Genomic DNA, 57,671 nt, shown 5'->3' with positions numbered 1-57,671 from the left:
AGCTCAGATTCTGCTGCAAGGTGAAGATATGTAAAGAGGATCAGTCCTTCACGGAAGTAGTCATACTCCTGAGGAAGAGGTTCTTTGACTTTCATCACCATCTCCATCGACCATGCTTCTTCAGCTGTACTTACAAGATGAGCACCAGCCTCTAAATATTGCTCATCAGTAAACCCAGAGCCAATGCCAGCACCCTGTTCGATGTAAACCTCATGTCCAAAACGAGTCAAACTTAACACACCCGCTGGTGTCATAGCGACTCGATTTTCATTATTCTTGATTTCTACAGGTACTCCGATACGCATTGTATTCCTCCTTTATATCCTAGTAAATCCTAAAATGTAAGGGTTTTAACAAAAACCTCTATCATCATAACACTCTAACAGCAGTTATTAAACCACAAGTTTCTCCGCTTTGAAAACCTTTTCAAAGACCTTCATTTACTTCACCATCATATACCCACCTGAAACCATTAACAACCCGCCAAATAAGCTCAGCATTATATACAACAGGGAGAACCATACTTTATCAACGCCTAAATCATAGGCTTCATAAATAAATGTCGAAAAAGTCGTAAGGGCTCCAAGAAATCCGGTTGTTAGCGCTGGCCCCCACTCCCCTGATCCATAGGCGATCCCCATTAAGAAACTACCAAACATATTCACAATAAAGGTGGCAGTTGGAAACCGTGATTTTACTCGTATGAATGTCGCAATTAGATAACGTACCCATGCCCCAATACCCCCTCCTACGGCAATCATTACCCATTCCATTAGTCCATCTCCCTCCTTTTACGCGCTATTGTCACACCGAGTATAACCCCAATCATGCCAATTATTAGACTTCCGCCACCGTAAATGAGGGCATGAAAAAAAAGTCTTTCTCTTAAGAAGATGAAAAGGTCGAGCGAATAGGTTGAAAACGTGGTGAATGAACCAAAAAAACCTGTTGCAATAAATTTCTTAGCTGTTATAGATAGTAGACGATTCGATTTCACATGTTCATAAAAATACCCAAGAAGAATAGAGCCGATCACATTGACAAGAAACGTGGCCAGAGGGACCCCGTTCATTATTGTTCCTATAGCTGCTCTAAGCGAAGCCCCGAGAGCTCCTCCAGCAGCTACAGCTAGACTATTTTTCACTTTAAAGCGGCTCCTTTCATATCTTTCATCATAATAAACGAAACCGCCTTTTAAAGTCTACTCGTCTACTTCATCCCATACCCATGTATACAACCTACCGCTGGCATCCATCCATTTCAGTTCAAATCGCTCTACATCATCAAAACCATAACTCTTTATACTTTTGACGAGATCTTCTGCCCTTGCTAGTTCAGTAACTTGAAGATGTTGAAATAGTGCAATAACTTCTCGCTCTGCTTTCTCACCCTTCACAACTTCTCTACCGCTTTCGACTTCAAATTCATTCGGACTTGAAAATTCCCATTCATGTTCAACCCCATTAACCATAACCATGCATTTAAAAGAAAAACTATTTTCTAGTGAAGATGCTTTAACAGCGTGAGCGTGCATTGATAAAAGACAAACCAGAATAACGATCCATATACTATTTTTCACCATTTTCATCACCTCCAACTTAGACTGACTGAAAACGATGAAAATTATTCGCTTAATGGCCAAACAGGATTGCATCCTTTCACCACTCGAACTAAAATAGAAGTATACCCCTTTAAGGAGTTGCTATGAGTACATTAAGCAGACAATCTAACATACAAATTGAACGTTACGGTCTTGAATCCATTCCAGAAAACTTACGAACTACCTCTTGGTATGTGCCATCATTCAAATGACCGTTTCAGTAAATGCAGGTAACTTTCTCGTTCCTGCTCTCGCCGTTCTTGAAGGCGAACTTTCATTCATTTGGGCTGTCCTTTCCATCATCTTAGGAGCAACAGTCGCTTTTTTATTTGTGTCGCTTCTCTCCTTCCCAGGCGCTAGAAAAGGGATCCCTTCACAATATGCTGTTCGGTCTTTCTTAGGTCAAAAAGGAGCTCAGTATTTTGCCTCACCCGTTAGAACAATCACATCTTTGTATTGGTTTGCTGTACAAACCATTGGAGGAACTTACATGGTTGTTGAGCTAATGAGGCGTGTATTTGGGGTCCATCTTCCTTCCAGTTTATCCTGCTGCTCTTTTACTCGCAGCAATTATGGCAGTACTCGCTTTAGTTGGTTTTAACACGGTCAAGAAGGTGACAAAATATTTTCTACCACTTTTGTTTGCAGGCGGTGTCGCCATGTTTCTTATTTACATGACAACACCTATCGACGGGAAAAGCTTCTCGTCGATCACGGCTTCAACTAAAATACCAGAACTATCATCTTTTCTCTTTTTTGCAAGCCTTGCATTTGTGCAGTATGTATCAGGCGTCAGCAGCTCTTCCGATATGGCCCACTATGCTAAATCAACCGGTCATGCTTTCTGGGGATTATTTTCAGGAAATACAATGGGATTTACACTAACCGCACTACTTGGAGCCTATAACTGCTGAAGCAGCGGGACACAGAATCTATTCTGCTACTTATTCTTATTTTCTCAAGCGCCCTTTCTTCTATGATTATGATTAATATCAGTAATGCTTACACAGGTGGCTACAGTCTTCTAAACATATTTCCATCCCTCGGAAGAGTAAAAAGTGCCCTTCTTTTAGGATGTGCCGCCATTGCATTAAGCACCTTTCCAGATGTTGTTGACCAGGCAGAAACGTACATTTCATTTTTAGGTGCTTTGATCATACCGCTTTCTGCAGTTATCGTAGCGGATTTCACCATCATAAAGAAAGGAAGATTTACGACAGACATGCTACATGCGATGATGAAAATGAGCAACAAACTGAATCGTGCTGGATTTGTAGCCATTTTTGTTGGTGTATTGTTCTACATTGCTCTTCCAGCATCCTATTCCCCTGGCTTCCTTGCTTTCTTCTTTACAGGAGCTATCTACCTTGCATTCAAAAGAAGTTCTCTAAATTAAAGCAATAAAAAAAGTCCATGCGGAACGCATGAACTTTCAAATCTCTAATAGTAACTTCTTCGATCTGGCTGGCGAGGCATTTTTTTCGCTTTTCCCTCATTCTCTTCCTGTTCAATCACACCACTTTGATAGGATTCACTAATCTGCTGATGAACAGCCATCTCACCGTTTTCATCATAAATTAGTTCTTTTTTCTTATCTGCCATACGAGTAACCTCCTGTCATATCGGACTTGCCTTCATATTATTTCCCATTGTCCGAGTGTTTACTTATTGGATATCCACATTAAGAAATAAAAGGAGATGATTAAGTATGTACTCGTTTAAGCACGATGAGCGTTTACAAATTTCGGTTCCAGTACTTGAGGGTTATTGGGAGGATCTCCCTCATACCGTTCAGGCAACCATTTTATTTAAATGGGAACAAACAAAAAGCTCAATCCCTGATCGAATTGCTGAACTTGAACATTTTATTATTGAAAAACAAGAACAGTTAAACAGAGAAGCAGATTTTCAACGTTCTTGTCTTTTGAACGCCCAAATAGCAGAGCTAGCCTCCATTATTAATGATCTATGGATCTGGTACCGGAAGCAAATGTTACTCACGAAAAAGGATTGAAATGCGATTATTTATTAAGCTCTCTCACGATATGAGGAAGTTCTGGTAATAGAAGTCTCGACATCGCAAGTTTAACTGCACCTGATGACCCTGGGAGGGCAAAGATAGCTGTCCCTCCCGCAACACCGCCAATAGCTCTACTAAGCATAGCAGGCGTGCCAATATCATCCGTATAACTAATCATTCGAAATAGCTCGCCAAATCCAGTTAACTCTTTTTCAAGTACACCTTCCACAACTTCATATGTAACATCTCTTTTTGAAATGCCAGTACCGCCATTCAATATCACAACATCAACCAGAGAAAGATCAATGCCACTCTGTATGGCCATCTGAATCTCGCTAGTTTCATCTTTAACGATAATCCGGTTAGAAACAGCATGCCCATCTTCTATTAGCATTGAAGCAATTAATTGTCCGCTCTTATCTGTTTCAAGCGTTCTTGTATCACTTACCGTTATGATTAGCGAACGAATAGAAGATGGTGCTTCTTTTTTATGTTGATTGACACTCATTGTTATCCTCTCCATTCCATTTCAAGCTCCATCAAAAACCGTTTTTGATAAAATTTATGAGCAGTCTCACTAACAGATCGAGCAAATCTATAATTCACTCCCGCTCCTATAGCTATACCAAATAGCGGTAGACCCTGAATCAACTTTTTCCTGAGCATCATCAGGACTGTCCCTTTAGCAATTTGCTTTAATGGTCCCTGCAGCCAATATGCATCAGCAACTTCTTCTGGGCCTTCGTAAAAATATGGATGCTCCTGCTCATTCTTTAATTCTTCTTCTATCGTATTCCATGCTTGCTCTTGAAGACCTTTCGGTAGCGTTGCCATATGAAATACCTTCAGAGCGATCATCATTTCAGTCGGGTAATTTACAGGATATCCATACGTTTGCGCAATCAACTGAACCGTCCTTAAATTAATAGCAAGTACTGCAGGCAAATCAATTCCAAGCAAAAGAATACTTCCTGTGCCAGAGAGTCCTCCCTGCGCAAGTGAAACAAGGCGCTGTCTCGCAATTTGCTGGTCAGCTATATAACTTAACTGGTCAATAGATAACTTCTTCATATCCTGAATTTGTTCTATTTCTGAATGGAACAATCGCGCTTCGGTTAACAATCGGTGAGTAGCATCTACCTGTGATTGGGAATTCTGAATAAATGAATGCATATGAAAGAGGGCAGCGTCTATGATGGCATAAACGCGATCTTTAATTGGAGATTCAATCTGACTTAATTGATAATCATACCATTTTTGAAATGTTCTTTCGAAATCTGTCGCATTTTGAGCAAAATGCTCCTGTTCCCACTGTAAAATGGCATTCAGCCGATTTTCTTCTCTTTCTGTCCATGCCAATAGCGTTCGCTCCCTTCAATATCTTGCTTATATTGTAGCTTTTCCAATCAAAAACTTCCAATAGAGGTTAAAAAATAACAAAAAACAGAGCATCAATATGACGCTCTGTTTCTTGTTATTTTGAAAGTCTTACAGTATCTCTTGCAATAACGACTTCTTCATTTGTAGGAATAATCATAACTTTAACCGGTGAATGAGGATAGTTGATAAACGCTTCTTTTCCTCTCACCTGGTTAAGTGCTGGATCCCAATAGACGCCCATAAACTCAAGCCCACGAAGAACACGAGAGCGAACAGCATCGCTATTTTCACCAATACCAGCTGTGAAAATGATTGCGTCAAGACCAGACATACGCGCTGCATATGAGCCAATGTATTTATGAATTCGAGAAGTAAAGACTTCTAGCGCAAGCTCAGCACGTTCGTTTCCAGCTTCAGCTTTGCTCGTGATATCACGAAGGTCACTTGAAAAGCCAGATACGCCAAGAAGACCACTTTTCTTGTTTAATGTATTCATAACCTGTTCAGCTGTTTGACCAGTTTTCTCCATAATAAATGGAATCAATGCAGGGTCAATGTTACCTGAGCGAGTTCCCATTGTTACACCAGCAAGTGGTGTAAAGCCCATGGATGTATCGATTGATTTGCCGCCTTCAATCGCAGCAATACTTGCCCCATTACCAAGGTGGCAGGAAAGTAAGCGAAGTTGATTTAACGGACGACCAAGCATTTCTGCAGCTCGTTCTGAAACATACTTATGTGATGTACCGTGGAAACCATATTTACGAATCCCGTAATCCTCATAATATTCATAAGGCAGACTATATAAGAATGATTGCTCTGGCATTGACTGGTGGAAGGCTGTGTCGAAAACGGCCACAGAAGGAACGTCTGGAAGAATTTCGCGGAATGCACGGATCCCAACAAGGTTTGCGGGGTTATGCAATGGTGCTAGTTCAGAAACTTCCTCAATCCCAGCTAATACGTCATCCGTAATCATAGCAGAGTCATTAAATTTCTCACCACCATGGACCACTCTGTGTCCAACCCCCTCAATTTCATCGAAAGAAGAGATGATTGAGAAATTAATAAGCTTGTCGAGAAGCATTTTAACTGCCACTGCATGGTCAGGAATTCTTGTGATTTCTTCATTTTTCTCACCGTTCACTTCAATCGTGAAAATGGCGTCATCAAGGCCGATTCGTTCGACGAGTCCTTTAGTGATAACTGTTTCTTCCGGCATATTTAGAAGTTGAAATTTCAACGAAGAACTACCGGCGTTGATCGCGATTACTTTCGCCATATGTGACAGCTCCTTTTATTCTTTTATTCATTAATAGCTAAACGAAAATAGAAGGGAGGCACCCTTCTATCTTTTTACACCTTTATAATTTAAACACCGACAGACACTTTATTCAAGCCGAAAACCGCTTACATACAAGTATTCCGCCAATTCAGATTTGTAAACGTTTCATATATGTTAGGACAGCTTCGAAAACCAGCCATTGATCTGTTGCATCATGTTCAACATTGCCTCACGGTTTGAGAAAGAAGGCATTTTCGCCATCATAACCTGATCAGGCTTCAACGTATGCTCTCCTTTTTTCTGTACGACAAGAATGCTTTTCGCCTGTGATTCATTCGCAAACAGGCTTGTTGGAAGTTGTATAATTCCGTGAATAACGGCTCTCTCATTTATTAAATTCCTTACCTTTTTTGCTCCATCATCACCGAAAAGAAAGTTCGGGATCATGAAGAAGAGCATGCCAGACTTTTCCGTCATATTTAAACTCTGTTCAATAAGAAGATGGTGGACATATGACATTCCTTCTTCTGCCTTCAATTCATAATTCGCAGCTGCTTCTTCATGTGGATAATACCCTACAGGAAGATCAGTTACGACCGTATTTACCTGTGACACATAAAGGGGCTTTACGCTATCCTGGTGAAGAAACTCAACCTGGTGTTTTTGTAAGTTTGCGTTGGCAAAGCCAAGATGAAGCAGCAAGTCATCTGGTTCAGCTCCGTAAGCGATGACTTTGTCCTCTTCTAACTGATTAAGAACAGATGTTAGTAGGTTTCCTGTTCCAACAGCAGGATCAAGAATTTTCATCTCTTCAACTTGCAGAACCTGTTTGTATTTCTTCACAAGATAACCAATTAAATGTGCAACGCTATCTGGCGTCATCGCGTGATGTGGCTGTATGCCTTTTTTCATTCCTTTAAGTAATGCAAGCTGCATCCCTTTACGAATAGTCTCTTTCGCCACATTTTCTAGATCACAGGACGCATAGAGCTTTTTAAGTCGTTCGACCGTCTCCGTATCAAGCTCTTCTTGAAGAACAGTATTTTCAAACAAATTCAATCCAGTTTCAACAAGCGCTTCAAGATAAGTTATCTCTAATTTATTTTGAATAACAAGTGTCGATTCATCAAGAATCTTATATAAATTTTCTACATTCATTTCAGTCATTATGCGGCCTCCTATAAGTTCGCCGTCTCTATTGTAAACAGTCTGCACGGCTTTCGCAAGAATGCCGAATAAACTTCATGTTGATTGGCTTTAAAAACTCATCCTAAAAAAGGACTTCGATGAATTTCACCGAAGTCCTTTCTCACGTTATTCTGCTTGTTTAGCAGCACTTAATGCTTGATCATAATTGGGATGATTCGTCGCTTCGCTCACATATTCTGTGTAAACAACTTCATTCTTACTATTGATAACAAATACTGCTCTCGCAAGTAACCGGAGCTCTTGCATTGCCACACCAAACGCTTTACCAAAAGAAAGATCACGATGGTCTGAAAGAGTAATGGCATCTTCAATACCATTGGCACCGCACCAGCGTTTTTGTGCAAATGGAAGGTCAGCACTAATCGTTAATACTTTTACATTGTCAAGATTAGCTGCTTCTTCGTTGAATTTGCGCGTTTGTGCGTCACATACACCTGTGTCAAGTGAAGGAACGACACTGATTAAACGGACTCCTGCATAATCATTTAGCGTCTTTTCAGAAAGATCGTTTGCTAGAACGGTAAATTCCGGTGCTTTGTCTCCCACTTTAACTTCTTCACCGAGAAGTGTCATTGGGGTTTCTTTAAAAGTAATATTAGCCATATTCATACCTCCTTCATAATTGGTCGTATGTACGACTGACTTCATCATATATGTGAGAGGATGATATTTCAAGAAATCAGCCAAATAAACCTAATTACTATAAAAACCACCCTATTAAGAGTGGTTTAAAAATTTAAATCCTGTTTATCGTCTTCCTGCTGGTTTCGTTGTTGGAAACGAAAGTGGTTTTTCGATTGAGATTTATTTCTAGACTGGTTTTGGTCATTACCCTGTTGCTGTTGATCTGACTTGTTCTTCTTCCCATTAGATTGCTGATTCTGATTCATATTTTGAAGAATACTCTGCACTTTTTCGATGGCTTGAGGTGCTAGATCAAGCAACCGCTCATAAAGATGTGTAGTGTTATCAAGGTGAATCATCTTGATGTCGCCCGCACTAACAATTAGAAATGCTATTGGTGTGATTGAAACACCGCCACCACTTCCGCCTCCAAAAGGTTCACCTTTGCTCTGATTTTGATCACGCTGGTTCTGCTGATTCTGCTTCTTTAACATAAACTCGCTTCCACCAGCAGCGAACCCGAAGCCCACCTTGGATACGGTTAGAATAACACTTCCATCAGGCGTCTCAACCGGATCACCAATAATTGTATTTACATCAATCATATCTTTGAGGTTCTCCATTGCTGTCTGCATAAGCCCCTCAATCGGATGTTCAGACATACGTTTTTCCTCCTTCACCTACTAGACCGTTAAGTCCCCTGTACATTCTTTTGAGACTTCATTAATTTAATTACTGCGATCATAGCATGCCCGAGTTTGAACGTAATCATGCATTTAATATACGTTTGGATCGTTTTCATTTCGTAAATTGGTGTGACGATCAATTGAGGAACCGTTAGAAAATTAGAGTAGTGGGAGAGAAGGGAAAACATGGCTACTTTCAAATTATGTAGTAGCTCCGCACCTACGGCTGTGCTTGCTGCATTTCCCATGCCAAAATTTGTTTCCCACTGAACATCTCTTACTCTTGCTTTTCCAATAAAAAACAAAACAGATTGCCTGGCACTAAGAGTTTTGTTGACCACTCTTAATATGTCCTTTATCTCTCCATTGCGTAGCTTATTACTCGCTTTTTCTTCAACAACCTCTTCTCCTCCTTCTAACAATTCCTTGAGCGGGATTGTAGTCGTGTAAGTGAAGAGACCAAAAAGCGCTTTTACGTCCACCCGCAATTCTTCCACAAAACTTGAGTGCTCCATCGTAACAGTCACTGCGACAGTAGAAAAGATGATAAGGAGGAGCGAAGCAATCAGAAGCAGGACAAATGCACAAACAATAACAACAACCACAGCATAGCTCCTCCCCTTTTTACACATATGGAGTTAACGTTACCTTCATTACGTGCAAAAAATCAATATAAAATAAACCTGCCCAGTATGGACAGGTTTATTCATTAGTACATTATTTTTCTTCATGGACCACGATTGTGTCTGCGAACATATCGTGAATGCCCTTTTTGTTCTTCGTAAATGCAACGACAAGAAAGCCAACGAATAAAATCGTTTTGCTGATGAATCGGCCGATACCCTCTCGAAAAATAACCGTTCCCCAAGTTAATCTTTCACCTTGATCAGGTTGAACTCTTAATGCGAAAAGCATTTTCCCTAGCGTTTGAGCAAAAAATTTCGTCATCAGGATAAAGTAAGCATAGTAGACAACTCCAGTTAAAATCGCCTGCAGTGGTAAGAAGGCCGGCTCACTTGCAGGAATTTCAAAACCTTTAATAACTGGAGTAATTAAAATACCATTTAAGCTTGCTACCACGATAATATCAACTAAGTATGCCCAGAAGCGCATCCAAAATCCTGCAAATCTAACGTGCCTTGATTCTTCAGAAACTGGTGCGGGAGGGGCAGTCATATTCATTGTTTCATCCATTCTGCCAACCTCCTTATTCAGAATATAAATACATAAGCTTTGGTGATTGTGGAGTGGATAGTAGCTGTTGTATACCCAACAGGTCTTTATCTGGTCCCATCAGCTTCGCTGCTGTCATTTCAAATAATGAATTGAATCCAAGATTTTGTTTGTATTGAATAACTTGAAGCTTACTATCTCCAAGGTCTTCCTTCATTCCTTCAACCGTGTCTTCCAGATTTCCAAGACCGTCGATAAGATTAACCTTCTGCGCTTGTCTTCCATCGTAAATCCTTCCATCTGCAAGCTCTCTTACTTTGCTTTCATCCATTCCTCTACCTTCACTAATCACACTCACAAATTCATCATATGAATTGTCGATCATTGACTGGAGAATTTCTCGTTCTTCATCCGTCATTTCCTTGCTTGGTGACATGATATCTTTGTGAGGTCCACTTTTAATGGTTTCCCATTTCACTCCAACCTTTTCAGCAAGCTCTGCATAGTTCATGGATTGCATAATCACACCAATTGAACCAGTGATCGTTGAAGGACTAGCATAAATTTTATCTGCAGGAGCTGATATGTAGTACCCTGCTGAAGCTGCCATACTTCCCATTGACACGTAAATCGGCTTATCTGTTTTTTCTTTTAACTCAAGTAGTTCATCATAGATTTCTTCACTTTCAACTACGCCACCGCCAGGCGTATTTAAACGGAGAATAATTCCCTTCACACTACTATCTTCACCTGCGTGCTCAAGACGCTTGAGAAACACGTCGTGATTATAACCTGCTTGTGGTAAAAAGCTTGATCCCTGACCTGTATCCTGGATTACGCCTTCAACGTTTAATACAGCAATTTTATTATGACTGCTTCCTTCTTCAATTACTGTCTCAGCGAATTCGTCTGTTGAGTTTAATTCTTCTCTCCAGCCCCCAAATGCAAGACTGGATACGAGATTAAATCCGATTGATACGATGATAAGTACGACCGTAATGCCAAGTGCGATCCACCGTTTTCCATTCATAGTAAGCCTCCTCTATATCGTGATGCTATCTTATGTACGATGAAGCCATTCATTTGGTTTCATATTTCTGAGAATACCATACAAAATTAGGATGTGCACTTCTAAATAACAGGGGGGATTCTTTCAGGAAAGAAGAGAAAAACTATTGTATAATCAAGGGGATACTCTAATTTTTTCTTTTTTCTAAAAAGAGAGAATGATACAGTAAAGAAGACTAAAAGTTGGACAGGGAGGATTTCACATGCCAAATCGCCGTAATTTGTTTTTTTTCTATAAACAAACAAAAGAATTACAGGAAAAAGTGGAACCACTAAAAAGACTTGCTGAGAAAAATGATTTTCATATTGTAGAGGATGCGAAAGACGCAAGCATTATCGCAAGCATCGGAGGGGATGGCGCTTTCCTTCAAGCGGTAAGAAAAACCGGGTTTCGCGACGACTGCCTTTACGTAGGAATCTCTACTGGAGAGCTAGGCTTTTACTGTGATTTCCACGTTGATAGCCTCCAGGATATGGTTGAGGACATTTTATCTGAAGGCATTGAAGTTCGTCGTTATCCAACAATCGAGGTAAATGTTAATAACGAATCTTCCTTCTATTGCTTGAACGAATGTACGATTCGCTCTTCCATTATTAAGACACTTGCAATGGAAGTTTATGTGGAAGACTTCCACTTCGAAACGTTCCGAGGGGATGGACTAATTGTTTCAACCCCTACTGGAAGTACTGCCTACAATAAATCAGTAAATGGAGCAATTATTGATCCGAAACTTGCGTGCATGCAAGTTAGCGAGCTTGCATCTTTAAACAATAATCATTACCGAACGCTGGGTTCTCCATTCGTTTTAAGCGACGAACGGACTCTCTCACTCCAGGTCATTCAGGACGGAAATGACTACCCTGTTATCGGAATAGACAATGAAGCCCTAAGTATACAGCACGCGAGAGAAATCAATATCCACATCCCTGAAAAACGCATAAAAACCGTTAAACTGAAAGACAATTCATTCTGGCATAAAGTTCAAAGAAGTTTTCTCTAATTGAAAGAAGCACCGCCAGTTTAAGTGGGGGTGCTTCTTTCATTTGGGGTAATCAATCAAATTTTTTTGTAAGCAACCGACTCATCGATCACAGTCATAACAGCTTTAGTATTCAGGATAAGATCCGGGTCACACATAAAAATGTCACGGTCTAGAACAGTGAAGTCAGCATCAAAGTTTTCTTTAATCTTCCCACGTTCTGCTTCTCTTCCTATCGCATAAGCACTTCCACCGGTAAATAAGGTTACAGCTTCAAAGACGGAAAGCTTTTGTTCAGGATAGTACCCTTCATGCGTCTCGTTCGGACGTTTTCTCGTAACGGCAGCATGGATGCCTAGCAATGGATCTACAGGTTCAATTGGTGCATCTGATCCACCTGCGATTGGAACCCCACTTTCTAAAAGTGTTTTCCATGCAAAGGACCAGGCCATCCTTTCTTCCCCAAGTCGCTCCATGACCCACGGAAAATCTGAAGCAACAAACCTCGGCTGAATATCAAGTACAACAGAGAGTTGATTTAATCGCTTTAGTAAATCTTCACGAATTACCTGCGTGTGAATTAGACGGTCTCTTAGACCATAAGGAGCAGGATACTGTTCAATCGCTTTAATGGCATACTCAAGAGCTAAATCACCAATAACATGGATCGCGACAGGCATATCATGTGATCTAGCTTCCCGAACAAGCGCTGTAAGACCTTCAATACTATGAATGGCTACACCTGAAGTATCTGGAGAGTCATTGTAAGGGTGGCTCAGTAACGCTGTTCTTCCTCCAAGTGCGCCGTCAGCAAAGATCTTCATTGCACCAAGTTCAACATATTCGGTGCCATCTGCGAATCCGAGACCCTGTTTACGCATAGCATCTATCACTTCATGATGAACTAGTAAATTCGCTCTGAACTTGCGAGTGCCGTTAATCACGTTAATGAATGTTTCGTACGTACGAGTAAATCCACCATAGTAATTTAAGTCTTCACTATGACCACCCGTTACACCTTTTGATACAAGATCATCTACCGAGGAGGAAAGTGCTTTTTCTAGAAAATCAATACTTACTTCCGGCATCGCGTTTTTAACTAACTCCTGCGCTCTGTCAAGAAGATAACCTGTAGCTCTCCCATCGTTATCACGCATAATGACCCCACCTTCCGGATCAGGTGTTTCATCTGTAATTCCCGCTAAATCAAGGGCAGTCGAGTTTGCAAGGATAGCGTGTCTACAAACCCTTGTTAGCATCATTGGATGATCCGGTGCGATTTCGTCAAGCTCATCACAATGAAAGATTTTACGATCCATGAAGTTGTTCTCATTCCATCCTTCTCCAATGATCCATTCATCTGCACCAGTATTTTTAACTTTATCAAGCAGAAGTCTTTTCATTTTTTCTGCAGATTCAGCTTGAGATAAATCAAGTCGAAGAAGTTTCTCTCCGTGACCAATCATGTGAAGATGACTGTCAACGAAGCCAGGGATCATGACATTTCCTCTTAAGTCATGCTGAGCTGTGATGTCTTTCCCAAATAATTCAGTTAGTTCAGATTCTGTACCTACCTTCTTAATACGGCCATTTTCTGTATAAACAGCTTCTACTGTATCATTTTCATGCTCTAACGTATAGATTTTGCCACCAAACCAAAGCGTTCCCACTGATTTCTCCCCTTTGTGTGTAATTGTGAGCCTATTGTATCATTCCCCTCTTTAGCTGTGAATCTTCTGGATTTTCAATCAAACTCTTTGTTGATTTTTCAATCATGATACAATAGAGATATTAAAGAGCAATAAGCAAGACAATTGGTGAAGGTGAGGAAATCTCGTTGAAGAAGAAGATTTTATTTACTGGCGGCGGTTCCGCTGGACATGTAACTGTTAATTTAGCACTTATTCCACGTTTTCTTAAAGACGACTGGGACATACATTATATTGGGTCAGAAAAAGGAATTGAGCGACAGCTAATTGAACCTGTCAAAGGCGTAACATACCACCACGTTTCTACAGGGAAACTAAGAAGGTATTTTGATTGGAACAATTTCAAAGATCCTTTTAAAGTGGTCAAAGGAGTCGGCGAAGCGTTCTCCATTATCAAACGTGAAAAACCATCCGTCATCTTTTCAAAAGGAGGATTTGTTTCCGTCCCTGTAGTGATCGCCGGAAAAATGAACGGCGTGCCAGTCATTATTCATGAGTCAGATTTAACACCAGGACTTGCAAACAAAGTTGCCATTCCTTTCGCTTCGAAAGTGTGTACGACTTTCCCTGAGACAGTGAAACACCTTCCTGAAAACAAGGCTGAGTATGTTGGGGCAGTAGTGCGTGATGAACTTAAGAGCGGTAACCCTACAAAAGGACTTTCCTTTGCCGGGTTTACAGGTACAAAACCCGTCATGCTTATTATGGGAGGAAGCCTTGGAGCAAAGCGTATTAACGACGCAGTACGAAATCAGCTAAAGGACCTTTTACAAACATTCGATATTCTACACCTTACTGGAAAAGGGCAGATTGATTCCTCACTCCAAATGAACGGATATAAACAGTTCGAATATGTAACAGACGAACTTCCTGATCTGCTTTCAATGGCGGACGTGATTGTTTCAAGAGCTGGATCGAATTCAATCTTTGAATTTCTTGCATTAAAAAAACCAATGCTGCTGATCCCATTATCAAGAGCAGCAAGTAGGGGCGATCAGATTTTGAACGCGCAATCGTTTGAGAAATCTGGCTTTGCTAATGTTTTACTTGAAGAAAATCTGACAGAGGATTCATTCATGAAGGCTGTTACCGAAACTTACGAGAAACGTAATACGTATCTTAAAGCAATGAAACAGGATAATGCCGGAGATCAAGCAAGTAAAATCATTGAAATGATTAAAAACAAAGCTAGGTAATAAAAAACGCAAGCGCGCATTTATTCCCGCCAAACATGGGATCTAGACATCACTTTATATTTCTTATAAGGAAAAGGAGAGGACCCAGTCCTCTCCTTTCTTGTTATGCGCCCCGTGTTTCTTTCTGACGCAGTTCAATTCTTCTGATTTTTCCTGATGTTGTTTTGGGAAGTTCATCGATGAACTCAATCTTTCTTGGATACTTGTACGGAGCAGTGAGCTCCTTCACATGATCCTGGAGCTCACGGATCAGTGGATCTCCTGCCTGACTATTGTCTTTAAGAACCACGTAGGCTTTAACGATATTTCCTCGCACTTCATCAGGGCTTGCTACAACCGCACACTCACGAACTGCTGGATGCTTAACTAATGCGTCTTCCACTTCAAACGGACCGATGGTATAGCCTGAGCTAATGATAATGTCATCTCCTCTACCTTCAAACCAGAAGTACCCATCCTCATCTTTTGAAGCTTTATCTCCAGTTAAATAATATTCACCCCTGAAGGCCATTTGCGTTCGCTCTTCATCTTTATAGTACCTTTTAAACAGAGCAGGAACATCTTTGTGCACAGCGATATCTCCGACTTCACCACTTTGTACCGGTTTCCCCTCTTCGTTGATGATCTCAACTCGGTTACCTGGAGTCGGTTTTCCCATTGAGCCTGGCTTCACTTCCATCCCTTTTAGAATACCTACTAAAAGCGTATTCTCAGTTTGTCCATAACCATCTCTTACGTCAATTTTAAAGTAACGTCTGAAAGTATCAATCACTTCACGATTGAGAGGTTCTCCTGCTGAAACAGCACTTCTAAGAGAAGGCAGAGTAAAGCGTTCCAGCTGATCCACTTTTGCCATTAAGCGGTATTCTGTTGGTGTACAGCATAGAACATTAATCTGAAATTCGGCAAGAAACCCAAGATATGTCTCTGGGTCAAATTTCCCACTGTACACAAAGCCTGTGGCCCCACTACATAATGTGGCAACGAATGGACTCCAAACCCATTTCTGCCAGCCAGGTCCCGCTGTTGCCCAGACGTTGTCTCCTTCTTTAATACCAAGCCAGGAAGCAGATGAAGTTCTGAGGTGAGCATAAGCCCAGCCATGACTATGCACAACTCCTTTCGGATTACCTGTTGTGCCCGATGTGTAGGATAGAAAAGCCATATCATCCCTTGAAGTCTGAGTCCCCTCGAAAGAAGCGCTTTCATTCTCCGCTTCCTCAAGCAATGAAATCCAACCATCTACCCTTTCTCCAGCAGAGAACTTATATACGAGTGAAGGTGCCTCACCTTCTACCCCATTAAAGGAATCGACAAGTTTTGAGTCACAAATAACTGCTTTTGCTTCCGCATGGTTGATGCGATAAACGAGATCTTTCTTTCTTAACATTTCTGAAGAAGGAATAACGACCAGTCCAGCTTTCAAACAGGCAATATAAACCGCATATGTATCAATAAGTCTTGGCATCATGATCAAAACTCGGTCCTGGCTTTTTAATCCTTTGGCAGTTAAAGTACCCGCAATTTGATTCGCTTTTGCAATTAAATTACGATATGTAATTTCTCGGTAGTCACCCTCGTCACTTCTCCATTTGAGTGCCACCCTCTCTTCTTCTTTAGCACGCTCGATCTCGTCTGTTAAGTTGTAGTATTCAGGAGCAATTAAATCCTGCATGCTTTATCCCCCTATTAGTATGTCATAATTTCATTATACATAAAATTAGAAAGTTTTGAACGTTTTGCATTAGAAAAGCGGAAGATGCATTTCGCACCTTCCGCAAGCCAATTATATTCAATTATTTGGAAGTTCCTCCAAATTGCTGCTCAGATTGCTGAACAAGACGTTTTGTAATCTCGCCACCAACTGAACCGTTTGAACGTGAGGTTGAATCCGGACCAAGATTCACACCAAACTCTGATGCAATTTCATATTTCATTTGATCTAGAGCTTGTTGTACTCCTGGTACGACAAGTTTGTTAGAACTATTGTTTGCCATGATTGTTCACCTCCTTGTCTATAGAATGAGGTAGACAGAGAGGTGTTATCCCTTTTAACTTATGGCAGTATGGCTAAATGTTGGAAGTCCTAGAGCAAGTCAGTGAACTCATCTTCATTTTCTTTAATTAGAATCGTTTGCACTCCTCCGACCGCTTCCTCCACAAGTTCATCGATTGGCAGGTACTGCTCGAACTTATTTGCATGTTCGCGCTTCGGCTTCGTTTTCGGAGCCTCCGGTAAAAACACGGTGCAGCAATCTTCATATGGGCGAATGGAGATATCATACAAATCGATCGCTCTAGATATCTTCATAATTTCCAGTTTGTCCATAGAAATAAGTGGTCGTATAACAGGGTAATTTGTTACCTCGTTAATGGTATTCATACTTTGAATGGTTTGGCTCGCCACCTGTCCGAGACTCTCACCAGTAGCAATCGCCAGCGCCCCATTCTGATCAGCTATTTTTTCTGTAATACGCATCATCATTCTTCTCATAATTGTCATGCTGTAATTATCAGGCATTTCCTTCTGAATCGTCTTCTGTGTGTTCGTAAACGGAACAATATGAAGGCGAATGTCGCCACCGAATCGAGTCAGCACTTTCGCGAGATCTTCCACTTTTTGTTTGGATCGCTCACTTGTGAAAGGAGGACTGTGAAAATGAACGGCCTCTACCTTTACACCACGCTTCATCGTCAAGTAACCTGCAACTGGACTATCAATTCCACCGGAAAGCATAAGCATCACTTTATTGTCATGAACCGTTGGCAGACCACCAGCACCTTCTGAATTGTTACAGCTTAAGTATGCCCCGTCCTTTTTAATCTCTACTTTCAGCTCCAAATCAGGATGATGAACATCTACTGTCAGGTTTTCTGTATTTCGAAGCACATGACCACCGATATCCCGGTTCATATCCTGAGAACGGTGAGGGAATTGTTTGTAAGGACGTCTGACGGTAACTTTGAAAGTCATACTTCCTCCGTTTTGCTGATCTTGAACAAGCTGAAGTGCTTTTTCTTTAATCTGATCCAGATCATGCTCAGTTTTGATCGCCACACTTAGTGAATGGATCCCAAACACTGTTTTAAGCTTTTCAATAACAGGTTCAGGATTTGCTCCGTTTAATTTAACGGTCATACGATCAAAAGATTGGTGGACTTCGATCGAATCAAAATCAGTTAGCACTTGCTTTACTCTTTTTTTCAAAGAGCTAATAAATCCTTTTCTATTTTTCCCTTTAAGAGAAATCTCGCCGTAACGAATAATTATATGATCATACATGGCTATTACCTCATTACATGTTTTAGTTTAGATAGTGCTTCTTTAAGCTCACTGATAAAAATATCAAGTTCCTCGCTCGTTGTGTCAAACGACAAACTGATTCTGATAGCCGTTCTTGCTATCTCTTTTGAAAAACCTGCTGAAGTTAGAACATGACTTGCCTCCGCTGCTTTTGAAGAACATGCTGAACGCGTCGAGACATAGATATCTTTTTGTTCTAGAGTGTGAATCAATACCTCAGGCTTTATTCCGGGTACCGAAAAATTAATAATATGTGGTGCCCCTTTTATAGAGGAATTGCAACTCACGCCATCGATCCTGTAAAGCTCCGCAAGTACCTTTTCATTCCACTCCTCAAGTATTTTCCTTCCGGACGCTGCCTTCTCTAAATATAAACGAAGGGCTTTTGCCATCGCGACAATACCAGGAACGTTCTCTGTACCAGAACGAAATGCATCTTCTTGCCCTCCCCCTGATAAAAGGGGAAACAAAATAAGACCTGGCTTTTTAATGAGTATACCATTGCCTTTTAAGCCGTGGAATTTATGGGCTGAATAAGATATCAGATCAGCCTGAACATCGTTAATATCGAGTGGAACCTTCCCAATTCCTTGAACGTCATCAATATGATAGACCGCTTGAGATTTATCATTGATAAGATGGCCAATCTTCTTCATAGGTTGAATAGCGCCAATTTCATTGTTAACGTGCATGATTGAAACTAAAGTCGTTTGAGGAGTAAGTGCATTTTCTAGATCACTCAGCGAAACCAGTCCATTCTCATCAACTGGTAAATAAGTTACGTCAAAGCCCATTTTTTCAAGTTGCTGAAACGATTCCATGGTTGAGGCATGTTCAATTTGTGACGTAATGAGATGCTTTCCTCTTTTCATATATTGAAGAGCTGTTCCTTTTATGGCTAGGTTATTGCTTTCCGTACCACCAGATGTAAAGACAATTTCACCTGGTTTTACATGAAGCAAATCGGCAATACTCGCTCTTGCTTGTCTAAGCAGTTTCTCCGCTTCACCGCCTTTTCGGTGAAGCGACGAAGGATTTGCAAAATAATCCTCTGCTGCGATTCGGTATGCATCTAATGCTTCTTTATATGGCTTTGTTGTGGCACTATTATCCAGATAAATCATAATAAGACACCTTCAGTCTTCAATTATTTCCAACTAATAATCTTACCACAGAGAAGCAGATTCAACAATCTATCGAGATGAATAGCGACATATCATTTCACTTATATTTCCATCCAATCAAAGTATAGACAATAGCTGGTTAACATTCCCATAATGCGAAAAAACCTGGTACATCTACAGTTAAATTATTTGAATAATTAAATATTAATCTTTTGTTATGATTTGTCGATTAGTTGTGTTAATATGAAGTCCGAAAATTACGACATGTTAAACAGCTTAATCAGGAGGAACTTATGAAAGTAAATTTATCGAACAAAGACACGCTTACGATAGGGTTAATGCTCTTTGCGCTTTTTCTCGGAGCAGGAAATATGATCTTCCCGCCCGCTCTTGGTCAAGCAGCGGGCGAAAACATTTGGACTGCAACAGCAGGGTTTCTCATCACAGGAGTAGGGCTACCCTTACTCGGCGTAACTGCCATCGGACTAACGGGAGGCAGTCTGAAAGATATCGCATCCCGCGTCCATCCCTCATTCGGTTTCATTTTCACCGCTATCCTTTATCTGGCAATTGGTCCATTCTTCGGTATTCCAAGAACAGGGACGGTTGCATTCGAAATTGGGGTAGTTCCTTTTCTGAATGAAACGACAAATGCAACCGGGTTACCATTATTTATCTATACACTTATATTTTTTGGCATCACATTCTGGGTTTCTTTAAACCCTTCACGATTAGTCGATCGGGTTGGGAAAATCTTAACCCCTCTATTAATACTCGTGCTTGGCAGTTTAATCGTTGGGGCATTTCTCAATCCTCCTGGAACTTTTTCCAAGCCTGCACCTGAATACGAAAGTGCTGTCTTTTTCAAAGGATTTATCGAGGGCTACTTAACAATGGATGCCATCGCTGCACTTGTGTTTGGTATGGTTGTGATTAAAGCTATAAAAGATAAAGGCATCACAAATCGCAAGACCATATCATTTGCTGTTTTAAAAGCAGGGATTCTTGCAGCAGTTGGATTAACCGCCATCTATTTATCACTAGCCTTTATTGGTGCAACAAGTCTCGACCTTGTGGGCCAGGCTGGTAATGGTGGTGTCATTCTTGCTAGTGTTGCCGATTATCTATTTGGCACATTTGGAACACTGTTACTTGGGGCTGCGATTACGTTTGCCTGTTTAACAACATCAGTAGGACTAGTAACTGCCAGCGGTGAATATTTCTCAAATGCCTATCCAATGCTTTCTTATAAAACAGTCATCTTTCTCGTTACCGTTTTTAGCGCGTTCGTAGCAAATCTTGGACTTACACAGCTGATTACCTTTACATTGCCTGTTTTGATCGCGATCTATCCAATAGCCATTGTTTTGATCTTACTAACTTTTTTGAATTATACTTTCTCAGTTCATCACTATGTTTATCGAGGAGCAATTCTTTTCACTACGCTAATTAGTATTCCAAACGCCCTGGAAGGAGCAAACATCTCTATGCCTGGTGTGAGTATCCTGCATTCCTTACCGCTCTATAGTGAAGGTGTAGGATGGCTTCTACCGGCATTGTTTGGAGGAGTACTCGGACTATTCTTCTTACTTATTAAAAAAAGCACGGGCCATACTTCGAGCGCAGGATAATCCTGCGCTTTTTTAATGCAAAAAAAACTCTCCTCGTTTTGAGGAGAGTTAAGTTCTTACAGGTTCTCTTACATCTTCTTTAAGCGACTGAAGTACCTGCGGATCAACTTTTTCAATGGCAGCTTCAGCTGTTGAAAGAGCGTCATCATATTCGTAGCGTCTGAAATGATCTTCGGCCTTTTGAAGCAATTCATCTACGCTTCGGTGTTTACCACGGTAACGATTACCGAATTGGATTAATCGTTCAGTAAGAATGGCATCTTCCACTAGCTTCTTCGTTATCTCTGTACTATGTTCAACAGCACGTTCAGCATCTGACAGCACTTCATTGATTTGATAAATATCCAGCGGAACATCTGAGAGTCGATCGTTCAATTCGACGATAATGTCTTCAGCAAGCTCGTAACCATCTAGATAAGTCTCAGGAATGCCTGGAAGATTACTAACTTTCATCATTCTTCTGGATTCAATTAATTTTCGTTTCAGGTCTTTAATCGTTTCTAACGCTTTCAACTCGTCTTTTCTTAACATATGCAAATTCTCTTTTTGAATCTGCATATCATGATCGATGCTCGCAAGCTCTTCTTTTAGAGTGAGAACGGTCTCTGCAAGGGACGAGTATGCTTGTTTATTCCCATCGACAGCTTCACGCACAGTGTTAAAACGCACATGCATATTAGAAATCTTTTTATCAATCTCTTTAATCATATTAAGTTCCTGCTCTTCTAACCGATAGCTAAGCTGAACAACATTCGTCTCTTCTTGTAGATCCTGGAGATTATTATTTGTTTTAAACAGTTGATGTTCAAGCTCTTCCACTTTCTCAGTAACAAGATGTCTGGCATCAACCTCTGACTCTAATTGATCGTAGAGTCCTTCTATGCTTCTCTGCACCGCATCGATTTCTAACTTCACTTCTATTACTTCCGTTTTCTCGATGGCAGACTCCCATTTCACGAGATCGGATTCTACATGTTCAATATGGTCTTGAATTTCAAGATGGTCCAGCACATATCCTTCAGATTCCATTACCGAAGTCCCATCCTCAAGCTCTTTAAGCTGTGAGGGAATCTGTGTATGAACGAGTGCAATCAACTCAGGAGTAACAGCGATCTTTTCCTGAACTGCTGTTAAGCGATCCTGCACATCTTTCAATACTGTTCTCGCTTCAAGGTAATTACCTTCTTCTGTTAACTGTTCGTAATGCTGAAGATTTTGCTTGAGATCTTCTAGCTCGGTCTCAAGAGTAGGAAAAGCTTTTCCTAGAGAACGATTTTGCGAAAGCAATCGCTGTTTCGCTTCTCTGAACTCTTCCTGAACCGAAACAATTTCCGTTCGATTTTGCTCTTCACTCGAAACGAGTTCGTCTATGTCTTTTAACATTAGCTCAATCCGCGTTTCAATCTGCTCCAGTCGATCGCGCGTTTCAGCTAAGGTCATCTTCGCTTTACGGAAACGATATTTTTCAGCCGCTTCTTCAGTATCCATAAGCTGGTCTTCTAGATTAGGAAGTTTAACAGCTACAATCTCGTCCCACTCTTCACGCCATTTTTCGAACTTCTCTTCTGTTTGACCTGACATGATTAGTCCTTTCACCTTGGAAATCTCATCAGTAACAGGTCTGTTTAAAATATCAATCTTCCATTCTTCAAGACGATCGATCTCATTGTATATTTTTCTTCTCGCAAAAGTGCCGAATAGAATAACGGCGACCAGTAAAATTATCGCAATGACAATATACTCCAACGGAAGCACCCCTTCTTCCACATCATCAATTTATGTAATCATGCTATTTAAGCAGTCTAAATCGTCAGATATAGATCTTTTATAGACGAATATGTAGGAAATTTATTAATGTTTTTATGATACCATGTAATTACCTGTTTGACTAAATAAATTCAATATTCGACAGCTAAAATCCTTGATTATATTATAAACTTTTTGAATTCTAGAAAGAAGGTGCTTTAGGATGAATATTCTATATGATGGTCATGTCCATTCTCCCTTTTGTCCACATGGGACGAGCGATCAATTTGAAGAGTACCTTACTCAAGCAGTAAAAACTGGCTATAAAGGATTAACCTTTACAGAACATGCCCCCCTCCCAGTAAATTTCAATGATCCTGTTCCTGACAAGGATAGTGGTATGAGTAGAGAACGTCTCTATGACTATTTCCATGCTGTTAGAAAGCTGAAAGAAACTTACCGCGGAACAATTGATGTGAAATGTGGACTCGAAATTGATTATATTGAAGGTTTTGAAGAAGAAACGAAACATTTTCTTGATGAGGTTGGACCATATTTAGATGATGCCATCCTATCAGTCCATTTCCTCAAACACGGAAACACATATACATGTCTTGATTATAGTCCAGATGCTTTTCAAGAATTAATCGATTTATTTGGCTCAACAGAAAACGTTCATCAAAAGTACTATGAAACCGTTCTGAAATCGATTCATAGTCATTTAGGAAAATATAAACCGACTCGAATTGGACATTTAACTCTAGCTAATAAATTCCAAAAAAAATATCCTTTCAAAGGGCATTTCGAGAACGAGATTCACCGGTTACTTGATGCTGTTCAAGTGAATAAGTATTCCCTTGATTACAATGGAGCTGGAACAGTAAAGCCTTTATGCGGCGAAACATATCCACCGGACTGGGTCATTCACGAAGCCGTTAAACGAAAGATCCCTCTTGTCTATGGTTCAGATGCCCATAGCTCAAAAGGGATTGGTCAAGGACTGGAGCGGTTAATAGCTCAGAACCTCAGATCACCATACTAGCCGTTCATAACGAGCGGCTTTACTTCCCATTTTTCAGCCTTACATACGTAAAGCTCAATCCATTCCTTTAGCTGCTTCGTATAGCGCTCAATAAAATAATTTTCTGATGGTTGAATATGATGGACTTCAAGAATATATTGAGGTTGGAGAAACGGCATACAGAGCATTCCTCTCATTTGCATGACAATATAATCTATAGACTGCGGACGGAATTCCTTCCTGGCAAACCCAACTTCAAAGATTTTAGAGAAATAGAACTTTTCTTTTGCAAGATAAGTGGTCATGATTTCACGAACGAGGACAGAATCGAATGTGATTTCACGATGAACAAACCGTGCCAGCTGTCTATTTTGATGCTGGTACTCCATGACACGTTCAATGGCTTCTACCAGGCAGAACTTTGCTGACTTTTTGTCTAACTGTTGATAGGCCTTTCCGATTTCTTCCACATAGCCTTCTAGAAAAGAGGTCATTAGAAATTCGGCTAAACCTTTTTTTCCACCAAAATAATAGGAGATAAGGGCTACATTCACTTCTGCTTTCCCGGCAATATCACGGACAGATGTTCCATTAAATCCCTTCGTATTAAAAAGATGAATGGCGGCCTGGATAACACTTCGCTTCGATCCTGTATCTCGCTCCTGCTTCACTAGGAACCACCTCCAAATTCGTCTATCCTCTTAATACTCATTCGTTAGTTTTTCACGCTTTCCTCTATCAATCGTACGACAAAATATGTGTATTAACTTGCAAAATTTGATATGATTAGCATAATTTCGAGGTAAGAAAGAGGTGTATTGGCTTGTTTGAAGTCGAATCCTATTCAGGTAAGAAAGAAAAAAATTATCAAATGGTTATTAAACAATTACGAGCACTGCTAGAAGGCGAAACAAACCAACTCGCTAATTTAGCAAATGCGTCTGCTTTATTAAATCAATTTCTAAATGATGTAAACTGGGTTGGCTTTTACCTTTATGAAGAGGCAAGTGATCAACTTGTACTAGGACCGTTTCAGGGGCTTCCGGCCTGTGTTCGTATCCAAAATGGTAAAGGCGTTTGCGGTACGGCTTCTAAAGAAGGAACAACCATGAGAATAGAAAATGTGCACGAATTTCCTGGCCACATCGCATGTGATGCTGCATCCAAATCTGAAATTGTTGTTCCGATGTATGCTTCTGGAGATCTTCTTGGAGTATTGGATATCGATAGCCCCAAAATTGGTCGCTTCGATGAAATTGACCAAGAATATTTAGAAAAGTTCACTGCTGCACTGCAAGATTATTTGTAAGGTTATATAAAAGCCGTCTGGTAGATCACCACCATTGATCTCCAGACGACTTTTTTATGATTCTAGAGCCTGGAGAAGATCATCCCAAATATCCTCCCACGCCTCTAACCCAACTGACAACCGAATAAGCGATTCACTGATCCCCATTCTTCTTCTTTCTCCATCAGGTACAACTGCATGTGTCATTGTTGCAGGGTGTTGAATAAGTGACTCAGCATCTCCGAGACTTACCGCAATTTTAATCATCTTAAGTCTATTCATAAATACCTGCGCTTCCTTTTTACCCCCCTCAAGTTCAAAACTAATAAGCCCACCAGGGTACTTCATCTGCTTCATAGTGATTAAATGTGAAGGCGATGATTTAAGCCCTGGATACATCACATTTCTCACACGGGGATGCCTATTTAGCTTTTCAACTATGTTTCTGGCATTATCACAGTGGCGATCCATCCGAATCGGTAATGTTTTTAAGCCTCTTAGCAATAACCAGGCATCAAAAGGAGAAAGAATACCACCTATGTCTTTTTGTGTACTTTTTGCAATCGACGTGATTGTTTCTTGGTCTCCAGCTACCAGCCCAGCTATAACATCACCGTGTCCACCAATGTATTTAGTCGCACTATGCAACACAATGTCACACCCATACTCCAGAGGCCGCTGCAAATATGGTGTTGAGAACGTATTATCAACCACAACTTTAATCCCCTTTTCTTTTGCAATGGAGGAAACCATCTCAAGGTCGATTACTTTTAAAGTTGGATTAATCGGGGTTTCAATATAAATGACTGCCGTATTAGGACGAATAGCTCCTCTAATTTGGTCTTTCGAATCTAAAGGAAGCAAATCGTGATCTATTGAGAATTTATCTTTTAACATGTTGAGCAAACCAAAAGTACAGCCGTAAACTCCTTCGGAACAAAGGATGTGATCTCCTGAACGAACGAAGTTCATCAAAACTGCTGAAACAGCAGCCATTCCTGAACCAAACGCTAAGCCAGCTTCCGCATTTTCAAGCGAAGCGATTCGTTCTTCGAGCATGCGAACGGTAGGATTTCCAAGTCTTGAATAAATATAGCCAGGTTCCTCACCTGAAAATCTTTTTTCCCCAGCCTCAGCTGTTTCAAATGTAAACGTTGACGTCTGGTAAATAGGTGATGCAAGACTGTTGCAGTGCGCTTTAGCTTCATAACCTTCATGAATCGCTTTCGTTTCAAATCGATGTTCCTTATTCAACTTAAAGCCCCCTCCATCTCAAGTCACTTTCTTTATCCACTCTCATTGTAAGCGCTTTCTATTATAAGGTGAAGAGGTTATTATTTTTCACCAATTAAAAGGTTGAGAGATTTAAAAACCGTTTGATCCGCTTATTCAAAAGCAAAAGTTGACACGATTCTCTGAAAGAGGTACAATTGCATTTGTGTAAAATAAGAATGGGCAGCAGCGTGACGGGCTGCGATTTCATTGTGTTCCTTTAAATAGGTACGCCGCGTAACCTCCGGCTGTCGAGGTGAAGGCGTGTGAAAACACAATGTGCGCAAACCGGAATCACGACACTGTTTTTATTTTATACCAATAAAAATGGTATAAAGGAGGAGCTAATTATGGCTCGTTATACAGGACCAAGTTGGAAAATTTCTCGTCGTCTTGGTATTTCTCTAAGTGGAACAGGTAAAGAATTGGAAAAGCGTCCTTACGCTCCAGGTCAACATGGACCTAACCAGCGTAGAAAGCTTTCTGAATATGGACTTCAGCTTCAAGAGAAGCAAAAGCTTCGTCACATGTACGGCATGACTGAGCGTCAATTCCGTCGTCTATTCGATGATGCTGGTAAAATGAAAGGTGTTCATGGTGAGAACTTTATGGTTCTTCTTGAATCTCGTCTTGACAACCTTGTTTACCGTCTGGGTCTAGCTCGTACTCGCCGTCAGGCTCGTCAGCTAGTTAACCACGGTCACATCACAGTTGATGGCAAGCGTGTTGACATTCCTTCATACCGCGTAGCTACTGGTCAAGTACTAAGCGTACGTGAGAAGTCAAACAATCTTGATATCATTAAAGAAGCAATCGAAGTAAACAACTTCGTTCCAGAATACCTTACTTTCGATGCAGATAAGCTTGAAGGTACGTTCTCTCGCCTTCCTGAGCGTTCTGAACTTCCTGCAGAAATCACTGAAGCTCTTATCGTTGAGTACTACTCTCGTTAAGCTGTTTCACAAAACCCCGGAATTTATTCCGGGGTTTTTATTTTGTGTCAAAAAAAACAGGCTCCCTTGAATTCAGAAGAGCCTGCTCCCTTTCTATTAATAAGTAAGAAGGAAATATTTCTTCTTACCTCTTCTAATGATTACATATTGATTTTCAATCTGATCGGATTCAGAAATGACTTTTTCCAATTCCTGAAAACGTTCGCCATTGATATAAACCGCTCCATTTTTAATATCTTCTCTTGCCTGACGCTTAGAAGGTGAAATTCCTGCTTCTACGAGAAGATCAATTAGTCCCTTTTCACGATCTTCTACATGGTAGGAAGGTACATCCTTAAAGCCAACTCTAATTTCTTCCGCCGTCAATTGCTTAATGTCACCACTAAACAGGGCCTCTGAAATGTTAATAGCCTGTTGAAGCTTATCATCCCCATGCACAAGTTTCGTCACTTCTTCTGCAAGTGTGCGATGCGCTTCTCTCTTTTCGGGAGCCTCCACGTGCTTGGATTCAATCTCTTTGATTTCTTCAAGACTTAAGAAAGTGAAGTAGTTAAGAAACTTCACCACATCACGGTCATCTGAATTGATCCAGAACTGATAGAACTCGTATGGCGATGTTTTATCAGCATCTAGCCAAATCGCACCACCCTCAGATTTACCAAACTTCGATCCATCACTCTTCGTCACAAGAGGGAATGTTGCACCATAAGCCTTTGTTGATTCTTCGCTTCCTTCTTCTTTACGAATTAATTCAAGGCCTGCTGTAATATTCCCCCATTGATCGCTTCCTCCTATTTGAAGGCGGCAATTTTCTTTACGGTAAAGTTGTAGAAAATCATAAGATTGAAGAATCATATACGTAAATTCAGTAAATGAAATTCCCGCTTCAATACGTGAAGTGACGGAGTCCTTTGCAAGCATATAGTTTAATCCAAAATTTTTACCCACATCACGTAAAAATGGAATGACATTTAATTCACCAATCCAGTCGTAGTTGTTAACGGCTTTCGCAGAATTCTCACCCATTTCAAAATCCAAAAAGCGAGCGAGCTGCCCCTGTAACTTGTTTGTCCACTCTTTAACGATATCTTCTGAGTTCAATGTACGTTCATTAGACCTCCCGCTTGGATCTCCAATTAAACCAGTAGCACCCCCAACGAGCGCAATTGGCGTATGTCCTGCTAACTGGAACCTGCGAAGTGCTAGTACCGGCAGGAGATGACCAATATGGAGACTATCTGCTGTTGGATCAAACCCCGAATAAAGAGCAATTCGGTTCTCTGTAAGTTCTTTTTCAAGTCCCTCTCGATCAGTCACTTGATTGAGAATACCTCTTGCTTCTAATTCATCTAAAATGTGCATTTTTTCGACTCCCTTTGTCATTAGTATTGGTTTGTGAATTATTAAAATTCTCGGAGGTGACCTAGAAAAAAGCATATAAAAAACCCGCCCCTGGTAAAGGGACGAGTTTGATCGCGGTACCACCCTTGTTGAAGAAAGTTACATTTCTCCCACTTAGTCAGTATAACGGACTGATCCCGTCTAATGCTACACAGACACAAAAGTCCTTCCCATTAGATGCTCATGGAAGTAATTCGCATTTTCCTTTATGCTGATTCACACCTACCACCAGCTCTCTGAAAAAGGGAGAAAAACACTACTTCGTCCAATCAATGCTTATCACTCTTAAAACACTATTTAAATTAATATCACAAAGCTGTAAATGTGTCAATTTTAACACTATGATATCTTTTAACAGTTTATACAAATATCGACGACATATGCTATAATAAATGGGATTAATTTGAGGAGGTATAGGGATGCGAGAGCTTTTTTCTTCTATCAGGCAAAAGTGGAACGCGTTCATTGATAGATTGCAAGAATACAACATTTTATCCGGTTCAAGAATTGCTTACAAAGTCATCTGGAATCTTTTCTTAATTTTTCTTGTGCTTGGTCTCATGGGAAGTTTTTTCGCCGGTGGTGTTGGTGCGGGGTATTTCGCATCTCTTGTGAAAGATGAACCGATTCGCTCTTACGATGAGATGAAGAGAGACGTTTATAACTATGAAGAAACCAGTGAAGTTTATTTTGCTGGCGACGTTCTTCTTGGAAACTTTCGTTCAGATATCGAACGTAAGGAAGTTGATTTAAAAGACGTTTCTCTCCTTCTGCAAAAAGCAGTCATTTCTACTGAGGATGAATATTTTTATGATCATGAAGGAATTGTTCCAAAAGCAATCGGACGAGCAGTCCTTCAAGAAGTTACTAATTCTGAAGATCGAAGCGGCGGAAGTACATTAACGCAGCAACTCGTCAAGAACCAGATTCTAACGAGAGAAGTTTCTTTTGAACGAAAAGCTAAAGAAATGCTACTCGCTCTTCGCCTCGAAAATTTCTTCGAGAAAGATGAAATTCTAGAAGCCTATCTTAACATCGTTCCTTATGGACGAAATGCTTCTGGTAATAACATTGCAGGTGTTCAGGCTGCGTCACAGGGGATCTTCGGTGTGAATGCCAATGACTTAAACCTACCACAAGCTGCTTTTATTGCTGGTATACCCAAAAATCCTTATACATACACTCCATTTACGAATTCTGGAGGAGTTAAGGAAGATCTTTCTGCCGGTATCGACCGAATGGAATTTGTTCTTTACAGAATGTATCAGGAAGAAACAATCACAAAAGAAGAGTATGATGAAGCCCTTGCCTATAACATTGAAGAGAATCTAGCGAAGTCCACTCCTTCACCTGTTGAGAAATATCCTTATTTGACTTTTGAAATTGAGGATAGGGCAAAGAGAGTTCTTGCTAAGCAAATTGCTAATGAAGAAGGATATAACGGCGATGAGCTTGCAAAGAGTATCGATTATTATAATCAAATTAGTTACAATGCTAACATTTCAGCCAATTCTACTACTGAAATCGCCAAGAGCATGGGTCTTAAATGGGAAAAAGTACAGGAAGATTCCGAAGTTTTTGTTGAATTCATGAATAATGCTGAAATAGAACTTCGTAAAAATGGGTACAAAATCCACACTACAATCAATAAAGATATGTATGACGCTATGAATCAAGCACGAGATGAAGTTCTGGATAATCCAAATTATTTTGAAGGACCAAAACCAGCATCTGTGCAGGATCCTGAAACAGGTGAACTCATTAGTAAAGAGTTTCCAATGCAGGTCGGAAGTATTCTGATTGAGAATAAATCAGGGGAAATTCTATCTTTCATTGGTGGCAGAGACTTCGATGTGGAGCAATTAAATCATGCCACAGACGCTTACCGCTCTAATGGTTCTACAATGAAGCCATTACTTGACTATGCACCAGCAATGGAAGAAGGTAAGGTACAGCCGGGGTATATTATACCTGATCTACCATCAGATAATTTTGAATGGCTCCCTAAAAACTATGGGGAAAATTATCATGGGCTTGTAACAGCTCGAACTGCATTAGAGAAATCATATAACGTTCCAGCAGCGAGAATATACTTTAAGATGGACCCATACAAGGCAACAGAATATTTGATGAAAATGGGCTTCAGTACGTTAACCCAGGCAGATCGCGTCAACGCTACCACTTCTATCGGATCACTTGAACGCGGAGTAAGCGTAGAAGAAAACACGAACGCATTTGGTACATTTGCGAACGGTGGCCAATTCGTTGACGCTTATATGATTGATAAAATCGTTGATCGTGACGGAAATACGATTTTCGAACATAAACCAGAGCCTGTGGAGGTATTTAGTCCACAAACCGCGTATCTTACGATTGATATGATGCGTGATGTCATTAGTCAGGGTACCGCTCAAGATATTCCAAATAAGTTGAAGTTCGCTTCTGATTGGGCCGGTAAAACTGGGACAGGACAGGATTACGTAGATGCATGGTTTGTCGCAACAAATCCGAATGTCTCACTTGGTGTTTGGACTGGCTATGACCAGCAGATGAGTATGGATTCAAACCTGTACTCCAAACGAAACAAAAACCTCTGGGCTCTATTCGCTAATGCTGCTTATGATGCGAAACCAGAAGTAATGGACCCTGAAGAATCCTTCAAGATGCCGACTGGGATTGTGCGCAGATCCTTCTGTGGCATTTCAGGCAAGCTAGCTTCTGATCTATGTCAAAAAGCCGGTCTTGTCCAAACGGATCTCTTCAATGCGAAATATGTGCCAACTGAGGTCGATGACAGCCTTACTGAAGGACGTTATGTTGTAATCAATGGTAATACCTTCGAAGCTCTTGCATCTACTCCACAAGAGTTTGTATCAAGCGGCGTCATGATTAAGGAAGATTACTTCTCAGGAGTTGATCTTGCTCGGCTCTTACCCTCTGAATTTAGTAATCTAAATATCGTTTCAGAAGGGACAACTGCAAAAGAAAATGGCAAGAAACCTGGAACAGTTGGTGGCGTTTCAATTAATGGATCAACATTGAACTGGGGTGCTTCAGGAGAAAGTGATATTGTTGGGTATCGCATCTACCGTGCTGCAAATAAAAGCAATTCCTTTACAAAGCTTGGCAGCATCAAATCTTCAGACGGAAGCTCATTCAATATTCCTTCAGGCGCCTACGCTTACTACGTGACAGCAGTTGACGTAGCAGGGAACGAATCAGGGCCATCAGCTAAAGTAACAACTGGTGATTGGTCTAATAAGCCAGAGCCGAAAGAACCTGAAAAGAAACCTGATCCAAAGCCGGAAGAAGAGAATGATGAAGCGTCCGGGGATCAGCAAAACGGAGACGATTCATCTAACAATGATTCAAATATGTCAGAGGATACGACGGAAAATGACGCTAGCTCCGATGATAGCAATAGTGAAAACAGCAACGAAGGCAATACCACAGGTAATACGGGTGATACTGAAAGTAGTAACAACGGTAACGGCGAGAATACCGGCGGTGAAAATAATAGCACTGGTAACGGTGGTAATACCGGTATTACCGGTATTACCGATGATACCGATGGTAGCCCCGATAATGAAAATAGTGGTGACTCAAACAGCGCTCAATAATAAAACAGCCTGCAGCATATGCTGCAGGCTGTTTTTTGATTAATCTTCCATCGTAGACAAATCACCAGTTGGGAGATCAAGCTCCCAGGCTTTTAGAACTCGACGCATGATCTTACCACTTCTTGTTTTCGGAAGCTTATCTCTAAATTCGATTTCTCGAGGGGCCGCATGTGCTGCGAGTCCCTTTTTAACGAAATTACGAATTTCCTCCATTAATTCGTCCGACGGTTCATGACCATCACGAAGCGCGATAAAGGCTTTAATAATTTCTCCTCGGACTGGATCAGGCTTGCCAATAACACCCGCTTCAGCAACTGCTTCATGCTCCACAAGCTTACTTTCCACCTCAAATGGACCGACTCTCTCTCCTGACGTCATAATGACATCATCAACGCGTCCCTGGAACCAGAAGTACCCATCTTCGTCTTTGTACGCTGAGTCTCCTGAAACGTACCAGTCACTTTTTAGGAAATAGCTTTCATATTTCTCTGGACGATTCCAGATAGCACGCATCATCGATGGCCATCCCTTTTTAATTGCCAGGTTACCCATTCGATTAGCTGGAAGCTCATTCCCTTGATCATCCACTATTGCAGCATGCACGCCTGGAATAGGTTTTCCCATTGAACCTGGCTTGATTTCCATAGACGGATAATTACTAATTAGCTGAGCACCCGTTTCCGTCATCCACCAGTTATCGTGAATACGAAGTTCAAGAACTTTGTTCCCCCATTTAATAACTTCAGGATTAAGCGGCTCTCCAACGCTTAACACATGTCGTAAGGACGAAAGATCATATTTCTTTACGATCTCATCTCCTGCCCCCATGAGCATTCGAAATGCTGTTGGGGCACTATACCAGACTGTTACTTCGTACTTTTCAATCGTTCCATACCAATCATCAGGGCTAAAACGTCCGCCACGGATAACATTGGACGTTCCTGCAAGCCACGGAGCAAATATACCGTATGATGTCCCCGTAACCCAACCAGGATCAGCGGTACACCAGTACACATCATTTTCCTTAAGATCCAGTACCCATTTTGCGGTTTGATAGTGCTGAATCATGGCATTATGCACATGTAGAACACCTTTAGGCTTTCCTGTTGAGCCTGATGTATAGTGGAGAATCATCCCGTCCTCACGATCAACCCACTCAATTTTTAACTTTTTCTCTGCAGACTCGAAATGCTTATTGAAGTCAATATATGGTCCTTCTTCCTGAATATTGTCCCCAACCAGTACAACACTCTCAAGATTTGGTAACTCATCAACCGGAACACGATCAAGGAGTTCAGGTGTTGTTACAAGCACTTTGGCCTCACTATCTTCAAGGCGGTCTCTCACTGCTCCCTCCATAAACGCTTCAAATAGAGGACCAGCGATAGCACCTAGTTTAAGAGTACCCAATAGAATAAAATAAAGTTCTGGAGAACGCGGCATGAAAATAAACACCCTGTCTCCCTTTTCAACATTCACTTTCTTTAAAACATTACCGGCTTTGTTACTCATCGCTTTCATTTCACTATACGTATACTTTTCATCTCTTTTTGGGTCAGAAAAATAAAGAGCTACTTTGTTCTTGCGATCGGACTCAGCGTGCTTATCAATTGCTTCATAGGCCATATTAACATTACCTGTTTCTGTCCAGGTAAAGGCCTTCTCCACGTCTTTCCAATCAAAGTTCTCGTATGTAGCTTCATAATCCTGTAAATTATGATTACCCAATGTAGCAGAAAGCGGTTTCAATTCCATAAGTAATCTCCTCCTTCTCCTTCATCTCTTTCCCTGATAGTATAACATAAATTCCTAATTTTTTAACAAATTGCAAAAGGTAATTAAATCATAATGAAACCCCTTACATTTAATCGAATTCATGTATAATAAGAACTGAGACCATTATTTAAAGGTGGTGACTAGATGGAACATCAGAAAATATATAACGCAATTGAATGGAATACACCTCACGGTAAACTCATTATTGAAGGTCCTGTTTCCCCTGACCGACTTGCATCCTATCATTTACATAAGGATCTCATAGCATTTCGTCCCCCTGAACAACAGCATAAAGCGCTTGTTGAAATTGCAGGGCTACCGGAGGGCAGGATTATTGTCGCAAGAGAACGAGAAACAATAGTAGGGTATGTGACATTTCTCTACCCAGATCCGTTGGAGCGATGGTCTGAGGGGAATATGGAAGATCTCCTTGAATTAGGAGCAATCGAAGTTATTCCAAAGTATCGAAACGCAAAGGTAGGAAAAAGCCTCTTACGAACATCGTTTATGGATGATGCCATGAATGACTATATTGTTATTACAACTGAGTATTACTGGCACTGGGACCTTAAAGGGACCGGGCTTTCTGTTTGGGACTATCGAAAAGTAATGGAAAAAATGATGAATGCTGGAGGACTCGAATGGTATGCCACAGACGATCCTGAAATCAGCTCTCATCCGGCTAACTGCTTAATGGCCAAGATAGGTTCCAGAATTGATCAAGACTCGATACAGGCATTTGATCGTCTTAGATTCCATAATCGCTTCATGTATTGAGCCGTAAAGGAGTAGGATGACATGGTCATAGAGGAAATAATGAATCGGAACGTCTTTTCATTGAAAGAAAGTCAGACAATTGCGGATGCCATTAAAGTTATGCAAGAAAAAAACATTCGGCATCTCCCGATTGTTAATAACGAAGAAGAGTTAACTGGGATTGTTTCAGACCGTGATATAAAGGATGCGAGTCCCTCTATTCTTGATACGGATCCAAATAAAGAGGTGCTACAGTCTCCTCTTTATTCTATTATGAAAAAAGAGGTCATTACAGCTCATCCCCTGGATTTTGTAGAAGAAATATCAACAATATTCTACGAACAGCGCATTAGCTCGATTCCAATCGTAGATAAGCGTCGTGTGATTGGTATTGTCACTGAAACAGATATGCTTCATACACTAATCCTTCTTACAGGAGCTCATCAACCAAGTTCGCACATCGAAGTTCAGGTAGCAAATGTTTCAGGGAAGCTTGCTGACATAACCCAAATTATCAGGAAGCGAAATGTTAATATCATCAGCGTTCTGGTTTACCCATGCAGTCACGATGAACAGTTTAAAAATATTGTTTTTCGTATTCAGACAATGAACCCAACTGCTGTGATAAATGATATTAAAAATGAGGGCTACGAAGTACTCTGGCCGAATATGTCAGGTGTTAAAAAATGAAATGTGACTCTCTTTTTGTCTACTCCTCAGACTATTTAAACTATAAATTCAGTGATGATCACCCTTTTAACCATATTAGGGTGAAGTTAACACAGGATCTACTTACCGAAGTTAATGCATTAAACAAAGAGGAAATCATCGCTCCTCGTATGGCGACGGATAGTGATATTGCTTTAATTCATGATCCTGCCTACATAGAGGCTGTGAAAAAAGCAGGAAAAGGAAGCTTAGCGTCCTCTATTGCAGCAAATTATGGCCTCGGCACTGAGGATACGCCAATTTTTACGAAAATGCATGAAGCAAGTGCACTTCTTGTCGGCGGGACATTAACTGCTGTTGATGCAGTTATGACAGGTAAATCTTCTCATGCATTAAATGTTGGCGGAGGGCTACATCATGGCTTTCGGGGCAAAGCGTCGGGTTTTTGTATTTATAATGATAGCTCAATTGCGATTGAATATATGAAACAAAAATACGGAGCAAGGGTTCTTTATGTTGATACGGACGCCCATCATGGTGATGGAGTTCAGTGGGCGTTTTATGATGATCCGGATGTATGTACCCTTTCAATTCATGAAACCGGTCGCTACCTATTTCCAGGTACAGGTAATATTAATGAGAAAGGTCAAGGTAAAGGCTATGGCTTCTCTTTTAATATACCAATTGACGCGTTTACAGAAGATGAATCATTTCAGGAAGTATACGAAGCCTCCTTTCGAAAAGTGATTAACTTTTTTAAACCGGATGTTATTCTCACGCAAAACGGAGCTGACGCTCATTATTACGATCCACTTACACACCTTTCTGTTTCAATGGCAAGCTATGAATTTATTCCGAAACTTGCCCATGATCTCGCTCATGAATATTGCGATGGAAAGTGGATAGCAGTGGGAGGAGGCGGCTACGACGTCTGGCGTGTGGTTCCACGGGCGTGGTCCAGAATATGGTTCGAAATGAAAGGACTTTCTATTACTGGCAGTCTTCCAGAAAAATGGCTGGAACGCTGGAAACCTCATTCTCCTCTCGAGCTTCCTGTAAATTGGCATGACGAAAAGAACCTTTATGACCCTATCCCCAGAAAACAGGAAATCACTGAAAAAAACAAACTGACTGTTGAGAGAGCATTGTACCAAATTGTAAACTAAAAAGCTTAAACAAAAAACGAGCCACTTCTGGCTCGTTTTTTGTTTCTACTCTTCGTTATGAATTGTAGAATTACGGTGCTGCAAACGATGTGGAAGGACTACCGTTTGATCTTCTACAGTCTCTTTATTCATTAGCTTCGTTAGTAGTCGCATTGCTACGGCACCAATATCATACATTGGTTGAACAACTGTTGATAGGGTTGGACGTACCATCGTAGCAAGTCTTGTATTATCAAACCCGACTACTTCAAAATCTTCAGGAACACTATAGCCGCTATCTTGTGCTGCATGGATCACACCAAGAGCCATTTCATCCGTTCCAGCAAAAATAGCTGTTGGCTTAGTTTCCTGTTCAAGAAATGCCGCCATCGCTTCCATACCAGAATCGTACGTATAATCGCCTATAGCTACACAATCTTCATCGACCTTCATACCGGCATCTTCAAGTGCCTGACGATACCCAAGGAACTTCTCTTCTCCGTTTATAGGATCTTCGAGCGGACCACTAACAAGTCCAATATTTTTATGTCCCTTTTCAATGAACTCAGTAACTAGTTCATATGCAGCTTTCTGATAATCAATATTTACTGATGGAATTTCCTGGCTTTTTTCTAACGTAGCTGCTAATACAATCGGTACAGGAGAACGCTTAAATTCCTCTACATGCTCTTCAGTAATTTTACCACCCATAAAGACAATTCCATCAACCTGTTTACCAAGCATGGTATTAAGTAAATGGATTTCTTTTTCTTTGTTTTGATCAGAGTTACTTAATATAATGTTATATTTATACATTGTAGCAATGTCTTCAATTCCTCTTGCTAGCTCGGCAAAAAAGATACTTGAGATGTCCGGAATGATGACACCTACTGTCGTTGTCTTCTTGCTAGCTAACCCACGAGCGACGGCATTTGGCCGATAGCCGAGCCTCTCAATTGCTTCAAGTACCTTTTTTCTAGTGGCAGGCTTCACATTGGGATTGCCATTTACAACCCTTGATACGGTCGCCATTGAAACTCCCGCTTCTTTTGCTACGTCATAAATCGTTGTATTCACGATGATCCTCCTTCATGCTCTTTCGGACTTTAATTTACTTAATGATACGATACTATCATGTTTACTGCAAATAATACTATATCTACAATCGCTAATAATAGTAAGCTTTGATAATCATGTATGATCCTCTACAATTTGTATGTAGAATATTTCACAATTAGATACTGTATTAAAGATAGCATATTTAATTACTTTTTGCTTTACTTAAACATAAATTTTTGTTGACAATCTATAAAATGCGGCGTCAGGTGCTTAAATTGAAAGCTGACCTTAGCTAATAGTGTTAACAAACGACTCAAGAAAAAAACCTTCTACTTATAAAGTAGAAGGTGTAGCTTTAGCCGGATTAAATAACCCGCTGGTTTTCAAATCATCAACGAACTGCTCGTATTGCGGAATATCTAGCTGCTGAGCAGCATCTGATAGGGCAACCGCAGGATCCGGATGAACCTCTACCATAATGCCATCTGCACCAATCGCAAGTCCTGCTTTAGCAGCTGGAAGAAGAAGGTCTCTTCGACCTGTAGAGTGTGTAACGTCTACAAGAACTGGTAAGTGAGTTTCCTGCTTTAGAATCGGCACGGCTGTAATATCAAGTGTATTACGCGTTGCCTTTTCGTAAGTTCGAATTCCTCTTTCACAGAGCATTACCTGTGTATTGCCATTTGAAACAATATATTCAGCGGCATTGATGAATTCTTGAATTGTTGCTGACAAACCGCGTTTCAAAAGAACTGGTTTATCTACAGAACCTGCAGCCTTAAGTAGTTCGAAGTTCTGCATGTTTCTCGCACCAATTTGAATAACATCAACATATTTTACAGCTTTTTCAATGTCTGCAGGATTAACGATCTCACTAACAACTGCGAGATCATATTCATCGGCTACTTGCTTTAAAATTTTAAGGCCTTCCTCACCAAGACCTTGGAAATCATATGGTGATGTACGAGGTTTGAAAGCTCCACCACGAAGCATTTTGAAGCCCTGCTTCTTTACAGCTCTCGCTACTTCAGCAACCTGCTCGTAGCTTTCTACTGCACATGGACCGGAAATTAATACCTGACCGCCTGCTCCGATTTTCTCACCTTTAATGTCGATGACCGTGTTGTCTGGTTGACGCTTTCTAGATACTAATAACGCTTTGCGATGATCATCTTCCTGTAATTCAAGGCTTGCCTTAAAAATTTCCTTAAAAATATGCTGCAGAGTGGAAGTGTCAAAAGGCCCGTCATTCTTCTCTGAAAGCATATCAAGCATTTTGCGCTCTCGGACAGGATCAAACCGATTAATTCCCTGTGCTTTCTTTACTCTACCTATCTCTTTTGCCAATTCAGCTCGCTCATTAATTAATTCGAGTAGCTGCAGGTTAATCTCATCTAATTTCACTCTCAACTCATCAATCTGGATGTTAGCCATGTTATCTCCACTCCTTATCTGTTTAACTGATTAGGGTTATTATATACGATGAAAAATGAAATGTCACTACTTTTCTTTTAATTCTTAAACGCTTTTAAGCATTAAATCGTGTCAGTAAAATAAAACGGCTTGAAACAGCCGATTTATTTTAAAAATTGTTTAGCAGCATCTGTTAAGGAAGTGTAGGTAATCCTCCAATGTGAATCGTTCCACACAACTTCTTCGTCATTAAACATGAGGGCCTGAGGTGACTGGTGTTTAATACCTGTAGATTCAGCAATTTCGGTAGAAAGTGGACGAGATTCTTGTACATTCAAGTAATAGATTTCTTGATCTACTCCCTCAGAGAATTTTTCAAACTCTTCAAATGCCTGAGCACTGATAGGACACGTTGTACTATTTTTAAACAATAGAAATTGATTGTTTTTTTCTTTTACACGATTAAATTCATCTAACGTTGTTAATTTTGTGATGGCCATTGAAATTCCCCTCTCATATGTTCTGTATTTCCATTATAAAGAACATAAGGACAAAAAGAAAAGGAGAAGCATTATAGCTTCTCCTTTTCGATGTCCTATGGGCGCTTAGTTGGGCTTTCCATAGATGCAGGCTCTTCTTCAGAAAAATGATCATTTAGATCCTGTTGGAAGCTTTCAACGTCTTCGTCAGCTTGTGCACGAATCGCATCATTTTCTTCACTTTCTAAATTTCTGTCCTTAATCTTTGATACTAAATTGTTAGATTGGTCAGAAACCTGCTTATAAAACGAGTTTGACTTTTCTTTTGCTCGGTTAGCAAAGTCTGAACTACGCTCTACTGCTGTATCGCGGAAGTGGGATGTTTTTTCTTTCACAACGCCTGCCTGCTGGTTAAGGTCGCTTCTTAGCTCTTTACCAGATTTCGGTGCAGCTAATAATGCAGCAGCTGCTCCTACAATTCCACCAATAAGAGAGCCGATGATAAAGTCCTTCGTATTAATGTTGTTGTTACTGTTGTTATTATTGTCGTTGTTAGTGTTATAAGCCATGTTTATACCTCCTAGGATTTTGAATCAATATACTGGTCTGTTGCTTTTTTCTTAACTTGCCACTTCTGCCAGATTTGCATTGCAGCGTTACCCCATTGAACTACTTTCGTTACCTGCTCTGATTGACGCTCGGCCTCTTCTGTTACTTTTCCAGTAATATTCTTTAGGGAATGATTCATCTTACCAAGTGACGTGCCCACTTCTTTAACCTGTACGAATACAGTATCAAGAGCCTCTGACTTACCTTGAATATCTTCTGCAAGCAGGTTTGTCTTATGTAGCAAAGCAGTAGTTTCAGTTGTTAAGCCGTTCATTTGTTTCTCAAGGCTATCAAGTGTTTTCGCCGTGTTGCTAAGCGTATCCTTTAAAGATTTCAATGTTTGCGCAACGAAATAAACGAGAACTGCAAATGCGACTGCGATAATAGCTACGCTTAAGTAAAGAATTATCTCCATGTAATGGCACCTCCTTTTCTCCATAACTTCCCTAATTCCAACTCTGGTAAACACAAGTTGGACCTTTAACATAAAAAAATAAAATGAGTCTCCCTTACTACTACTAATTCGTTACAGTTTACATTATTCCTTTTTAAAATATTTTTATTAATAAATTCTCAATATCTATTGCTTCTTTAACACGTCTTTTTCTTTTCATTACTATACAAATGGCTCTGTTAGTTATATTTAGTATCACGATAATTCTTAATCCATGGCGTAGATCAGTCAAGTCACCGTACCAAAAAAAAGGAAAGGCTCACAGCCTTCCCTTCTTATATTGATGCTTTTTCAGTTTCATATGCTTCCTGGTATTTTTGAATATCGCCAGCACCCATAAAGAGAAGTACCCCGCTATCGTGTTCATTCAATTGTTGAATGGAACCCTCAGAAATCATATGTGCATTGGGTATTTTATCCATTAATTCATCAATTGTTAACTGACCAGAATCTTCTCGAGCGGATCCAAAAATATCACATAAATAAACAACGTCAGCTTCTTTTAAACTGTCTGCAAATTCATTAAGGAATGTCTTCGTTCGTGTAAAAGTATGCGGTTGAAAAATAGCCACTACTTCACGATTCGGATATTTTTGATGAGCCGATTCAATTGTAGCTTTAATTTCAGTCGGGTGATGCGCATAGTCATCTATAAGAACCTGACCATCTACAACTTTTTCGGTAAAACGTCGCTTAACTCCTTTGAAGTTCATTAACTGCGCTGCAACTGCATCCCCTGATAGGTTTTCATAATGACAGAGAGCTACCACCGAGAGAGCATTCAATACGTTATGCTTCCCGTAAGTTGGGATCTGGAATGTGCGATAGTAATCATCACGAACATGTACATCAAAAGTAGTACCATTTTCATCAATCTTGATATTTGTTGCCTGGAAGTCATTCTGGTCATCAAAACCATAGAAAACAACCGGTACTTTAGTTTGAATTTGCTGGAGGTACGCGTCATCTCCGTATGCAATGATCCCCTTCTTAACTAACATAGCCATTTCTTGAAAGGCAGAAAAGACATCATCGACATCTGAAAAATAATCAGGATGATCAAAATCAATGTTTGTCATGATGGCATAATCAGGCTGATATGATAAGAAGTGACGGCGATATTCACAAGCCTCAAATACAAAATACTGGCTATCCTTCACACCTTTACCAGTACCATCTCCAATAAGATAAGAAGTTGGCTGGGCTGCGCCCACAACATGCGCTAGCAATCCAGTTGTTGATGTTTTCCCATGTGAGCCGGTTACAGCAATACTGGTAAACTTTTGGATAAAATCTCCGAGGAATTTATGGTAACGATAAACAGGAAGGTTCATTTCTCTTGATTGTACTAACTCTTCATGCTGATCATCAAATGCATTGCCGGCGATAATAATCATATCTTCTTTTATGTTTTCTTCTCCAAATGGGAGAATAGTGATACCTTTTTGTTCAAGGGCCTCCTGAGTAAAAAAACGTTTATCTACGTCAGAACCCTGCACGTTATAACCCATGTCATTGAGGATTTGTGCAAGGGCACTCATACCGGATCCCTTAATGCCAACAAAGTGATATATAGTCATTTCAGAACCTCCACACTTTCATTTCTTCTCCACATAATCTTCTTTAGTATATGATGTCATTACAAGTATGCGCTGATTTTCTTTTCAATACTACATTATAGCACAAAAAGAGACAGCCCTCCAATATAAAGTAAAACCTTCATCAGAGTAGGTTTTACCGTCCCTTAAAGGTGGGATAGTTAATCTCTTTAGGAAGACATTTGGCCCAAAAAAGACAGGAGTTTGTTCCTGTCTTTTTTCTTATTCAACACGCTCTAAGCGCGGGTTATCTCGATATTTTCTCCCTGCCTTTGCCTCGGGTTCATCATCAAGAATAACGTTATCTCCCGTAAAACCAATGTCAACTTTTAGCAAACTGCTGCCTACTCCATAAATGTCTACCGGAACGTTTTGAGATTCAAACGTTCTAATTCTCTCTTCCGTAAAGCCCCCGCTGACTACTATTTTGACGTGGTCGTACCCTTCTCGATCAAGGGCATCTCTTAATGCAAAAATCAGTTCTGCATTAACACCTCTAGGATCAAACGTTCCAAGAACATCCGGGTTGCGCCAGAAATATTGGTCAACCATCGTACGAGATGTATCTACGCGAACACCTTTTAACGTATCGCCAAACTCTCTCGCAACTCGAAGAGCATCTGTTACAACATCGTTGTTGTAATCAACAAGCGCAATCAGCTCATCTTCGGGATATTTCGCATAGTAAGCTTTTGAAGCCTCTACAACATCTCCTTTAAACAATTGAATGAGCGCATGGGGCATCGTCCCCATTCCCCTCTTACCCCACCATTCATTCATCGCATGTGTAGCCTGCGCGGTAGAACCACCTATGTAAGAAGCATAGCCATCGCCTGCCTGTTGGGTATAATGGTCGTCTCGGTCACCCATGAAAATAACAGGCTTTTGGATACCAGAAGTACGGGCTGCTTTCACTACATGATAAACATTCGTCGCAACAGAGGTTCTTCTGCCCAGAATACCATCAATTATTCCTTCAAGAAAACCAAAGTTCTGGTAGGGTCCTTTAATCTTTAGCACGGTTTCAAAGGGTGAGATTTTATCTCCATCTTTAAGAGAATGAATTTCTAGAGATTCTGGATCTTTAGCAAACGTTTTGATTAACGCGATTGCTTCGTCGGAACCACAAAGCACAGCATCGTGCTTTTGGAAAAACTGCATCGTTACCACGTTGTCAGGCTTGAACTCTTCCACAATTTCGCATGTTTTCAAAAAGTAAACAGCAGAAAACCATCCTTCTCTTACACGCTCATCAAATTTAAAGGTGTGGTTTGTTAGCCTTTTAATATTGCCTTGCATTTTAAGTTCAATTTCTTTCATAATGGGGCTCCTTCAAGTAGTTTCGTCATTCGTATGTGAGCTCTCTATGTTCAACCATTCACTTATCTGATTATAAATTATCATTAGTTTAACACTATTTATCATATAGAACTAGCTTGTATAAAACAAGTAGAAAAGATATGCACTAAACGTGCATATCTTTAAGGTAGGTTTCTTCAAAATCAGATTTACTTAATAGAATACTTCTAGGCTTACTACCCATCGCTTCAGAGACTAACCCGCGTTCTTCCATCATTTCGATTAACCTTGCCGCTCGGTTAAATCCAATTCGAAAACGTCTTTGCAGTGCTGAGGATGAAGCCTGTCCCTGATCTATTGCCCACATACATGCCTCTTCAAACAAATCATCTTCCTGGTCATTATACTGCTGCTTTTTCATTAAATCTTCTTTTTGGATTAAGTAATTCGGCTTTCGTTGTTTCCTTACAAACGAAGTGACGCGCTCAATCTCTTCATCCGATACAAAGTTCCCTTGTAATCGAACGGGTTTTGAGGATCCGTTCTCAAGACAGAGCATATCTCCTTTACCTAGAAGCTTTTCAGCCCCGCTTGTATCTAGAATCGTTCTAGAGTCAATCTGTGAAGATACTGAGAAGGCAATTCGCGTTGGAATATTTGCTTTTATCAATCCTGTAATAACATCAACTGACGGTCGCTGCGTTGCTACAAGCAAGTGAATACCACAAGCTCTTGCCTTCTGTGCGATACGACAAATAGCATCTTCTACATCTTGAGGAGACACCATCATTAAATCAGCAAGTTCATCAATCACAATAACGATATATGGAAGTTTGTGCTGTGGCTCACCGTGGTTGATTGCGCGTTCGTTGTAGCGTGTTATGTCTCGAACACCAGCTGCAGCAAACTTCTCATAACGTTCTTCCATTTCATCAACTGCCCATTTTAATGCGGTCGTTGCTTCTTTTACATCGTTAATAACCGGTGTCACGAGATGTGGAAGGCCGTTGTATGGCGCAAGTTCCACCATTTTGGGATCAATCAACATCATTTTCACATCATTAGGATTTGCTTTCAATAACAGACTGACAAGAATGGAATTAATGCAAACACTTTTACCTGAACCAGTGGCACCTGCAATTAATCCATGCGGCATTTTTTGAATATCCGTTATCTTTGCTTCTCCTGCAATATCAAATCCGAGCGCTGCATTTAAGAGCGAACCTTCTGATTGGAAAGCACCGCTTCGAACAATTTCACGAATAAATACTGGCTTACTCGTTGGATTTGGCACTTCAATGCCGATTGCATTCTTTCCCGGAATAGGTGCTTCCATTCGAATATCTCTAGCAGCGAGGCTAAGCTTAATATCATCACTCAAATTAGTGATTTTATTTACCTTTACTCCCGGGCTTGGCTGAACTTCAAATCGAGTCACGGTCGGTCCCATAGTAGCACCAACCACTTTTGCTTGAACATTGAAATTCTCAAGAGTTGATTCGAGCAACTCTCTCTGATCTTCCAGCCACTGATCGTCACTTCCCTCGTTACGAGGAGGAATGTCCAGCAGTGAAATAGGCGGCAGTTTATATTCAGCAGAGGAACCGGGCTTTCTCGTAAGTTGTCTGCGATCATTTGCTAGCATCATGACATTATAAGGAACCTGAGGCTTTGGCCTACTCTCCTCACGCTTTCCTGACACTTCCGGCTTCTCTCTTTCTCTACTCTCTTCACGCTGATTCTCTGGATTAAGAAGTTGATTCTTCTCCATCTGCTGATTTTCAGACTCCTGTACTTCCTCGTCCTGGAGGTCAATATGAGGCTCATCAGCCTGGGACCCTTCCGTTTCTTCTTCAGATTCCCTAGAAAGAGTTAACTCGGAAGATACACCTATATCCATAGAATTAAACGACACTTCAACTGGAAGTTCCTGTTGCGGCTCATGCTTTTCATCTACTATGGCTTCATAATCATTAATGAATGGTTCAGCATTTGCTTCTGACTCTTCTTCCTGTAGTAAAGGCTTGCTCGTTGAAGCTGATGAGTCATCCTGATCGGTTTCTGCCTGTTGAACAGGTTCGCGTTCTATCACATGTTCTACTTCAACTACCTGATCCTCCATGTCTTGAATATGCTCATTCTCCTGATACGTGCCATCAGTTGTATTTTCTACGGAATTAGAAGTTACTTGTACAGGTTCAGAGTTATCGATTTGATCAACAGGTTCTACAGGATCAACTTTTCTGGTTACACTGAATGGTAGATCGTTCTGAATCTGTTCATCCGTCCCTTTAGAAACTGTCATGGATTCATTTTCAGGGGAATACTTTTCAGTATCATCGATTAATTTATCAATCATTTTATGCTCTTGCAGCGGTGTGTAACGGCTCTCTTCCGAACTTTTAGCAGCCTCTTCCATCTTCTCCACAACGGGCCGCTTACTAAATCCATAAATTGGTGAAGGAATATCGGAAGGCTTGAAGTTCACACCTGAGAACTTTTTGCTCTGCCCCTTCTGGGTTGAATCAGTATCAACCTTACGTGTTGAATTACCAGTAATCGGCTTTTTAGGGGCAGAAAAACTTGACTGGTCAACATGCGAATGCTTTTTGGGGTTCCCAGTTTGATTTCGTTCAGTATCATTGTTGTTTTGTTTTTTAGGTATTCTATTATTAGAATGATCAGGAATTAATGGAAAACGAAAATTTCCTTCTCGTGGGTATTGATGAACAACCCGGGCCTCGTTTTTCCGATTAGCACTTTCCATCCGACCGATTGAATGCTTTCGGTCCACTCGATGTTCCTGTTTCAGTCCTGGTGCTTCATTCTTATTTTTTTCAACCGGTTCCTCTTCTTCTTCTCCTTCAAGATCAAACAATCTATTCCATACTTTTTTAATCCAATTATTATCCAATTACTATCACCTTTTCTAATTAAGCCCTTTTATCGTCACTCTATCCTTCTATTTTATCGGAAACTCTCCTCTGATTGTAAGGCTATTTCTAAAATCTTTCGTAAAAAAAAGTACTTCTACGTCGGAAATCATTAAAAAGTTCCACTTTCTTTATACCTGCAAGATCGTAAAGAAAAAACCTACTAGAAAATTTCTAGTAGGTTTTGAATTCAGAACCAATTTCATAATCATCAGGAAGGATAAGAATACCTTTTTCTTGAGGGGCATCCGGAAGATCGAGTTCTCTAGCAGAGCAAATCATTCCTGTTGATTCTACACCACGTAAACTTGCATCCTTAATGATCATACCTGATGGCATGACTGCACCGACCTTAGCAACGACCACCTTCTGACCTTCGTCCACGTTCGGTGCACCGCAAACAATCTGCAACTTCTCTTCTCCAACATTCACCTGACAAATATTCAACTTATCAGCATTCGGATGTTTTTCCATTTCCTCAACAAATCCAACAACAAATTTAGGTGAAGCATCGAATACCAATTCATCCTTAAAGCCATTTTCTTTAATGCTTGCGTTAACAGCTGACACAAGCTCTTCCGTTTCTTGAACGAGCCCTGAAGTTGTTAACTGTCGAACACTTGAAAAATGAAAAAGATTATACCCGATCGTTTGGTTGGTTTCCTTACTGTAAATCCGAGCAACATTCCCATTTCGCAAAACAGCTTTATCCCCGCGTTCCGTACTTCCAATTGTTACAATAAGAGTGTCGCCGACGCCTTCTTTGTTGTAAAACATATTCATAGTTCCTGTACTCCTTTTACCAGTGATTATTTTTTTGGTTTATTCTTTGCCATAATAAATATCGGTTCGAGCTTTCCATCTTCATACATGAAAGGAAGCCCTGTTACAGGGACAAGTCCACTTGAAAAGAAATGCATTGTAAGCTGAGCAAGTGCATCATAGCCACGTTCATTTTCAATATCAGCAAAAATCAAGACGTCTTGATGTGGAACAGCTATAGCAAGTTCACCTTTCGCCTCGCTTGCCATGCGTTCAAGTAACGAATCATTTAAAATTCGACTTGCATCATAGCCATCGTTAGTATTTAAGAAATAGAACGTATTACCTGCAACGGTGTCCGTTTTCATATTAGTTGATAGTCCACGAAGGTTAAACAACGAGATCTCGTGGAGCGACTCTTTCGTCCAGTTCTCTTTCTGCAGCCATTTCTCATCAACTAAACGATAAGAATTCCCCAGGTCAAGAGCATAATAAATTCGCGTTTCTGCGGTGTGCTCATTAAATACAAATGGGACACCTGCCTCGGTTTCTGAAGGAAAAGAACCTGAACGGATGACAGGATAAATACGATTTTCACTACCGCTTAATTCCTGAGAGTTTTTCATCGCCTTTAGTGTTTCTTCTACATGATGAACAACCTCATCTAAAAGCTTTTCTTTTCGTTCTTCATACTTCGCTGAGAGCCCTTTAAGACCAAGACTCATTCCTTTGCCAGTCTCTTTATCCTCTATTCGAAGTTTTTCTTCTTTTTTGTTGTATGTAAGCTCACGATCTTCATTCTGAAGTCGTTTCTCAAGCAATTGTTTTAAATCTTTTGGTTCCATATTTTCACCACCCTAAACGTCCTGAGATGTCACTTTTATCATACCATGAAAAACTAGAATACAAAAATAAAGCTATGCAAGGCATAGCTTCGTTGGGTCATTACTTAACACTTTCAAGAAATTCTTCGATCTCTTCCTGCGTTTTTCTTTGCTTACTTACAAAACGACCAGTTTCTTCCCCATTATGAAATGCGACAAAACTTGGAATCCCAAAGATGTCCATTTCCTGACAGAGTTCAATGTGATCATCTCGATCTACATAGTAGAAATCTACCTCAGAATACTTTTCTTCAAGTTCCGGAAGAAACGGCTCAATCACTCTACAATCTGGGCACCAGTTTGCTGAGAACAATAAAACTGATTTTCCTTCTTTAATAGCTTCCAAATACTCTTCATGTTTATCAAATTTCTTCATAATGATCCTCCTATGATTACTCGGTACTTATTTTCATATCTCCAGGACGAATAAGCCCTTTTTTTCTCATTAATTCGGATAATAGCAGACTTATGATGGCCGGTCCAATAAAATGCAACATGATGATCGCCATCCACACATTTCCACTTGGGCCCATTACATTGACTGTCATGATTTGTCCAACAAATCCGCTCGTCCCCATCCCAGCACCAGCTGAATTGTTTAATAACCCAAGCCATCCGCTTCCAATCGGTGCAAGAACCGCTCCTGCTAAAGTTGGTGGAACGAGAATCCAGGGATTTCGAACAATATTTGCTACTTGCAGCATGGAGGTACCAATGCCCTGAGCGATCAAGCCGCCAAATCCATTTTCTCGGTAACTGCATACCGCAAAGCCAACCATTTGAGCAGCACATCCTATCGTTGCAGCACCTGCAGCAATTCCTTCTAAACCAAGCATAATTGCAATTGCAGCACTTGAAATAGGGGCTGTTAAGGCGATCCCCATGAGTATTGCTACAATCACACCCATGAGGATGGGACGCTGTTCGGTAGCCCACATGATAAGCGAACCAAACTGAGTCATAAACTTATTGATTCCCGGTCCTGCTAATGCAGCTGTGCCATATCCTGCAAAAATTGTAACTAGTGGCGTTACAATGATATCAAGCTTTGTTGATTTTGAAACGAGTTTCCCTGCTTCTGCTGCAGCAATAGCCGCTACATAACTGCCTGCTGGTCCACCAAGCTCTGCACCAGCAGCACCAGCAAGTACAGCGGAGAACAATACGAGTGGAGGTGCTCCAAGACCATAAGCTACGGCCACCCCTATAGCAGGACCCATCAAGCTCATTGCAAGTTCCCCCGTTGGTATAAGAAACGCAAGGAATGATACATTTTCTCCAACGGTTTTAAGAATAAGTCCAATAATAAGGGATGAGAATAATCCAAGCGCCATATAACTGAGCGCTTTTACAAAGTAAACTTGCGGTGAGATGATTATTCCCTTTCGTTCTAAAAATGCTTTCATCTTTCTCTCCTTCCAGACAATTGATCCTTTTTTAGTATACACAAAAGCTCATAGTTAAGCTTTATAGCGGATTCAGATTATTGGGAAATCATTTCTAACTCATGCTACAATAACACCGTTAGCAATATTGAAGGAGGCGTTACTAGTGGAATTGACCGTTTATCTTGCAGGACAAATTCATGATAACTGGCGTGATGATATGAAACAGGAAGCTAAGAAGCTCGATCTTCCTATTCACTTTGTAGGTCCAATGGAAAATCATGATCGCTCTGACAACATTGGCGAAGAAATAAAAGGAAAACAGCCCAATGCAATCTTTAAGGATGAAGCAGCCTCGGAAATAAACAACCTCAGAACCCAGGTGCTTCTCAATAAATCAGATGTTGTCATTGCGTTATTTGGTGAAAAATACAAGCAATGGAATAGTGCGATGGATGCATCAACAGCCATAGCGCTTCAAAAGCCACTCATTCTGATCCGTCCCGAGTCATTGCATCATCCACTGAAAGAACTCTCAAATAAAGCGCAGGTTGTCGTGGAATCACCTGAACAGGCGCTGCAGGCGCTATCTTACATTTTCGAAACAAATTAACTCGAGTAAAACTTATATTGCCCGAACAACATCTGAATAATTTGTTCATACATGTCCGTGCGACTAATGGCGCCGTCGGTAAAAATACCTATTGCGCCTTCCTTTTTGTTAACATCTGCCCTGCTTTCAAACCTGGAAATAACTGGACCTAATTCTTCTCCCAGAGCTAACTGCTTCTTTATCTCTTCAGGAAGAGGAAACCTTGCTCCCCCAGCTACGATCTCCAGGCCTTCTTCATCAACAAGCGCTCCCCAGTTACACACATAAAGCGTTTCACCGATCAACTGCACACCGCCTTCAAGACCAATTCCTATATTCGCTTGCGCTTCTCTTAGAGCTGATACTGCGCGATTTTTTGCACCTAAAAGAGTTTCGTCATCACCCCACGGTTGCTCAGAAACACCTGAGGGAACAGTTAGACCTTGCACATCATTACCAAAAATAGCTTTCACCGCATTGATCTTCACTGGGTTCTCTGACCCAACTGCAATTCGAACCACTTTCATACACCCTCCTTATATATAAATCCAGCCGCTTACTTCCAATAAACAAAAGGAGCCAGATCGGCCCCTTTCAATCATACTTGTTTTTTGATGCTATCGACTGCTGTCTGATTTGTCGTTTTCACAAGCTTAATAATTAATTCTTTAGCTGCAGCGTAATCATCAACATGAATAATAGATGAGGATGTATGAATATAGCGCGAGCAAATCCCAACCACAGCCGATGGGACACCGTCGTTAGATAAATGAACCCTTCCGGCGTCTGTACCACCCTGGGAAATAAAATACTGATAAGGAATGTCGTTACTTTCCGCTGTATCTAGAACAAAATCTCTCAATCCCTGATGAGTGACCATCGAGCGATCATAAATCCTTAGAAGCGCTCCTTTTCCAAGCTGCCCAAATTCATTTTTATCTCCCGTCATATCATTAGCCGGGCTTGCATCAAGTGCATAGAATAGATCAGGATTAATCATGTTTGCTGCTGTTTGAGCTCCTCGTAATCCCACTTCCTCCTGGACTGTTGCACCTGAATACAATTCATTAGGAAGCTCTTCACCCTGAAGCTCTTTTAAAAGCTCCATAGCGAGACCAACTCCATAGCGGTTATCCCATGCTTTTGCCATGATTTTTTTATTGTTTGCCATTGGCGTAAACGGGCATACTGGCACGATTTGCTGCCCAGGAGTGACACCTATTTTCTCCGCGTCTTCTCTGTCATCTGCTCCGATATCAATTAGCATATTCTTAATCGCCATGGGTTTGTTACGTGTCGCATCATCAAGAAGATGTGGTGGAATGGAGCCAATTACGCCCGGAACCGGACCGTTTCTCGTCATAACTTGAACGCGTTGAGCAAGTAAAACCTGACTCCACCAGCCACCAAGAGGTTGAAAGCGAAGCATGCCGTTATCTGTAATAGAAGTAACCATGAATCCAACTTCATCCATGTGACCAGCAACCATAATCTTTGGACCATTATTTCGTTTTACCCCAAACACACTGCCAAGATTATCCTGTATAATCTCATCACTATATTTCGAGATTTCATTCTTCACAAACTTCCTCACGTCGTGTTCGAATCCTGGGGCACCTTGTAGCTCGGTTAATGTTTTAAATAATGATAGCGTTTCTTCTTTCATATGTATCCCCTTTCATTATTCCTATTTCTGCTCCTATGGTATTATTGTATCGAATCTGAATAAGGCTTGCTAGTCTCATGAATTTTTAGCATAAACATTTGGTCCGAGCTCGAACTTCCGATATACTAAAGTAGGAAACGAATTAGGATAGGTTTAAGGAGGAGAAGACTGGATTATGAATACAAGAGATGTTCTCGTCGGAGCACTTATTGGTGCTGGAGCTGCCGCGATTACAACAGCTACTATTGCTTCAAAGAAAACGTATATTTCACCAGAGAAAGCCCTTAAAGCTGCGAAAAGCGCAGTTAAACCCGTTTATATAGTAAAAGGGTCATGGATTCATATGAAAACAGATTCAGTCGAAAAGTTTAATGTACCATTCACGGTTTATTCCGGTGGACTAACCTGTGAAAAGGATGGAGAGCTTCAACAACTTGATTTTATGGTCGATGCTGAAACAGGGACACTCGTGGAACTGCAGCAACAATAATCAAAAGCCCCGTGCCTTATTGGCGCGGGGCTTTTGATTATTAAATTAAAACGTAGAGTTCGTTTCATAAACGTTATTTTGGAGTTTAAATCTGAGCGTAGAGTATTTTCTCTTCATCCAAACATAACCAATAATAGCCGGAATGATAAGCATCAAAGCACTTAAAACCATAATAACCGTCATATGAAGGTGCTCACCTGTTACATCTGCATGGCTATCTTTAAACGCACTTGCTTCTTCCACATCAAGGATACTTGCATCAGGAATGACTGCATTTGCTTCGGTATCATAAAATAATACCGCCGTATGATCTTCAAAGAAAATATTATCGCGCACTGTCGTAAAATCAACGAGGACAGCTGTTACCTTACTAAAGTCTTTGTCTGCTGAGCTATCAACTTCAAAGCTTTCAGCCGTTTCAATTTTGAGAGAACCTTTGTCGTAATCGTAATGTTCTTCAGCAAGGTACCCGGCAAGGCCCTTCTTTACTTCATCACTAACGTCTGCTTCAGCATGAGCTGCAGTACCTGCGAAAGGAAATGCGACCAAAAGAGCAACAATAAGTGCAAAAATACCTTTTTTCATCATTTTCTCCTCCTCTAACAAACAAATTATCCAATTCTTATCATATCATATTTTGTCTACTATTCTACTAACATTTTTCTCCAAACATTAGGAGAAAATCAATCACAGCTAGAAGAGAATGCCTACTCGTGATAAACCTTGTACCCTGAAGAGTTCTATTTAAAGACTCAAACTATATGTCTTCTTCTCTGAATTTATTCCAGTAAAAAAAGAACCGGGGCTCCGGTTCTTTAGTTCATTATTGGTTTCTTATTGAATTCGTTACTGATTTCTTTCGAGCGTGAAGCGGCATTTTCCACAGCTGCTTCAAATGCTTCTCCGCCCCCATTCTCATAAAGGGCTTCAAGACCTGCTTGAGTTGTACCATTAGGTGAAGTTACTTTCTTTCTAAGAGCGGAAGGAGAATCCTCTGACTGTTCAGCCATCATTCCTGCTCCAAGTACGGTTTGAACAGCCATTTTTCTAGCTGTTTTAGTTTCAATACCGCCTTCAATTGCTGCCTTTTCAAGGCTTTCAATTACATAATAAATGTAAGCTGGTCCGCTTCCTGCAACGCCAGTAAACACATCCATTTGCTCTTCTTCGATCACAACTGTTTCGCCAATTGAACGGATAAGTGCTCGAGCAATGGTTATTTGCTCTTCCGTTACATGCTCACCAGCAGCTAGAGCGGAGATTGATTTACCAATCATGCTTGATGTGTTAGGCATAACGCGGATAACTGGCTGCTCACCTTCAAGTTTCTCTTCAATGAATGATGATGGGACCCCTGCTAGAACGGATAGAAGAAGTTGATCATTTGAAATGAAACGTTCAATTCCCTCTATTGCACGTTCAACATCCTTGGGCTTCATTGCAAGGATGACAACATCTGCTTCTCGAACTGCGAATTCTATACTTTGAGTCGCCAACACGCCGTGATTCTCCATAAGTTCCTGACGACGTTGTTCATTGCTTCTGTTAGTCATAATAATTCGTTCAGGTTCAATAGTACCCGATTCAATCATTCCTGCTGCCATTGCTTCTGCCATTGAACCCGCTCCGATAAACGTTACGGTTTTATTTTCTAGCATGGTTGCCTCCTTTGAATTTCCGAAAAATCATCTACGGTCATTTATATTAACACTGCTGACTGAACGCTTCAACCTTTCTAGCATAAGAAAAAAGCATAAGCGTAAGATAGTAAGTGAAAACGTTATCATCAGCATCTGAGTATCATCTGTATTAGTGAGATGGACATATATCGCATCTCAAGCCTTCTCACAAGCTCTCATCAAGGGTATCTATTTAACATTTTATGGTAATTCCCTCATGTAATAGGCTTTTCCAATCTGTTTTCCTGACGCTTATTTTATCAATAAGTCTAACCCACCACCTGAGTTATTCAAACAAAAAGAGGCTTCTAATCGAAGCCTCTCCATTCATTATGCTTGTACTTTCGGTTTTGATTTCTTCAATATTCCAACCATTAATGCCGTTACTATTGTACCGATTACAATAGCAAGGATATAAAGTAGAATATGTGTGATTGAAATGTTGTTTACTGACCAGATAACAAACGCTCCACCGTGTGGTGCAGGAAGTGCGATATTAAACAGCATTGTTAGAGCTCCAGCAATAGAGGATCCAGCAATAATGGATGGAATCACACGTCCTGGATCTGCCGCTGCAAACGGGATTGCACCTTCAGTGATAAAGGAAGCTCCCATAACGTAAGCGACTTTTCCTGCTTCTCTTTCTGTTTTGTTAAAGCGATTTTTAAAGAGAGTCGTTGCTAAGGCTAGACCAAGTGGTGGTGTCATTCCACCTGCCATAATGGCTGCATGATACGTAAGGTTACCTGCATCGATCATTGCAATACCAAATGTAAAGGCAGCTTTATTAATAGGGCCACCCATATCTACTGCCATCATTCCGCCAAGAATAAGTCCAAGTAAGAGTTTGTTTGTTGTTCCCATACCGCTCAACCAGCTTTCAAGGCCTGTATTAAGAGCCCCAACAGGTTCAATAACGACGTACATCATAACAATTCCGGTGATAAAGATACCAAACAAAGGATAAAGTAAAACTGGCTTTAACCCTTCAAGTGATTCCGGAAGACTTGAGAATACCTTCTTTAATAGAAGGACAGCGTACCCGGCAAGGAAACCTGCGATTAACCCACCAAGGAAACCTGCACCGTTCGTTGAAGCCATTAGACCTCCAACAAGACCGGGAGCGAGACCTGGACGATCCGCAATACTCATTGCGATAAATCCAGCAAGAACTGGAATCATAAGGGCAAATGCATTTCCACCACCAATTGTGCTTAGAGCAGCAGCGAACGCATTGTAGCTTGGATCATCCGGATCTGCCGCGTTAATACCAAAAATAAATGACAGGGCAATTAAGATACCACCACCTACGACAAGTGGAAGCATATTGGAAACACCATTCATTAAGTGTTTATAGAATGCAGACTGTTTTCCTTTTCTTTCACTTTTCTTCTCGCTGATTTGATCTTCATAAGAACCAGAGGCCTTGTACACTGGCGCGTCACCATTAGCTGCTTTTTCCAAAAGCTCCTGTGGCTTACGGATGGCTTCTGCTACTGGTACTTCAATCACTTTCTTACCTCTAAATCGGTCCATTTCAACCTTTGTGTCTGCGGCAACGATAATCGCTGGAGCCTTTTCAATTTCTTCATCTGTCAAGCGGTTTTTCACCCCACCTGACCCGTTCGTTTCAACTTTCACGCCATATCCGAGCTCGGCAGCTTTTGCTTTAAGCGCATCTGCCGCCATATACGTGTGGGCAATTCCTGTTGGGCAAGCAGTTACCGCAAGAATTTTTCCAGTGTCATTTGTTGTATCTTCTACTTCTTCTGAATCCTCATTCTCTTCTTCCTTCTGATCGAATGCCTGTAAAACTTCTTCCTCCGTTCTTGCTTCTAAAAGTCCTTTACGAAATTCAGTATCCATTAAGAAGGAAGATAATCTTGAAAGGGCTTCAAGGTGAGTCTGGTTCGCCCCCTCAGTAGCAGCAATCATAAAGAACAAATGAGCTGATTCTCCGTCAAGAGATTGATAATCGATCCCTTTTTTGGAACGCCCAAATACAATCGCCGGAGACTTTACGGCTGCTGTTTTGGCATGAGGGATGGCAATCCCTTCTCCAATTCCCGTCGTACTTTCCTTTTCACGCGCGTGTATCGCCTGTTTAAACGAATGAAGATCTTGCAATTTACCTGCTGAATAAAGCTTTTCAGATAACTCATTGATCACATGATCTTTTGAATCAGCTTCCAGATTTAGAATCATTGTCTCTTTAGTTAACAATTCTGTGATTCTCATTTTTCTTGTCCTCCTCTTTCATCAAATTGTTTCACTGTAATCTGTTTCCTCAATACCTGTACCTCTTCTTCTGTGCAAAAACCATTTGAGAATGCACTTGCACTTCCTGCCGCAATCCCAGATTGGAATGCTTCCTTGAGGTTTGCCGTTTCGATATATTTGCTTAGAAAGCCTGCGACAACTGAGTCACCAGCACCAACTGAATTTTTAACTTTTCCTACCGGGACGTTTCCAAATAGTACTTCCTCAGATGTAATCAATACCGCACCGTCACCCGCCATTGATACGACTACATTTTCCGCCCCCATCTCCTGAAACTTCTTGCCGTATTTCACAGCATCCTCGACAGAGCTAACTTCAACCCCAAATAAATCACCAAGCTCGTGATGGTTCGGTTTAACAAGAAACGGTTTTGCTTTTACTGTCTCTTCAAGTGCTTTACCTTTCGTATCAACAATTGCATGGACACCTTCAGGTAAGGAACGAAGTATGCGCGAATAAATATTCTGATCAACACTTGATGGAACGCTACCTGCCAGGACTACCACATCGCCTGCAACCGTTTTGGAAAGTTGGTCAAATAGAGCATCAATATCTTCTTCTGAAATAATAGGAGACAGCCCATTGATCTCTGTTTCCTCTCCGTTCTTCAATTTAATATTAATACGTGTATCTCCGCTTACCTGAATGAAATCCGGTAACAGGCCCTCCTCTTTAAGAGATTGCTCGATAAACTGACCTGTGAACCCTCCAATAAATCCTAAAGCAGTGGATTGATGCCCGAGTCTATTAAGAACCCTCGTCACATTCACTCCTTTACCGCCTGCAATTTTGGTTTCCTCATCTACCGTATTAACAAGCCCTGTCTTGAGATTCTCAATTCGGACAATATAATCAACCGATGGATTCAATGTAACTGTATAAATCATAGCTTCACCACTTCTACTTTTGTATGTTTACGTACTTTATCGTAATTTGCTTCTGGATCATCGTCTGTAATAATCGTACATCCGTGAAGATCAGCAACCTTGCTGAAAGCTGCTTCACCTATTTTAGAGGAATCGGCAAGGATATATGGGTCTCTCGAAAGCTTAATTGCGGTTCTCTTAATAATTGCTTCATCTGGATCAGCTGTTGTATACCCGAGTACATCATGTATACCGTTGATTCCAATAAAACATTTATCAAAGCGGTAGGTTTCAATGCTTTCAAGCGCTTTTGGACCAGTCATTGCTCCAGTTCTTGCTTTGAATTTCCCTCCCACGATATACGTTGTAATTCCTTCAGATAGAAGACTTTCAATCACCTGATAACCATTTGTAACAACGATTACTTCCTTTCCGTGAAGAAACTCGGCAATTTTTTGTGTTGTTGTTCCCGCATCAAGAAATATACAGTCTCCATCTTTCACTAACTCTGCCGCAAATGCAGCGATCTTAGCCTTTTGCACCAGGTTCTGGGTGGATTTTTCACCAAGCGATGGTTCTGTCCACTT

59 protein-coding genes and 1 other annotated feature (2 of these 60 only partly in view) are annotated in these 57,671 nt (G+C 40.7%); of the genes, 16 read left to right on the top strand and 43 right to left on the bottom strand.

The features are described 5' to 3' along the window. The 4 genes from ald to ABFG93_RS17490 form a co-directional block, all read right to left on the bottom strand. A protein-coding gene (ald, locus tag ABFG93_RS17505) for an alanine dehydrogenase (RefSeq protein WP_347549300.1) crosses the window boundary here: on the bottom strand, positions 1–305 show its 5' end (the start). The gene continues 814 nt to the left of window position 1, outside the view; only the first 305 of its 1,119 coding nucleotides appear in the window; its start codon is at positions 303–305; its stop codon lies beyond the left edge, outside the window. Positions 306–440: 135 nt separating this feature from the next. Further along, positions 441–773, bottom strand: a complete 333-nt coding sequence (locus ABFG93_RS17500) for a fluoride efflux transporter FluC (protein WP_347549299.1) — start codon at positions 771–773, stop codon at positions 441–443. After that, on the bottom strand, positions 773–1,144 hold the full coding sequence (crcB, locus tag ABFG93_RS17495; protein ID WP_347549298.1) for a fluoride efflux transporter CrcB: 372 nt from the start codon (positions 1,142–1,144) through the stop codon (positions 773–775). The genes ABFG93_RS17500 and crcB overlap by 1 nt, the downstream gene beginning before the upstream one ends. A 57-nt stretch (positions 1,145–1,201) precedes the next feature. Further along, the gene (locus ABFG93_RS17490) at positions 1,202–1,582 is read right to left on the bottom strand and encodes a hypothetical protein (RefSeq protein ID WP_347549297.1); all 381 of its coding nucleotides are present in this window, start codon (positions 1,580–1,582) and stop codon (positions 1,202–1,204) included. A gap of 226 nt (positions 1,583–1,808) precedes the next feature. On the opposite strand from ABFG93_RS17490, the gene ABFG93_RS17485 reads away from it, so the two are divergent. From ABFG93_RS17485 to ABFG93_RS17475, 3 genes are all read left to right on the top strand, one after another. Beyond that, on the top strand, positions 1,809–2,201 hold the full coding sequence (locus tag ABFG93_RS17485) for a cytosine permease (RefSeq protein WP_347549296.1): 393 nt from the start codon (positions 1,809–1,811) through the stop codon (positions 2,199–2,201). Beyond that, a complete protein-coding gene (locus tag ABFG93_RS17480) occupies positions 2,119–2,514 on the top strand; it encodes a hypothetical protein (protein WP_347549295.1) in 396 nt (131 codons plus the stop codon). The genes ABFG93_RS17485 and ABFG93_RS17480 overlap by 83 nt, the downstream gene beginning before the upstream one ends. A gap of 62 nt (positions 2,515–2,576) precedes the next feature. Continuing rightward, positions 2,577–2,996: a hypothetical protein gene (locus tag ABFG93_RS17475; protein ID WP_347549293.1), complete on the top strand. Its 420-nt coding sequence runs from the start codon at positions 2,577–2,579 to the stop codon at positions 2,994–2,996. Positions 2,997–3,040: 44 nt separating this feature from the next. Here the strand turns inward: ABFG93_RS17475 and ABFG93_RS17470 are convergent, their stop codons facing one another. After that, complete coding sequence (locus tag ABFG93_RS17470; RefSeq protein WP_347549292.1) at positions 3,041–3,202, bottom strand: hypothetical protein; 162 nt, start codon at positions 3,200–3,202, stop codon at positions 3,041–3,043. Between the two features lie 106 nt (positions 3,203–3,308). Here ABFG93_RS17470 and ABFG93_RS17465 point away from each other — a divergent pair, with 106 nt between their 5' ends. After that, on the top strand, positions 3,309–3,614 hold the full coding sequence (locus tag ABFG93_RS17465; protein WP_347549291.1) for a hypothetical protein: 306 nt from the start codon (positions 3,309–3,311) through the stop codon (positions 3,612–3,614). Between the two features lie 7 nt (positions 3,615–3,621). Here ABFG93_RS17465 and ABFG93_RS17460 read toward each other — a convergent pair whose 3' ends face one another. The 9 genes from ABFG93_RS17460 to sppA form a co-directional block, all read right to left on the bottom strand. Next, complete coding sequence (locus ABFG93_RS17460) at positions 3,622–4,128, bottom strand: MogA/MoaB family molybdenum cofactor biosynthesis protein (RefSeq protein ID WP_347549290.1); 507 nt, start codon at positions 4,126–4,128, stop codon at positions 3,622–3,624. Between the two features lie 2 nt (positions 4,129–4,130). After that, entirely contained in the window at positions 4,131–4,979 is an 849-nt protein-coding gene (locus ABFG93_RS17455; protein ID WP_347549289.1) for an EcsC family protein, read from the bottom strand. A gap of 115 nt (positions 4,980–5,094) precedes the next feature. After that, complete coding sequence (locus ABFG93_RS17450) at positions 5,095–6,282, bottom strand: acetate kinase (protein ID WP_347549288.1); 1,188 nt, start codon at positions 6,280–6,282, stop codon at positions 5,095–5,097. 177 nt (positions 6,283–6,459) lie between these two features. Continuing rightward, on the bottom strand, positions 6,460–7,443 hold the full coding sequence (locus tag ABFG93_RS17445) for a class I SAM-dependent methyltransferase (protein ID WP_347552880.1): 984 nt from the start codon (positions 7,441–7,443) through the stop codon (positions 6,460–6,462). Between the two features lie 156 nt (positions 7,444–7,599). Then, positions 7,600–8,097 carry a thiol peroxidase gene (gene tpx / locus ABFG93_RS17440; RefSeq protein WP_347549287.1) on the bottom strand — a complete coding sequence of 166 codons (498 nt, stop codon included), beginning with the start codon at positions 8,095–8,097 and terminating at the stop codon, positions 7,600–7,602. A gap of 125 nt (positions 8,098–8,222) precedes the next feature. Beyond that, positions 8,223–8,780, bottom strand: a complete 558-nt coding sequence (gene ytfJ / locus ABFG93_RS17435) for a GerW family sporulation protein (protein WP_347549286.1) — start codon at positions 8,778–8,780, stop codon at positions 8,223–8,225. A 29-nt stretch (positions 8,781–8,809) separates the two neighbouring features. Continuing rightward, on the bottom strand, positions 8,810–9,409 hold the full coding sequence (locus ABFG93_RS17430; RefSeq protein ID WP_347549284.1) for a DUF2953 domain-containing protein: 600 nt from the start codon (positions 9,407–9,409) through the stop codon (positions 8,810–8,812). A 112-nt stretch (positions 9,410–9,521) separates the two neighbouring features. Further along, positions 9,522–9,998 carry an RDD family protein gene (locus tag ABFG93_RS17425; RefSeq protein WP_347549283.1) on the bottom strand — a complete coding sequence of 159 codons (477 nt, stop codon included), beginning with the start codon at positions 9,996–9,998 and terminating at the stop codon, positions 9,522–9,524. A gap of 13 nt (positions 9,999–10,011) precedes the next feature. Further along, positions 10,012–11,007 carry a signal peptide peptidase SppA gene (sppA, locus tag ABFG93_RS17420; protein WP_347549282.1) on the bottom strand — a complete coding sequence of 332 codons (996 nt, stop codon included), beginning with the start codon at positions 11,005–11,007 and terminating at the stop codon, positions 10,012–10,014. Between the two features lie 241 nt (positions 11,008–11,248). On the opposite strand from sppA, the gene ABFG93_RS17415 reads away from it, so the two are divergent. Then, on the top strand, positions 11,249–12,046 hold the full coding sequence (locus ABFG93_RS17415) for an NAD kinase (protein WP_347549281.1): 798 nt from the start codon (positions 11,249–11,251) through the stop codon (positions 12,044–12,046). A 56-nt stretch (positions 12,047–12,102) separates the two neighbouring features. On the opposite strand, the gene ABFG93_RS17410 is transcribed toward ABFG93_RS17415, so the two are convergent. Beyond that, complete coding sequence (locus ABFG93_RS17410; RefSeq protein ID WP_347549280.1) at positions 12,103–13,695, bottom strand: amidohydrolase; 1,593 nt, start codon at positions 13,693–13,695, stop codon at positions 12,103–12,105. 167 nt (positions 13,696–13,862) lie between these two features. Here ABFG93_RS17410 and ABFG93_RS17405 point away from each other — a divergent pair, with 167 nt between their 5' ends. Further along, on the top strand, positions 13,863–14,930 hold the full coding sequence (locus tag ABFG93_RS17405; RefSeq protein WP_347549279.1) for an undecaprenyldiphospho-muramoylpentapeptide beta-N-acetylglucosaminyltransferase: 1,068 nt from the start codon (positions 13,863–13,865) through the stop codon (positions 14,928–14,930). A 103-nt stretch (positions 14,931–15,033) separates the two neighbouring features. On the opposite strand, the gene mbcS is transcribed toward ABFG93_RS17405, so the two are convergent. From mbcS to ABFG93_RS17385, 4 genes are all read right to left on the bottom strand, one after another. Further along, positions 15,034–16,605 carry an acyl-CoA synthetase MbcS gene (gene mbcS, locus ABFG93_RS17400; protein ID WP_347549278.1) on the bottom strand — a complete coding sequence of 524 codons (1,572 nt, stop codon included), beginning with the start codon at positions 16,603–16,605 and terminating at the stop codon, positions 15,034–15,036. Between the two features lie 121 nt (positions 16,606–16,726). Further along, positions 16,727–16,927, bottom strand: coding sequence for an alpha/beta-type small acid-soluble spore protein (locus tag ABFG93_RS17395; RefSeq protein ID WP_347549277.1), 201 nt, complete (start codon positions 16,925–16,927; stop codon positions 16,727–16,729). An 89-nt stretch (positions 16,928–17,016) separates the two neighbouring features. Then, positions 17,017–18,213 (bottom strand): tRNA uracil 4-sulfurtransferase ThiI, encoded by a 1,197-nt coding sequence (thiI, locus tag ABFG93_RS17390; RefSeq protein WP_347549276.1) that lies wholly within the window; start codon positions 18,211–18,213, stop codon positions 17,017–17,019. Positions 18,214–18,218: 5 nt separating this feature from the next. Further along, positions 18,219–19,358: a cysteine desulfurase family protein gene (locus ABFG93_RS17385; protein ID WP_347549274.1), complete on the bottom strand. Its 1,140-nt coding sequence runs from the start codon at positions 19,356–19,358 to the stop codon at positions 18,219–18,221. Positions 19,359–19,651: 293 nt separating this feature from the next. Here ABFG93_RS17385 and brnQ point away from each other — a divergent pair, with 293 nt between their 5' ends. Then, complete coding sequence (gene brnQ / locus ABFG93_RS17380; protein WP_347549272.1) at positions 19,652–20,989, top strand: branched-chain amino acid transport system II carrier protein; 1,338 nt, start codon at positions 19,652–19,654, stop codon at positions 20,987–20,989. 48 nt (positions 20,990–21,037) lie between these two features. Here brnQ and ezrA read toward each other — a convergent pair whose 3' ends face one another. Then, positions 21,038–22,735 carry a septation ring formation regulator EzrA gene (gene ezrA / locus ABFG93_RS17375; RefSeq protein ID WP_347549271.1) on the bottom strand — a complete coding sequence of 566 codons (1,698 nt, stop codon included), beginning with the start codon at positions 22,733–22,735 and terminating at the stop codon, positions 21,038–21,040. A gap of 223 nt (positions 22,736–22,958) precedes the next feature. Between ezrA and hisJ the strand changes: the two genes are divergently transcribed. Further along, a complete protein-coding gene (hisJ, locus tag ABFG93_RS17370; protein ID WP_347549270.1) occupies positions 22,959–23,777 on the top strand; it encodes a histidinol-phosphatase HisJ in 819 nt (272 codons plus the stop codon). Here hisJ and refZ read toward each other — a convergent pair. Beyond that, the gene (gene refZ / locus ABFG93_RS17365; RefSeq protein WP_347549268.1) at positions 23,774–24,427 is read right to left on the bottom strand and encodes a forespore capture DNA-binding protein RefZ; all 654 of its coding nucleotides are present in this window, start codon (positions 24,425–24,427) and stop codon (positions 23,774–23,776) included. The genes hisJ and refZ overlap by 4 nt on opposite strands. A gap of 152 nt (positions 24,428–24,579) precedes the next feature. Between refZ and ABFG93_RS17360 the strand changes: the two genes are divergently transcribed. Beyond that, positions 24,580–25,065, top strand: a complete 486-nt coding sequence (locus ABFG93_RS17360) for a GAF domain-containing protein (RefSeq protein WP_347549266.1) — start codon at positions 24,580–24,582, stop codon at positions 25,063–25,065. Between the two features lie 54 nt (positions 25,066–25,119). On the opposite strand, the gene megL is transcribed toward ABFG93_RS17360, so the two are convergent. After that, a complete protein-coding gene (gene megL, locus ABFG93_RS17355) occupies positions 25,120–26,298 on the bottom strand; it encodes a methionine gamma-lyase (RefSeq protein WP_347549265.1) in 1,179 nt (392 codons plus the stop codon). A 368-nt stretch (positions 26,299–26,666) separates the two neighbouring features. Between megL and rpsD the strand changes: the two genes are divergently transcribed. Next, a complete protein-coding gene (gene rpsD / locus ABFG93_RS17350) occupies positions 26,667–27,269 on the top strand; it encodes a 30S ribosomal protein S4 (protein ID WP_347549263.1) in 603 nt (200 codons plus the stop codon). A 96-nt stretch (positions 27,270–27,365) separates the two neighbouring features. On the opposite strand, the gene tyrS is transcribed toward rpsD, so the two are convergent. Beyond that, a complete protein-coding gene (gene tyrS / locus ABFG93_RS17345; protein WP_347549261.1) occupies positions 27,366–28,631 on the bottom strand; it encodes a tyrosine--tRNA ligase in 1,266 nt (421 codons plus the stop codon). A 94-nt stretch (positions 28,632–28,725) separates the two neighbouring features. Continuing rightward, positions 28,726–28,952, bottom strand: a binding site (T-box leader). Between the two features lie 137 nt (positions 28,953–29,089). Here tyrS and ABFG93_RS17340 point away from each other — a divergent pair. Then, positions 29,090–32,290, top strand: a complete 3,201-nt coding sequence (locus ABFG93_RS17340; protein WP_347549260.1) for a transglycosylase domain-containing protein — start codon at positions 29,090–29,092, stop codon at positions 32,288–32,290. Positions 32,291–32,329: 39 nt separating this feature from the next. On the opposite strand, the gene acsA is transcribed toward ABFG93_RS17340, so the two are convergent. Then, positions 32,330–34,045 (bottom strand): acetate--CoA ligase, encoded by a 1,716-nt coding sequence (gene acsA / locus ABFG93_RS17335; RefSeq protein ID WP_347549259.1) that lies wholly within the window; start codon positions 34,043–34,045, stop codon positions 32,330–32,332. A gap of 165 nt (positions 34,046–34,210) precedes the next feature. Between acsA and ABFG93_RS17330 the strand changes: the two genes are divergently transcribed. From ABFG93_RS17330 to ABFG93_RS17320, 3 genes are read left to right on the top strand one after another with little or no spacing between them, the layout of a single operon-like run. Beyond that, the gene (locus ABFG93_RS17330; protein WP_347549258.1) at positions 34,211–34,843 is read left to right on the top strand and encodes a GNAT family N-acetyltransferase; all 633 of its coding nucleotides are present in this window, start codon (positions 34,211–34,213) and stop codon (positions 34,841–34,843) included. A gap of 21 nt (positions 34,844–34,864) precedes the next feature. Continuing rightward, entirely contained in the window at positions 34,865–35,512 is a 648-nt protein-coding gene (locus tag ABFG93_RS17325) for an acetoin utilization AcuB family protein (protein WP_347549257.1), read from the top strand. After that, positions 35,509–36,657, top strand: coding sequence for an acetoin utilization protein AcuC (locus tag ABFG93_RS17320; RefSeq protein WP_347549256.1), 1,149 nt, complete (start codon positions 35,509–35,511; stop codon positions 36,655–36,657). The genes ABFG93_RS17325 and ABFG93_RS17320 overlap by 4 nt, the downstream gene beginning before the upstream one ends. Before the next feature lie 45 nt (positions 36,658–36,702). Here the strand turns inward: ABFG93_RS17320 and ccpA are convergent, their stop codons facing one another. From ccpA to ABFG93_RS17260, 12 genes are all read right to left on the bottom strand, one after another. Beyond that, positions 36,703–37,713: a catabolite control protein A gene (gene ccpA / locus ABFG93_RS17315; RefSeq protein ID WP_347549255.1), complete on the bottom strand. Its 1,011-nt coding sequence runs from the start codon at positions 37,711–37,713 to the stop codon at positions 36,703–36,705. Positions 37,714–38,028: 315 nt separating this feature from the next. Next, positions 38,029–39,129: a bifunctional 3-deoxy-7-phosphoheptulonate synthase/chorismate mutase gene (locus ABFG93_RS17310; RefSeq protein WP_347549254.1), complete on the bottom strand. Its 1,101-nt coding sequence runs from the start codon at positions 39,127–39,129 to the stop codon at positions 38,029–38,031. 143 nt (positions 39,130–39,272) lie between these two features. After that, positions 39,273–39,608 (bottom strand): bacillithiol system redox-active protein YtxJ, encoded by a 336-nt coding sequence (gene ytxJ, locus ABFG93_RS17305; RefSeq protein ID WP_347549253.1) that lies wholly within the window; start codon positions 39,606–39,608, stop codon positions 39,273–39,275. A 95-nt stretch (positions 39,609–39,703) separates the two neighbouring features. Next, a complete protein-coding gene (locus tag ABFG93_RS17300; RefSeq protein ID WP_347549252.1) occupies positions 39,704–40,156 on the bottom strand; it encodes a YtxH domain-containing protein in 453 nt (150 codons plus the stop codon). Between the two features lie 11 nt (positions 40,157–40,167). Beyond that, positions 40,168–40,611, bottom strand: a complete 444-nt coding sequence (locus tag ABFG93_RS17295) for a DUF948 domain-containing protein (RefSeq protein WP_347549251.1) — start codon at positions 40,609–40,611, stop codon at positions 40,168–40,170. 314 nt (positions 40,612–40,925) lie between these two features. After that, complete coding sequence (gene murC, locus ABFG93_RS17290; protein ID WP_347549250.1) at positions 40,926–42,230, bottom strand: UDP-N-acetylmuramate--L-alanine ligase; 1,305 nt, start codon at positions 42,228–42,230, stop codon at positions 40,926–40,928. 240 nt (positions 42,231–42,470) lie between these two features. Continuing rightward, positions 42,471–43,568 carry a nicotinate phosphoribosyltransferase gene (locus tag ABFG93_RS17285; RefSeq protein ID WP_347549249.1) on the bottom strand — a complete coding sequence of 366 codons (1,098 nt, stop codon included), beginning with the start codon at positions 43,566–43,568 and terminating at the stop codon, positions 42,471–42,473. A gap of 145 nt (positions 43,569–43,713) precedes the next feature. Further along, on the bottom strand, positions 43,714–46,461 hold the full coding sequence (locus tag ABFG93_RS17280) for a DNA translocase FtsK (protein WP_347549248.1): 2,748 nt from the start codon (positions 46,459–46,461) through the stop codon (positions 43,714–43,716). Between the two features lie 193 nt (positions 46,462–46,654). Continuing rightward, positions 46,655–47,263, bottom strand: coding sequence for a YtpR family tRNA-binding protein (gene ytpR, locus ABFG93_RS17275; RefSeq protein ID WP_347549247.1), 609 nt, complete (start codon positions 47,261–47,263; stop codon positions 46,655–46,657). Between the two features lie 26 nt (positions 47,264–47,289). Next, entirely contained in the window at positions 47,290–48,087 is a 798-nt protein-coding gene (locus tag ABFG93_RS17270) for a DUF1444 domain-containing protein (protein ID WP_347549246.1), read from the bottom strand. A gap of 100 nt (positions 48,088–48,187) precedes the next feature. Then, positions 48,188–48,502 carry a thioredoxin family protein gene (locus tag ABFG93_RS17265; RefSeq protein ID WP_347549245.1) on the bottom strand — a complete coding sequence of 105 codons (315 nt, stop codon included), beginning with the start codon at positions 48,500–48,502 and terminating at the stop codon, positions 48,188–48,190. A gap of 16 nt (positions 48,503–48,518) precedes the next feature. Beyond that, a complete protein-coding gene (locus tag ABFG93_RS17260; RefSeq protein ID WP_347549244.1) occupies positions 48,519–49,532 on the bottom strand; it encodes a PTS transporter subunit IIC in 1,014 nt (337 codons plus the stop codon). 145 nt (positions 49,533–49,677) lie between these two features. On the opposite strand from ABFG93_RS17260, the gene ABFG93_RS17255 reads away from it, so the two are divergent. Continuing rightward, on the top strand, positions 49,678–50,124 hold the full coding sequence (locus ABFG93_RS17255; protein ID WP_347549243.1) for a YtoQ family protein: 447 nt from the start codon (positions 49,678–49,680) through the stop codon (positions 50,122–50,124). Here the strand turns inward: ABFG93_RS17255 and ABFG93_RS17250 are convergent. Both ABFG93_RS17250 and ABFG93_RS17245 read right to left on the bottom strand, forming a co-directional pair. After that, positions 50,121–50,630, bottom strand: a complete 510-nt coding sequence (locus tag ABFG93_RS17250) for a DUF84 family protein (protein ID WP_347549242.1) — start codon at positions 50,628–50,630, stop codon at positions 50,121–50,123. The two genes, ABFG93_RS17255 and ABFG93_RS17250, sit on opposite strands and share 4 nt — an antisense overlap. A 71-nt stretch (positions 50,631–50,701) precedes the next feature. Further along, positions 50,702–51,769, bottom strand: coding sequence for a M42 family metallopeptidase (locus tag ABFG93_RS17245; protein WP_347549241.1), 1,068 nt, complete (start codon positions 51,767–51,769; stop codon positions 50,702–50,704). Positions 51,770–51,944: 175 nt separating this feature from the next. Here ABFG93_RS17245 and ABFG93_RS17240 point away from each other — a divergent pair, with 175 nt between their 5' ends. Beyond that, complete coding sequence (locus ABFG93_RS17240; RefSeq protein WP_347549240.1) at positions 51,945–52,259, top strand: PepSY domain-containing protein; 315 nt, start codon at positions 51,945–51,947, stop codon at positions 52,257–52,259. Between the two features lie 45 nt (positions 52,260–52,304). Here ABFG93_RS17240 and ABFG93_RS17235 read toward each other — a convergent pair whose 3' ends face one another. From ABFG93_RS17235 to ABFG93_RS17215, 5 genes are all read right to left on the bottom strand, one after another. Continuing rightward, positions 52,305–52,847: a hypothetical protein gene (locus tag ABFG93_RS17235; RefSeq protein WP_347549239.1), complete on the bottom strand. Its 543-nt coding sequence runs from the start codon at positions 52,845–52,847 to the stop codon at positions 52,305–52,307. A gap of 227 nt (positions 52,848–53,074) precedes the next feature. Continuing rightward, positions 53,075–53,917: a pyrroline-5-carboxylate reductase gene (proC, locus tag ABFG93_RS17230; protein WP_347549238.1), complete on the bottom strand. Its 843-nt coding sequence runs from the start codon at positions 53,915–53,917 to the stop codon at positions 53,075–53,077. A 351-nt stretch (positions 53,918–54,268) separates the two neighbouring features. Next, positions 54,269–56,176 carry a PTS fructose transporter subunit IIABC gene (locus ABFG93_RS17225; protein ID WP_347549237.1) on the bottom strand — a complete coding sequence of 636 codons (1,908 nt, stop codon included), beginning with the start codon at positions 56,174–56,176 and terminating at the stop codon, positions 54,269–54,271. Further along, positions 56,173–57,105, bottom strand: coding sequence for a 1-phosphofructokinase (pfkB, locus tag ABFG93_RS17220; RefSeq protein ID WP_347549236.1), 933 nt, complete (start codon positions 57,103–57,105; stop codon positions 56,173–56,175). Before pfkB ends, ABFG93_RS17225 begins: the two co-directional genes overlap by 4 nt. Further along, positions 57,102–57,671 carry the 3' portion of a DeoR/GlpR family DNA-binding transcription regulator gene (locus ABFG93_RS17215; RefSeq protein WP_347549234.1) on the bottom strand. It continues 183 nt past the right edge of the window, so only the last 570 of its 753 coding nucleotides appear in the window; the start codon falls outside the window, past its right edge; it ends in the stop codon at positions 57,102–57,104. The genes pfkB and ABFG93_RS17215 overlap by 4 nt, the downstream gene beginning before the upstream one ends.

The organism is Pseudalkalibacillus hwajinpoensis (assembly GCF_039851965.1).
Classification (GTDB): domain Bacteria; phylum Bacillota; class Bacilli; order Bacillales; family Guptibacillaceae; genus Guptibacillus; species Guptibacillus hwajinpoensis_E.
The sequence above is the reverse complement of the archived record's forward strand: the minus strand, read 5'-3'. Positions and strand labels throughout refer to the sequence as shown.

Bases quoted from the DNA above. Each gene is read 5' to 3' on its own strand.
- ABFG93_RS17500 (WP_347549299.1), bottom strand. From the start codon at position 773: ATGGAATGGGTAATGATTGCCGTAGGAGGGGGTATTGGGGCATGGGTA.
- ABFG93_RS17490 (WP_347549297.1), bottom strand. From the start codon at position 1,582: ATGGTGAAAAATAGTATATGGATCGTTATTCTGGTTTGTCTTTTATCA.
- ABFG93_RS17485 (WP_347549296.1), top strand. From the start codon at position 1,809: ATGACCGTTTCAGTAAATGCAGGTAACTTTCTCGTTCCTGCTCTCGCC.
- ABFG93_RS17475 (WP_347549293.1), top strand. From the start codon at position 2,577: ATGATTATGATTAATATCAGTAATGCTTACACAGGTGGCTACAGTCTT.
- ABFG93_RS17470 (WP_347549292.1), bottom strand. From the start codon at position 3,202: ATGGCAGATAAGAAAAAAGAACTAATTTATGATGAAAACGGTGAGATG.
- ABFG93_RS17465 (WP_347549291.1), top strand. From the start codon at position 3,309: ATGTACTCGTTTAAGCACGATGAGCGTTTACAAATTTCGGTTCCAGTA.
- ABFG93_RS17460 (WP_347549290.1), bottom strand. From the start codon at position 4,128: ATGAGTGTCAATCAACATAAAAAAGAAGCACCATCTTCTATTCGTTCG.
- ABFG93_RS17450 (WP_347549288.1), bottom strand. From the start codon at position 6,282: ATGGCGAAAGTAATCGCGATCAACGCCGGTAGTTCTTCGTTGAAATTT.
- ABFG93_RS17445 (WP_347552880.1), bottom strand. From the start codon at position 7,443: ATGAATGTAGAAAATTTATATAAGATTCTTGATGAATCGACACTTGTT.
- tpx (WP_347549287.1), bottom strand. From the start codon at position 8,097: ATGGCTAATATTACTTTTAAAGAAACCCCAATGACACTTCTCGGTGAA.
- ytfJ (WP_347549286.1), bottom strand. From the start codon at position 8,780: ATGTCTGAACATCCGATTGAGGGGCTTATGCAGACAGCAATGGAGAAC.
- ABFG93_RS17425 (WP_347549283.1), bottom strand. From the start codon at position 9,998: ATGGATGAAACAATGAATATGACTGCCCCTCCCGCACCAGTTTCTGAA.
- sppA (WP_347549282.1), bottom strand. From the start codon at position 11,007: ATGAATGGAAAACGGTGGATCGCACTTGGCATTACGGTCGTACTTATC.
- ABFG93_RS17415 (WP_347549281.1), top strand. From the start codon at position 11,249: ATGCCAAATCGCCGTAATTTGTTTTTTTTCTATAAACAAACAAAAGAA.
- mbcS (WP_347549278.1), bottom strand. From the start codon at position 16,605: ATGCAGGATTTAATTGCTCCTGAATACTACAACTTAACAGACGAGATC.
- ABFG93_RS17395 (WP_347549277.1), bottom strand. From the start codon at position 16,927: ATGGCAAACAATAGTTCTAACAAACTTGTCGTACCAGGAGTACAACAA.
- thiI (WP_347549276.1), bottom strand. From the start codon at position 18,213: ATGTATGATCATATAATTATTCGTTACGGCGAGATTTCTCTTAAAGGG.
- ABFG93_RS17385 (WP_347549274.1), bottom strand. From the start codon at position 19,358: ATGATTTATCTGGATAATAGTGCCACAACAAAGCCATATAAAGAAGCA.
- brnQ (WP_347549272.1), top strand. From the start codon at position 19,652: ATGAAAGTAAATTTATCGAACAAAGACACGCTTACGATAGGGTTAATG.
- hisJ (WP_347549270.1), top strand. From the start codon at position 22,959: ATGAATATTCTATATGATGGTCATGTCCATTCTCCCTTTTGTCCACAT.
- rpsD (WP_347549263.1), top strand. From the start codon at position 26,667: ATGGCTCGTTATACAGGACCAAGTTGGAAAATTTCTCGTCGTCTTGGT.
- tyrS (WP_347549261.1), bottom strand. From the start codon at position 28,631: ATGCACATTTTAGATGAATTAGAAGCAAGAGGTATTCTCAATCAAGTG.
- ABFG93_RS17340 (WP_347549260.1), top strand. From the start codon at position 29,090: ATGCGAGAGCTTTTTTCTTCTATCAGGCAAAAGTGGAACGCGTTCATT.
- acsA (WP_347549259.1), bottom strand. From the start codon at position 34,045: ATGGAATTGAAACCGCTTTCTGCTACATTGGGTAATCATAATTTACAG.
- ABFG93_RS17330 (WP_347549258.1), top strand. From the start codon at position 34,211: ATGGAACATCAGAAAATATATAACGCAATTGAATGGAATACACCTCAC.
- ABFG93_RS17325 (WP_347549257.1), top strand. From the start codon at position 34,865: ATGGTCATAGAGGAAATAATGAATCGGAACGTCTTTTCATTGAAAGAA.
- ABFG93_RS17320 (WP_347549256.1), top strand. From the start codon at position 35,509: ATGAAATGTGACTCTCTTTTTGTCTACTCCTCAGACTATTTAAACTAT.
- ABFG93_RS17310 (WP_347549254.1), bottom strand. From the start codon at position 39,129: ATGGCTAACATCCAGATTGATGAGTTGAGAGTGAAATTAGATGAGATT.
- ytxJ (WP_347549253.1), bottom strand. From the start codon at position 39,608: ATGGCCATCACAAAATTAACAACGTTAGATGAATTTAATCGTGTAAAA.
- ABFG93_RS17300 (WP_347549252.1), bottom strand. From the start codon at position 40,156: ATGGCTTATAACACTAACAACGACAATAATAACAACAGTAACAACAAC.
- ABFG93_RS17295 (WP_347549251.1), bottom strand. From the start codon at position 40,611: ATGGAGATAATTCTTTACTTAAGCGTAGCTATTATCGCAGTCGCATTT.
- murC (WP_347549250.1), bottom strand. From the start codon at position 42,230: ATGACTATATATCACTTTGTTGGCATTAAGGGATCCGGTATGAGTGCC.
- ABFG93_RS17285 (WP_347549249.1), bottom strand. From the start codon at position 43,568: ATGAAAGAAATTGAACTTAAAATGCAAGGCAATATTAAAAGGCTAACA.
- ytpR (WP_347549247.1), bottom strand. From the start codon at position 47,263: ATGAATATGTTTTACAACAAAGAAGGCGTCGGCGACACTCTTATTGTA.
- ABFG93_RS17270 (WP_347549246.1), bottom strand. From the start codon at position 48,087: ATGGAACCAAAAGATTTAAAACAATTGCTTGAGAAACGACTTCAGAAT.
- ABFG93_RS17265 (WP_347549245.1), bottom strand. From the start codon at position 48,502: ATGAAGAAATTTGATAAACATGAAGAGTATTTGGAAGCTATTAAAGAA.
- ABFG93_RS17260 (WP_347549244.1), bottom strand. From the start codon at position 49,532: ATGAAAGCATTTTTAGAACGAAAGGGAATAATCATCTCACCGCAAGTT.
- ABFG93_RS17250 (WP_347549242.1), bottom strand. From the start codon at position 50,630: ATGAAAGTGGTTCGAATTGCAGTTGGGTCAGAGAACCCAGTGAAGATC.
- ABFG93_RS17245 (WP_347549241.1), bottom strand. From the start codon at position 51,769: ATGAAAGAAGAAACGCTATCATTATTTAAAACATTAACCGAGCTACAA.
- ABFG93_RS17240 (WP_347549240.1), top strand. From the start codon at position 51,945: ATGAATACAAGAGATGTTCTCGTCGGAGCACTTATTGGTGCTGGAGCT.
- ABFG93_RS17235 (WP_347549239.1), bottom strand. From the start codon at position 52,847: ATGATGAAAAAAGGTATTTTTGCACTTATTGTTGCTCTTTTGGTCGCA.
- proC (WP_347549238.1), bottom strand. From the start codon at position 53,917: ATGCTAGAAAATAAAACCGTAACGTTTATCGGAGCGGGTTCAATGGCA.
- ABFG93_RS17225 (WP_347549237.1), bottom strand. From the start codon at position 56,176: ATGAGAATCACAGAATTGTTAACTAAAGAGACAATGATTCTAAATCTG.
- pfkB (WP_347549236.1), bottom strand. From the start codon at position 57,105: ATGATTTATACAGTTACATTGAATCCATCGGTTGATTATATTGTCCGA.